Here is a 41,301-nt window from a genome sequence, read left to right as displayed (position 1 = left end):
GGGATGTGAATGCGGCGATCAATGTATTAAATTTGGCGGTAGGGCATTCCGTCAGTAGTAGTGCGGCTCGTTCTTAATAGGAGCCTTTCGTAATAGAAAGGGGTATGATTAGGGGGATTCGTGAGGTCTAACCTCAAAAATCCTAACTATCCTCAGGATGTGGGTGAAAGTCCCACCCTTGAAGAGACAAGTGACTCCCTATCTGACCACACCGAGTGAGCGGCAACTCACAGAGTGACGCTGGTAACAGGGCGCAATCAGTTGACCAAAAGCAGGTAACAACACTGGCGCTAACGGGGAGGCGACAAGGTCTAAGTAGTTCTAAAAAAGTGTCTAAGACGGCAACCACAACCTGAATAAAATATGTGGAATAAATTCTCTACTCTCACGGAGTCATTACTACGATATCCGTAATCTCTGAGAGGAGAATAGGCAAATTGAACTGACCTAAATCGCCAAAACAATCTTCAGGATGGAACGAGTAAAAACGACAGCAATAATAGGTCTGGGGGACGGTCGAAACCCCGGTAAACTATGCCAAGTCTAATCCCTACTGTCGGGTAAGATGTGTTCAAAACTGGGCACGGGTTCTCAGAATATGTTCAACCAAAGTAGAGTATGGTTAGACGCATGAATTCACATAGCGAACTTTGGAAAAGTCAGAAGTGGAAGAAACTCCGCCAAAACTTATTCCGCCTACAAAGAAGAATATATAAAGCAGTTCAGGCTGGCGACTTGAGGAAAGCTCGGTCTTTACAAAAACTGATTATGAAATCCCGTTCAGCTCAACTTTTGGCCGTTCGTCAAGTGACTCAATTAAATCAGGGTAAACGCACTGCCGGAATTGATGGAAAGGAAAACCTCAATTACCGAGAGCGAATTGAATTGGTAGACAATCTGAACCACTATGGCCACACCTGGTTTCATAGCGGACTAAGGGAAGTACCAATCCCTAAAAAGAATGGGAAAACCCGGATGCTTAAAATACCAACTATCGCTGATAGAGCATGGCAATGTCTAGTAAAATACACCCTCGAACCTGCGCACGAAGCTATCTTTCACGCCCGGAGTTACGGGTTTAGGACTGGGCGAGGCGCACATGATGCCCAAATGTACATATTCACCAACCTGAATAAAGGAAAAAAAGGCATCACTAAAAGGGTAATTGAGCTAGATATTAAAAAGTGTTTTGACCGCATTTCTCATAAATCCATCATGGATAGGTTGATAGCACCAGCACATGTGAAGAAAGGGGTCTTCAGGTGTTTAAAAGCTGGCATCAGCCCGGAATTCCCTGAACAAGGAACTCCCCAGGGAGGAGTGGTTAGCCCCCTTTTAGCCAATATCGCACTTGATGGAATAGAAGATATCCATCCATCCGTCCGCTATGCAGACGACATGGTGATATTTTTAAAACCAAAAGATGACGCCGGAAAAATTCTTCAAAAAGTGGAAAAATTTCTGGAAGAACGAGGTCTCGAAATCAGTCAAGAAAAGACCAAGATAACCAAAACGACAGACGGTTTTGACTTCCTTGGCTGGCAGATGCGAGTCAAGCCAAGCGGAACATTCCATTGTAAACCCTCAGCGGATAATCATAGGAAAATACGCGAGAAGATTAAAGCCGTAGTCAATAGCTCGAATTATGGTGCAAAGTTCAAAGCCAAAAAACTAGCTCCCATTGTAAGAGGATGGCGAAACTACCATAAATGGTGTGATATGAGCGATTCTCGGGATAGTCTATGGTTCCCTAACAAAGCGGCAAAAAGAAAATTCCTCATCGAAAAGAAAATGAACCGCTATGAAGCAGTGGAATTATGCAAAAAGGCATTCCCTACAGTAAGGACTAAACGTTTTGGACACACTATGGTCACAGGGACTAAGTCCCCTTACGATGGAGACTTAGTCTATTGGAGCAAACGGAAAAGTACGCTCTACGACAATCATACGTCCAAGGCTTTGAAACGACAAAACCATTCTTGTGAATATTGCGGGTTAATGTTCAATTGCGACGAATCTGTACACCTTCATCATGTAGATGGAAACCACGACAATTGGAAGCTAAAGAACCTAGCAGCAATTCATCAAAGCTGCCACCAACAAATTCACTGGAGCAAGCCAAAAGGCAAGCCGAGAGGTTGAGAGAATCTAGGAGCCGTGTGAGATGAAAGTCTCACGCACGGCTTTGAAGGAGAGGTGCTCCGGATAATACCGGACATCGACTCTAATAAGCTTCCCGAGTAACCGTTCGCGCAGCGGAGGCGAAAGCCGATACCGTTGGGTGGTGTTGGGAAGAAGCCTACACTGAACCTGTAAAGGTCAGTGTGGGAGTATGTCACCTTTCTGTCTTTTGTTGTTGTAAAAGATAGGAAGCTTATTTTTTTTCGTTGCTAATTATGGGTATGATTTTGCCCCCCTAGCCCCCCAATTTTTTGGGTAAAAAAACTCTCTGTGTTGGGTCTCCCGCCCCCTAGCCCCCCAATTTTGGGGGGAACAAAACTTTCTGTGTTGGGTCCCCCAAAGTTGGGGGATTTAGGGGGCTTGACCAAAACCAAACGATCGCGCATTCATACTTCAATTGCTGCAACGCCGATTTTTATGATTACCAAAAATAACTCCAATTAATTAACCATTCAGTATTAGGCTGAATGCTGAATGATTAGTGCTTACATTATAAACAAAAGCTGATGATAATAACACCAGAAATTCATCAGCTTTCTTTTAATATTATTCCCTCTTACTTATTCCCACAATTACCACACTTTCCACACTCTCCTATTACCCATATTTCGTAATAAAAAAAATTCCTAAATCCCTTGACTATTAGTTAATTTATTTATATATTAATACTATAACCACTTAAGAGAAAAGATTCTGATGACTGAAAACATTCCCCCCACCCCGGACAACCAAGGTCGCAAACCTAATCAATTCAAGCTCTTGTTGATCGGAACTCCTCAACAGGTTCACGATACGATTAATGCGCTGTATTCCGTTAAATACGCATATCCCTACGAGTGGAGCACTCCCGAGCCCACCGAAAAGCCTGGTGAGGTGATGACCACTTTGGTGCGATATTTTTACCTAGACTAGGATAGGAATTTGCCAGGGCTTTTACGCCCTGGCCACCATCAAGATTGAAGGTTGTTTTCTGAAGCGGGATGAAGTAGAATGGAATAGGATAAGTCAGAGGTTGGAATGTGGTTGCTTTCGAGCAATTGCTGACTAACTCTGGTGGAATGTTTTTAGTCATCAGAATTGATTTCATTGAGTTGACCTATTGTGTACTCGTTTTTGTGTACACAATAGAATTCGGTCAAGACTTGGGTTTAACCAGAACTTGACCGAATTTTTTTTATTGTTATTTATAGGAAAGGGAGTAGGGAGTAGGGAGTAAATCTTGCGTAGGGTGTGTTAGGGACGGGCTCGCTCTGACCCCCTCGTATCCAATGTTAGGACTCGTGTAAAAATAACCTGAACAGTTTTTTTTTGGAAGCTAGATATCACACTTTTTTCAGAGAAAATTTGTACAACTTATTTTTAAATAAAGCCTGAGGTTGATGCCCGTAACGCACCACCTTATATTCATTCCTTGATTCAGCAACGCCGGTGATATCGATCACAGTTCCATGGTGATATTTTAACTTTGCAGACACGCTCTAGCTATGTAAGTTTAAAATAAATGGCACTTCCAGATCGATTGGGGAAAGGCTCAAAATAATCTGGGCGCAGCCTAAAGTTACAGAATTCGTGGGGACAGGGAATTGAATCTCGAAAAAGCGATTGCAGCATACCAACAAGCTTTGTCAGTTCGCACCAAAAAAGACTTCCCGATCGATTGGGCAATGACTCAAAACAACCTGGGCGCAGCCTACAGTGAAAGAATCCGTGGTGATAAAGCAGAGAATCTCGAACTTGCCATTAAAGCATACGAACGAGCATTGGAAGTTCACACCAAAAAAGACTTCCCCGAAGAGTGGGCAAGGACTCAAAACAACCTGAGCCTTGTCTACAGTGAAAGAATCCGTGGTGATAAAGCAGATAATCTCGAACTTGCCATTAAAGCATACGAACGAGCATTGGAAGTTCACACCAAAAAAGACTTCCCCGAAGAGTGGGCAAGGACTCAAAACAACCTGAGCCTTGTCTACAGAAACAGAATCCGTGGTGATAAAGCAGAGAATCTCGAACTTGCCATTAAAGCATACGAACTAGCATTGAAAGTTCACACCAAAAAAGACTTCCCCGAAGAGTGGGCAAGGACTCAAAACAACCTGAGCCTTGTCTACAGAAACAGAATCCGTGGTGATAAAGCAGAGAATCTCGAACTTGCCATTAAAGCATACGAACTAGCATTGAAAGTTCACACCAAAAAAGACTTCCCCGAAGAGTGGGCAAGGACTCAAAACAACCTGGGCATTGCTTACAGAAACAGAATCAGTGGTGATAAAGCAGAGAATCTCGAAAAAGCGATTGCAGCATACGAACTAGCATTGAAAGTTCACACCAAACAAAAGTTCCCCGAAGAGTGGGCAACGATTCAAAACAATCTAGGCCTTGCTTACAGAAACAGAATCCGCCACAACAGGGAATCGAATCTAGAACTTGCTATTGAAGCATACAAACGAGCTTTGTGGGTTTACACCAAACAAGACTTTCCCCAAAATTGGGCAATGACTCAAAATAACCTGGGCAGTGCGTACCGTGAAAGAATCCGCCACAACAGGGAATCGAATCTAGAACTTGCTATTGAAGCATACAAACGAGCTTTGTGGGTTTACACCAAACAAGACTTTCCCCAAAATTGGGCAATGACTCAAAATAACCTGGGCAGTGCGTACCGTGAAAGAATCCGCCACAACAGGGAATCGAATCTAGAACTTGCTATTGAAGCATACAAACGAGCTTTGTGGGTTTACACCAAACAAGACTTTCCCCAAAATTGGGCAATGACTCAAAATAACCTGGGCAGTGCGTACCGTGAAAGAATCCGCCACAACAGGGAATCGAATCTAGAACTTGCTATTGAAGCATACAAACGAGCTTTGTGGGTTTACACCAAACAAGACTTTCCCCAAAATTGGGCAATGACTCAAAATAACCTGGGCAGTGCGTACCGTGAAAGAATCCGCCACAACAGGGAATCGAATCTAGAACTTGCTATTGAAGCATACAAACGAGCTTTGTGGGTTTACACCAAACAAGACTTTCCCCAAAATTGGGCAATGACTCAAAATAACCTGGGCAGTGCGTACCGTGAAAGAATCCGTGGTGATAAAGCAGAGAATCTCGAAAAAGCGATTGAAGCATACGAACTAGCTTTGTCCGTTTACACCAAAGAAGACTTCCCTATTGAGTGGGCAATGAATCAAAAGAACCTGGGCAATGCGTACCGTGACAGAATCCGTGGTGATAAAGCAGAGAATCTCGAAAAAGCGATTGAAGCATACGAACTAGCTTTGTCCGTTTACACCAAAAAAGACTTCCCCGAAGAGTGGGCAACGATTCAAAACAATCTCGGCGCAGCCTACAGTTAAAGAATTCGTGGTGATAAGTAAGAGAATCTCGAAAATGCTATTACAGCATACCAACTAGCATTGTCAGTTTACACCCCGCAAGCCGATCCGATTAACTGTCTCATAACTTCCCGCAACTTAGGTCACCTCCACTTCAACCAACGTAACTGGCAACCCGCCATCGATGCCTACCAACAAGCAATCACAGCAGTAGAAATCAGTCGCAGTGAGGCAATCAATGATCCAAATCGTCAACAGATGTTGGCACAGGCAATAACAGTTTATCAGGGTGCATCTCATCTTTGTAAAAAAGAAGGGAAGTGCCGGAAGTGTCGGAAGCGTGGGGATTTTAGGGAGGGTGGGTAGTGTAGGCAGTTTGGGAATTTTATTATAATTTTTGTTTAATTGCAAAAGTGAGATGCACCCGTTTATCAAACACTAGTGCAAGCCTATATCAATATAGAACAGTTGGATAAAGCCATCGAAACAGTCGAACGCAGCAAAGCCCGGGACCTAGTGCAACTGCTCACCAACCGCGACCTTTATCCTAAAGGCAACGTTCCCCAAGGGATAATCACCGAGTTAGATCAACTGCGTCGAAACATTCCATCATTGGAAAAACAGTTACAAGTAGTTTTTGAAAAACTATCTGGAAATAGCGATAACACACAACTAAAGCAACGACCATCTATAGAGGAATCACGGAAACGACTACAGCAAGAATTACAGAAGTCGCTACAGCAGCTAGATCAGGTGCTTAAAGAAATCAATGATAACTATGACTCCAGTTTCAGTCTAACTCAAACCGTAGAAACTATTCCGTTTAGGGATATTCAGAGCCTGATTGATCAAGGCACCGCTATTATTGAGTGGTATGTTACCAGGGATAATATTCTTACCTTTATTGTCACCAGTCACAGTCAGCAGCCCATAGTTGTGTCATCCTCTCCTGAAAAGCTGAAAACTTTGGAAGACTGGGATAAAGACTATACCAATGCCTACCGCAACCAAAAAAATCAATGGATAACTAATCTATCCACTCGTCTCGTGGACCTCGCTACAATATTAGATATTGATAACATCATTTCCAAGATTGATGGAATATTTGAGAAAGTTGGGGGTAAATGCGATCGCTTAATTATAGTGCCCCATCGTTTCCTGCATCTGTTTCCCCTCCACGCTTTAGCTTTATCAAAAGGTAATTTACTTATCGACCGCTTTGAAAGAGGGGTAAGTTATGCTCCTAGTAGCCAGTTACTGAAACTAACAAAAGAACAACAGCGCCCCCACTTCAATAACTTATTTGCCATCCAAAACCCCACTAGACCTGAAGCAAAACCATTGCCTGGCTCGAAACTAGAAGTTGATAAAATCCGACAATACTTTGACCCCAACCACAGTATTGTTCTTGCTGAAGCAGACGCAACCGAAGCCAAGCTAAATCAAAATATCAAGCAACTCCGCTCTGCTCACTGTGTCCACTTTTCCTGTCATGGCACGTTCAAATCTCAATCTCCCCTAGAATCAGCCCTACTTTTAGCAGATGCAGACCTAACCTTGTATAAAATCTTTAAACTTGATCTCAGTCAATGTCTTATTGTCATTCTTTCTGCCTGTGAAACTGCGATGACCCTTTCCAGTAACCAAGAATCAAGTAACAAAGACGAAGATACTGGATTACCTAGTGGTTTAGATGAATATATTGGTTTGCCTAGCGGTTTTCTCTATGCAGGTAGCCCTAGCGTTGTCAGCACCCTCTGGAAAGTCGATCCTCTTGCCACTGCTTTGTTAGTGATCAAATTATACAAAAACCTCAAACGACTGCCAACGTTAGAAGATGGGGATGTTTCAACTGCCTTAGTTAACGCCCAATTCTGGTTACGAACACTGAACAGTAAAACCTTGGCAAGAATCCAAAAAAGTCAAAAATTTAAGGGTTTGATGGCTCAAATATTTGAAAACAATAAGCGCGATCGTCGCAAATTCAATGACTTACTATATGCTGCCATTAAGCGCCAACCCTATCCTTTTGCTAACCCCTATTATTGGGCAGCTTCCGTAGCTACAGGCACTTAGGGGTTAGGATTGTAAGATTGGCAGAATTTTTCGATGCCTTCTTGCTCAATATAGATAGCAATTGGAGTAGCCATTAGTCCGGCTACTAGAGGTTTAAATTCCAGTGATCCCGCCAAGAACTCAGCTATTACTCCTATAAGTGCAGGCAAGTAGTTTTCTCTAAATTTTTTATATTTTGGCTGACAGATATGACCATGACACTGCCTAAGGATCTGAGTAAACCAACGCAAGTCACCCTTATCTTCTACTCCTTCAATGCCATTGCGAGTGGCTAGGGATTCAGCAGCATCAGCTAAATCACCATCCCACTCTTCGATTACCTCAAGAGCTTCTAGTGCTTGTGGATTATTTGCCAGTTCGGAACGTAACTTGGAAATCTGTTCTGATGTAAGTGTAGTCATCAAGTTATTTCGCTAAACTTGCTGAATTTGACAACAACTTTCAGTTTACAACAGTTTTTATAGAAAATAGCGCTTTATATGGCGTTGCTTAATAATGGAATGATTTTAAGCACACCTGTGGAATGGGGATCTTGGTAGAACTGGCATCTTGCCAGTTTCAATCTATTTTCGCGCGGGCATCTTGCCAGTTTCAATCTATTTTCGTGGGGGCAGAATGCCCACTCTATAATGGAATGATTTTAAGCGCACCTGTGGAATAGGTATCTTGGTAGAACTGGCATCTTGCCAGTTTCATGCTTATTTTCGTGCGGGCAGGATGCCCACTCTATAATGGAATGATTTTAAGCGCACCTGTGGAATGGGGATCAGGCGTGGCACTGGCATCAAGCCAGTTTCAATCTATTTTCGTGCGGGCAGGATGCCCAATATTTTCGTGCGGGCAGGATGCCCACTCTACTCCTATTCATTCAGAGACTGACGCAACGGCCTTTATATTAAATTTATAGCAATCTGTGTCGAAATTTTGATAATTTTTCTTCCCTACTCCCTACTCCCTACTCCCTACTCCCTTTGCTATATAAGGTACCTTAAATTTTGTTAAACCTACTCGACACGGCCTGCTTTCTTGAAACTCTCTCAGGGCATCCGTGAAATGAATTGTACCAACAGGGGGGCGCTAAACAACAGAGCGATATCAATAACGGTGATAGTAGCGAAGCGAATCTGTTGACTACTCATAATTACTTATTTCCTCATTTATCAAGGTAGCTTAAATTTTCTTAACCCTAATCGACACTGCCTGGTTTCTTGAAACTCTCTCAGGGCATCCGTGAAATGAATTGTACCAACAGGGGGGCGCTAAACAACAGAGCGATATCAATAACGGTGATAGTAGCGAAGCGAATCTGTTGACTACTCATAATTACCTATTTCCTGATTTATCAACGTACATTAAATTTTGTTAAACCTACTCGACACGGCCTGCTTTCTTGAAACTCTCTCAGGGCATCCGTGAAATAAATTGTACTAACAGGGGGGCGCTAAACAACAGAGCGATATCAATAACGGTGATAGTAGCGAAGCGAATCTGTTGACTACTCATAATTACCTATTTCCTGATTTATCAACGTACATTAAATTTTGTTAAACCTACTCGACACGGCCTGCTTTCTTGAAACACTCTCAGGGCATCCGTGAAATGAATTGTACTAACAGGGGGGCGCTAAACAACAGAGCGATATCAATAACGGTGATAGTAGCGAAGCGAATTTGTTGACTACTCATAATTACCTATTTCCTCCAGCAGTTATCTAAAACTTCTTTAAAGTTGATGTGAATATACTACAGTCCACAATAATTTCACTGCACCGACTTAGCTCACCCACCTTAGTGATTTTCCAGACCGATTGGTGTGATCTGGATCACAATAGCAAAGGGAACAGGGAGTAGGTCAGCATTCAGCAGTCAGCGGTCAGCGGTCAGCTTGTTGATAGCTGATAGCAGCTAAAGTAGCGTTGCTGATTCTGGGTATGATTCCGCGCCCCATACCCAGAATCAGCAACGCCATTTTCTGAGGGTGACCATAGACCAAATCCTGTGGCTGATACGCGACACGCTGATAGCTGAATGCTTACGAGGCAACAGGCAACAGGCAAGAGCTATATAGAGATTTTTGGGAATGGAAAAAACTGTAATCGCTGTTTACAATTCATTTAAAAACCCTATACCAATCCAGGGATTTTCCTTAATGCATATAAAATTAAATTTGTCAAGTAACTTTACTGAACTTTTGTTCTAGGGGCAATGTCCTAGAAGCCTGTGGTAAATTTAACTCAAAGACTGCGGAAGCTTGCCGATCGAAAAGGTTGGCATAGGGAGGATTCCGTTCCCCAGATTCTGGTCACTCAAGGGTGTATCTGATTTTTATTCAACCGCTGGTAATCCAACTAGCTTGCTCCGGATTAGGTAGCGCTAGCCTTGTATCAATAGCTAAACATCCCATGCGGCAATTTAATTTTTAATCAGAGTTAAAACGTTCTGCTGATGACACCCTTTTTTCGCAAGGCTTTTGCCCATCTACCCAAAAAAAATCCTAGGTCACACCGATCAGATGGTCACTCTAGCGCTAATCAAGCCTCTACTTCGAGGAGGTTCGATGCAAAAGCAGATCATCCTCGGCCTTCGTTCCAAAGATATTCTTTAGTCCTACTATTATTCCTCAGCTGTAGTATTTCCATTGGGTTAAGCACAAGGTTAGTGTCTGCCCAAAGTGATGGCAGTACCACTGATAGTAACAAAACCCTAAGGGAGAGTACCATCGAGGAACTCAAGGAAAAATCTCAACCCACCTTTGCTCTACCTTCCCCACCAACTAAAGCTCCTGAGATCGATGCTCCTCCTGCTGGTAAGTACATCCTAGAATTCAATCGCAGCCCAGTAGTAGGCTCTCGTTTTAGTTTAAGAGGCATCTATGACGAAGCACGGCTAGGGTTTACTCGTCCCCGAGATTGGCAACTCAAATCTGTCAAAGCCTTGATTCGCTTTCGCCATTCTCCAGCGCTCTATGCCACTCGCTCTAATCTTACCGTTCTAATTAATGGTGTTAGCGTTGGCAGTATTCCTCTCAAGCGCCAGAAAGGGGAAATTGGGAATGTGCTATTTAATATTCCGATAGACCAACTCCGTAACTACAACCAAATCACAATTGCGGCGCTACAGAATAACTCTCCTACCTGTACTCAAGACCCCTATGATCCTTCCCTATGGACAGAAATTCTACCCGATTCTAAAATAGTCTTTGATTTTGAACCCCAACCGGTTTCTCTAGACTTCAATCGCTATCCTTACCCGATCTTTGATGACCTCAGTCTAGAACCAAATCAAATTACTTATCTGTTGCCCAAGGAGATTGATGATAATTGGTTAACTAGCACTGCTCGTTTCCAAGCTTCCTTAGGTAGGCTAGCGGATTATCGTCGCCTGAAGACTTCCTTGGTGAAATCTGTTAAAGAGGTCAGTGGAACGGGGATTAATCGATTTTCTGGTAATCGATTGGTGATCATCGGCACACCAGAACAACAGCCAGAACTCAAATCCCTGAAACTACCCCTTCCTGTAGGAAACAATAAGATTCTCGATGCTAAGGAAAAAGCCTTACCCCCCGATGTCGGGGTCTTAATGTTAACCACCACTCCTGGCAATGAAGGCGCAGTATTGGTAGCAACCGGTAATGGGCCAGAAGGAGTGGCGAAAGCAGTACAGTTTTTAGTGCAATCGGAAGACCGTCAAATTGGTACCAGTCAAGCGATCTTAGTTGAAAAGCTGGAGGAAGTGCCAACCCCTGCATCCCGTGATTGGCCAGACTATTTACCTGTAGAACCCACATTCAAGCTCAGCGACCTCAAAACTCCCTACAATCAGCCGATTGAGGATATAACAGTCAGGGGTTCTGATTCCCCACCCATTACTATTGACTTCCGGGCATTGCCCGATGATAAGTTTGAGGGGGATAACTATATGAACCTAATTTATAGCTACGGCCCCCAAATTAATCCCAAAACCTCAGTAGTGGAAGTCAAGCTAGATGGCATTGCCCTAATCGGCAAAAAGCTAACGTCCATCGATGGTGGAACTAGAGAGTCCCTGAGGGTTGCCCTGCCTAGTGACAACATTACCCCCTATTCTAAAATCCAGGTGGATTTTCGTCTTGATGCTCGGGAACGGCGCTCCTGTAGCAAAGTAACTGACCAACAGCTTTGGGGTACGTTGCACAGTGATACAAATTTTGAACTCCAGCGCACCAGTGTTGCCAAAGTCCCAGATTTGGGGTTGCTGAAAACGGGTTTTCCCTTTGCTGCTCCTCAGGATTTATCCAATACCGTTATTGTGCTACCAAAAGACCCCTCAATCAGTGTACTGATGACATTACTACAGTTCACTAACAGACTGGGACGGTTAAGCAAAGCGGAATCAATCCAGCTATCAGTTTATACTAAAGATTCTTTACCCACTGAGGAACGCAGTGACCATCATTTGGTAGGAATTGGCCCTCAAGATAAATTTCCGTTTCCTGAAATTTTCTCTTCTGGTGGTTTTGAATTAAAAGATTTTTTGACAAGGCAGCGGAGTGATAGTCAAATTCAAACCTGGTCTGATCATGATGGGGTGATCAAAGAAATTATATCGCCATGGAATAAAGAACGGGTGCTGCTTGCTCTAAGTGCTCAAACTGATAAAGGCTTAGAAAAAGTCCAAGACTTATTAAATCAAGACCCACTATTCTCTCAAATCAAGGGAGACACGGTACTGATTAGTGCTAACTCGGAAAATCCCAATATTTATCAACAAAATTCTTATAATATGGAGTTTTTCAAGCCAAAGCGCCAGCGTCAAATGGAAAAACCTGAGTTGACTCAGCAAATTTTTAACTTCATAATAAGAAGTTGGTTGTTGTTAGCTCCAGCTATTGTAGCTGCAACCTTGCTTAGTTACGGTGTTATTCAGTTTTATCTCCAAAAAATGGCTAGGGATAGAAATTAATGACGGTTTTTTAAGTCAAAATGCCAAATTAAAAATTCAAAATGACTAAATTTATAATTTGGAATTGTTTCCAATTACTACAAGAAAATGAATTAGTTAATGGGGTATTTTTGAATTTTGAATTGATAATTTTGAATTGGAGCGAAGCGATTGACTATTCCATTTTTAAAGATTAGGTCAAAACCGGGTCACAGAGGCTTGGTGACCACACCCCAACAGCGACAGCGACTAACAGTCTGGGTAGTGGAAGACTTACCCTATATATTTGACCAGATTTTACAGTGGCTAAGTCGCCGTCAATTGCTGTTGCTAATTGGATCTTTACTATTGCTATTCATTCCTCTAATTACTGCTCGCCCACCAATTTGGCAACAAGGGTTGCTTGCTGTAATTTTGTTCCTGATGGGACGGGTGATTATTCAGATGGAGGAAGATAAACCGAATCGTAAAACCAGTGAATATCTCCACTTATTGTTAGTTTTACTTAGCGCTTTCACTACCCTACGCTATTTTTATTACCGCACTCGATATACGCTGAATTTTGAAGGGTGGCTGAATATAGTTTTTTGCTTGCTGTTGTATGGAGCAGAATTTTATGCGATCGCTACCTTATTTTTGGCGTACTTTCAAACCTTAAAAATCAAAGAACGTAAAGCAGTTAGTTTAGAAAATATTCCCCAAGAGGAGTGGTTTAGGGTTGATATTTACATTCCTACCTATAACGAAGATCTCGAAATTGTCCGCAAAACCACCTTAGCGGCTGTAGCCATTGACTATCCGACTGATAAAAAATCAGTTTATGTCCTTGATGATGGCAGAAAGTATCCAGAGCGTAGGGAAAAGTTGCGCCAAATGTGTGAGGATCTAGGCTCCGAACTCCTGACTCGGGATAATAATCATCATGCTAAAGCTGGCAATATCAACACAGCTTTTCATAAAACCAAAGGGGATTTAGTGCTTATTCTTGATTGTGACCACATTCCCGCTAAAAACTTGTTGAAGGAAACTGTTGGCTTCTTTTTTAACCCTAAGGTTTCCTTTGTCCAAACACCCCACTGGTTCTATAACCCAGACCCCTTTGAGCGTAATCTGCTCACAGAAGGCAGAATACCTGTGGGTAATGAACTGTTTTATAAGGTGCTGCAAAAGGGCAATGATTTCTGGAATGCGGCGTTCTTTTGTGGGTCTGCGGCGGTGATTCGCAAAACCCACGTCATGGAAATCGGAGGTATTGCCACCGAAACAGTTACCGAAGACTGCCATACTGCCTTCCGTCTGCACTCAAAGGGTTACGAGTCGGTCTACTACGACAAGATTATGGTGGCAGGTTTAGCGCCAGAAAAATTTTCGGCCTATATCGGTCAACAGGTACGTTGGGCTAGGGGAATGGCTCAGATTCTGCGCCTGGAAAATCCCTTGTTCAACCGGAAGGTGAGGTTGAGCCTGCCCCAACGGTTGTGCTACATGAGTGCCACAGCCCACTTTTTCTTCGGCTTCCCGCGATTGATGTATGCGATCGCACCCACTCTATTCTTATTATTTGGCATCAATTCGGTTAAGGGTCTCGGTTTTGAAACCTTGTGCTATGCTCTGCCTCACGTTATTTTATCGATGCAGACCAACCACATTCCCTACAAGCACGTCCGTTTCTCCTTCTGGAACGAGATTTTTGAATTTGCCCTGTCATTCCAGGCGGGAATGGTTACCCTCTTAGCTCTGATTAATCCTAAGTTAGGGTCTTTCAATGTTACCGATAAAGGGATGAATGTTACCAAGCGCAGCTTTGATTTTGATTCGGTCAAGTACCTAGTGTTAGTGGCTGCACTGGCTACTGCTGCCTTGTTTACTGTACCTCTGTGGCTATGGTTAAGACCGGAGGATAGCCAAGCGGTGATTGTTAATGTTTTTTGGTCTATCTTTAACCTAATCCTTCTGATGGCTGCTTGTCTAGTTGCTTTCGAGCAACCCCAACTCCGTCGTGCTCACCGGATGCCAAGGAAGTTAACGGCTGTGATTCATACTCCACAGCAGAGTTGGAGAGGTGAAACCGTTAATGTTAGTGAAAGTGGTGCCCAAATTCTGCTGAATACCCGACCCAACATCCCTGATCAAATTAGAGTGGAACTCGAAGGAGACTACGGACACAAGTGCTTGGTCCGAGGGCGGGTGATGCGAGAAGTTGCTATGGGTGACCAGGTGAGGCTATTTGTTGATTTTATTAATCTCACCGGTACTCAGCAAGATGATCTGGTCTTAGTTATTTATTCTGATGTCAATGAGTGGTATTCCCAGAGACGATCTGAAACAGACCATCCTCTGGAATCCCTTAAGTTTATTGCTACGAGTATCAGACGAGTCTTCCGTGAATTCCGACCAGCTAAAGAGACCAAGGTACGTCAAAAGGTTCAAGCACCGGTGCAATTATATTGGGATTACTGGAAAAACTATTCCGTTAGCGCGACAATCACGGAAATTGGCACTCATGATTTACGGTTGGAATTAGATGGCCACCAGATTAGCAATCTCGATATCATGCAGAAGACTAAACCCCTGATCAGTTTACTGGTAACTCAGGAATCTAATCACTTACAAGATTTGAGTTTTTTGGCTAAGGTGGAAACTATAGAGCAATTAGTTGATAGCGGATCTGTTAATTCAATTGCGATCGAGTTAAGTTTTCCAGAATCAATAGAAGAGCAGCAACAGCTCAAAATTCGACAGCTTCTGAATAGCTTGGATTGATAGCAAAGAGAATAGGAAATAGGGAATATGAACCCCTTAACTCTTGACCTGCGACCACTCCTGAGGTTAACCCACCGGGAATTTGAGCAAATTGCAGCAGCTAACCGCGATCTGCGGTTGGAACTGACTGCTGATGGAGAACTGATTGTTATGCCCCCAACAGGAGGAAATACCGGTAGGCGTAATGCCGATCTAACGTACCAACTCCAAGCTTGGAGTCGTCAGACCCAACTTGAGGTGCGACCCGTGGCGAATTTAATTCGCCAAGTAAGAGCGCACCTAGGGAAGTTTTCGACTCCTCTACTGTGTTTCAACTCCCCAATGGAGCAGGACGTTCTCCTGATGCAGCTTGGGTTAGCTCAGACCGATGGAACAGCCTTACTCTTGAGGAACAAGAAACCTTTCCACCTCTATGTCCTGACTTTGTGATTGAATTGCGCTCCAAAACTGATTCTCTGACATCTCTACAGAACAAGATGCTGGAATATATGGATAATGGCTGTCGCCTCGGTTGGTTGATTAACTATCAAAATCAACAGGTTGAGATTTACCGTTCTGGTCAAGCAAAAGAAATTCTACAATCTCCCCAGATTCTTTCTGGGGAGGAGGTATTACCCGATTTCCGATTGGATTTGCAGTTGATTTGGATTTGATATCTCTCCTCTTTGAAAAAAGGGGATTCTAAACCGAATACCGACACTAGATATAGCGCATAATAATTCATGCGATCGCTTATCAATTATCCTTTAGGAAGTAGGGAGGGTTGCGTCAATTTAATTTACATCATAAGTATGAGAAGCGCTATAGTTTATTTTTTTAGACTTTCAAATGCAAAATTATGGTAAAATTTTTATGTTGATTGGTCTGATTAAGATAACTAGACCGGTCTTTTTTAACCCTAAATTGCTCTTTTTAGGATATTTTGTTACCCCCTGAGCCCTAAAACCTAATACCTAAGACCTGAACTATTAGTAAATCACGATATTATTATATTATAGCATAATAAACTATAATCAAAACGGTATATGAACTTTGAAGACGCTCTGGAATTCGCCAATGCCTTAGTGTTTGCCAAATCGGGAAATCATCTCACTGATTTACAGCAAGCCTTAATTGAGGCATCTTGGTCCTGGAAGCGTCAGAGTTATGATACTATTGCCGAAACCTATGGCTATTCACCGACTTACCTGAAACATGATGTCGGTCCTAAGCTGTGGAAACTTCTCTCAGAGGCTTTGGGGGAAAAAGTCAGTAAAAAAAACTTTCGCTCAGCCCTCGAACGACGGTGGCGCAGTGAACAGGAAACTATCTCCTCGAACCAACAGCCAACTACACTCGAAAGCATAACCCCAGTCGGGGACTCGACCGAGGAAACAGATGGGATTGGCTTAAGGCCAGGCTACGGGAACGGAAAACCACGTCACGATTGGTCAGAAGCCGTTGATGTTCGTTTCTTTTATGGAAGACAATCAGAACTAGCCCAGTTGCAGCAATGGATTCTGAGCGAACACTGTCGGCTAGTCGCCTTGTTAGGTATGGGCGGCATGGGCAAAACCTCCCTATCGATCAAGCTTGCCCAACAACTCCAACACCAGTTTGAGTTTGTTATTTGGCGCTCCCTACGTAATGCTCCTGACCTATCAGAGATTTTGATTCAGTTGCTGAGATTTCTATCCAATCAGCAAGACATTGATTTACCAGATACCACAGACGATAAAATTTCCCGACTTCTGAATGATATACGCTCCCACCGTTGTTTGCTAGTTCTCGATAATATGGAAACAATTTTACAAGGGGGAGCTCAAAGCAATGCTGCTGGACATTATCAAGCTGGATATGAAGAATACGGTCAACTATTGAGACGGTGGGGAGAAAACTCCCATCAAAGCTGCTTAGTACTAACCTCTCGGGAGAAGCCTCAAGAAATTGGACTGCTTGAAGCAGAAGTGCTACCTGTCCGCTCCCTACAATTAAGTGGTTTGAAAACTGCTGAAGGACAAGAAATATTTAATATTATCGGTTCTTTCCAAGGTGAAGAAAGGGAATGGAAGCAGTTAATTAATCGCTATTCTGGTAATCCCTTAGCTCTAAAAATTTTAGCGACAACAATCCAGAAATTATTTGCCGGTAATATTTCGGAATTCTTAAATCAAGATGCGATAATATTTGGTAATATTAAAAATCTTTTAGAGCAGCATTTTGCCCGATTAAGCGCTCCAGAACGAACAGTAATTTTTTGGCTGGCCATCAATCGAGAAGAAGCCTCATTTGCTGACTTACGAGATGATATATTTCCTCCTGTACCACCCCAACAACTGATCGACACCCTGGAATCCTTGGAACAGCGATCGCTTGTGGAAAGAAAAGCGTCTCTGTTTTCCCTACAACCAGTGGTGATGGAATACGTAACTGAACGCTTGGTTGAGCAAATCTGTGAAGACGTTATTGCTGGTGTAACTGCCATTAATAACACTAATAACTGGGAAAATTCCCTGTTGATAACTCATGCTATCCTCAAAGCTCAGACCAAAGATTATCTTAGAAATACTCAAATTCGTCTAATTATCAAACCCATTGTAGAGCGTCTACAGATTGCTTTAACTGGTAAAGGTAACCTAGAAACCCATCTAAATCAGATTCTCGAAACTCTTCGAGGCAAACCTGCCTTAGCCATTGGCTACGCTGGTGGAAATATTATTAATCTCCTTTGTCAACAGGAAATCTGTTTAAAAGGCTATGATTTTTCAAGAGTTACGATTTGGCAAGCTTATCTACAAGGGGTGGATTTACAAGATGTCAATTTCGCTCACTCCGATTTATCCAAGTCAGTGTTTACTAAAACCTTAGGAGTAGTATTTGGAGTAGCGTTTAGTCCTGATGGTAAGCTTTTAGCTACTGGAGATGTGGAAGGTCAGTTGCGTTTATGGCAAGTCGAGAATGGTAAGCCAATTTTAATTTGCAAAGGTCATACCGGTTGGGTTTGGTCTGTTGCCTTTAGTCCTGATGGTAATACCCTAGCCAGTTGCAGTAGTGACAAAACGATTAAACTATGGAATGTCAGCACAGGTCAGTGTATTAAAACCTTAGAAGGCCATACCAGTTCTATTTGGTCAGTAGCATTCAGTAGGGATGGTAAAACCCTAGCCAGTGGTAGTGATGAATCAACAGTAAGGCTTTGGGATGTAAACACTGGTGAATGCCGTCAGGTATGTCAGGGACACACCGGTCAAGTCCTGTCGGTGGCGTTTAGTGCAGATGGTAAAACCCTAGCCAGTGGTAGTGATGACCAGACAGTGAGACTGTGGGATCTTAGTACTGGTGAATGTCGCCAAATCTGTTATGGTCATACTAATCGGATTTGGTCAGTTAATTTTAGTCCTGATGGTGCGATGTTAGCCAGTGCAAGTGCTGACTTTACCATTAAATTGTGGGACCCATGCACAGGTGAATGTCTCAACACCTTAACTAACCATAGCGACAGAGTAAGGTCAGTGATGTTTAGTGGAGATGGGCAAACCCTAGTCAGTGGCAGTGATGACCAGACGGTGAGGCTGTGGAATGTCAGCAGTGGTGAATGCCTGAACTACCTACAAGGACACACCAATTCTATATTTTCAGTAGCATTCAATCGGGATGGTCAAACCGTAGCTAGTGGCAGTAGTGACCAAACCGTACGTCTATGGAATAGCAAGACAGGTCGATGTCTTAAAATCCTACAAGGATATACCAATTCTGTATTTTCAGCAGTATTCAGTCCCAATGGTCAACAATTAGCCAGTGCCAGTACTGACAACATGGTCAGGTTGTGGGATGTCAGTAGTGATAACTGTTTAAAGAGACTAGAGGGACACACCGGTTGGGTGACTTCTGTGGCATTTCACCCCAATGGTGAAATTCTCGCTAGCAGCAGCGCTGACCAAACCATACACTTGTGGTCAGTAAGTACAGGTCAATGCCTGAAAGTATTGTGTGGTCACTCCTATTGGGTGCAATCCGTTAGTTTTAGTCCTCTTGGTGAGACTCTTGCCAGTAGTGGTGATGACAAAACCATCCGGTTATGGGACGTCAATACTGGTCAATGTTTTAAGATCTTACGGGGTCACACCAGTTGGATTTGGTCTGTTACCTTCAGTCGAGACGGTCAAACCCTAGCCAGTGCTAGTGAAGACGAAACCATACGCTTATGGGATGTCAGGAGTAGTGAATGTCTCAAGGTTTTACAGGGTCACACTAGTCGGGTACAGTCGGTAGCATTTAGTCCTGATGGCCAAACCCTAGTTAGCAGCAGTGGAGACCAAACTGTTCGGATTTGGGATGTTAGGACTGGGGAATGTGTCAGGATTTTGCGAGGCCATAGTAAAGGTGTCTGGTCTGTCGCCTTTAGTCCTGATGGTGAATTGATTGCCAGTGGTAGCTTAGATCAAACCATTAGGCTTTGGCAGGCAAGTACGGGTAAGTATCTGAGAACCTTACACGGTCATCGGAATTCAGTACGGTCATCGATTGGGTTTAGTCCTGTAAAACATCAAGATCACCAGGGTAGGTCTGATCAAGAACAGGTGAGCAGTTATTGGCTTACTTGTGGCAGTAATGATGGGACTATTAAAGTTTGGAATACCCACACAGGTCAGTGTATTAAAACCTTGATTCCTGATCGACCTTACCAAGGTATGAACATCACAGGGGTTACTGGTTTGAGCCTAGCACAGAAGTCAGCACTGGAAGCGTTGGGGGCGCTGAGTTGATTTAAAGAAGATGGGAACGAAACTGGTGATTTAAGATGAAAATTGTTTTTAACAAGATAGGGGGAGGCAAGAGGGGGCGAAATTCCCCACCTTCTTCCAAGGTGTTGAAGTTACCGTAAGTATAGTGGAGCCTTTATGATCAGCAGGCTATGAGAAAAAGGGTTAAAACTATTTTATTAAGGCTCCACTATACTAAGGTTTCGTCTCTAGGATGGATAGCCCCTCTCAAATACTGTCTATCTGTTTCCTCGCCCAACTCTCTATATACTCTCCTACACTTGTCCCAGCCTCTTCAGCAGACAATTGTAACCACTTCCAGGTAGTGTCAGTCAGCCAGATACCATGCTTTCTTTTTAGTTCATCATAATGAGCTGGAGCCCCCCTCATTCTTTTTTCTGGTTTTTTCTTTTTTATACTTGACATATCGAATTACCGTAGACTATACTAAAATGACTCTAGCAAAGAAACAAGAAAAACAAGGAGGTGATTTAATTCATGGCGACTCTTAGGCAAACATTTCGTCTATATCCCAACAAAACAGCTATATCAAAGATGTTTTACGCAAGAAAATTACATCAATTATTGTATAATGCGGGGATAGCTGATCGTCGCTATGAATGGAAAGCAAACAAGAAAACCATAGGGTACTTATATCAGCAAAACTGCTTGCCAGCTTTCAAGGAATGTTGGCCAGAGTACAAAGAACTTTACAGTACTTCTTTGCAAGCGACTCTTAAAAGAGTAGATTTAGCATACAATCGTTTCTTGAAGGGATTAAGTGAAATTCCTAGATACAAATCAATCAAGAAGTATTCAGGATGGACTTACCCTAGTAAGGCTGGATGGAAAGCTAATACCGATGGCAAAAACGGGACATTGGTATTGAATGATCTTGGTCTTGTCATCAAGATGCGTGGGCAAGCAAAGTTTTGGGGAACTCCAACAACTTTGACTATTGCTTATAAACCTAGTATTAATGCCTGGTTTGCTTCAATTACAGTCAAAGTTGATACACAGCAGACTAGATATGGCTCAGAATCTGATTTAGTCTACGAGAAAATCGTAGCTTATGACTTGGGAACTGAGACAGCAATTACAGCTTTCAACGGCGCGGAATTTGAAGAGATAGCCAATCAGAGGTTTACTAAAACCCTAGAGCCTAAAGTGAAAGCCGCTGGGAAAGAGAAACGCAGAAAGCAAGCCCCCGATTTCAAGAAAGGAATAAAAGCTTCTAATCGCTGGAAAAAAGCGAATAAGCGAGAGTCTCAACTAAAAATAAAAGCCGGATTACAACGTAAAGACTGGCAGCACAAAGTTACGTCAGATTTAGCTAGTCGTTATGACATCGGCGTAACTGAGAAGTTAAACACGAAAGGATTGACCCGAAAAGCAAAAAAAGGGTCAAAGAGAAAGAAACAGAAAGCTGGATTGAACAAAGCCATTTTAGATGTAGGTTTTGGCACTCTCAACAAGATGTTAACCTACAAAATTGAACTTAAGGGAGGGATTGTCCTTCAATTGCCAACCAGACAATTGAAGCCATCACAGCGCTGCCCAGAATGTGGAAAAGTTCATAAGAACTGGGCTGAATTATCAAATCGATACCATGTCTGCGATGCTTGTAGTTTTGAGTTTGACAGAGACAAGACCAGCGCCATGGTAATGTTCAATGCAGCATTAGGAAAACAGCCGGGGTACGGTGCTGACCTCGATAAACGTGGATTTTCTAGCTCTACTTCAAAGACCAGAAAGCATACTGGATCAATGAAGCAACTAGGGAAGTTGAAGCGTCAAAAATCACGCTCATCAGACGGGTCTGCTGACACCCCGTCCTGGCCGTAGGCCACGCTACGCGAACGAACAGGGCGGGGTAGTTCATTTCTTCTCCTTTGATCTTTCTAGCACAATTAGATTTTTTGACGCAATTAATTGAGTCTGAATATGAATTTTATTTAACGGGAGTTGTCAAAGAAGAAATTAATGGGAAGAATGATGAAGCGAGTGCTTTTGAATCTCTAGCCATTGCTCATGAGCATCCTTATCCCCACCAAATGAATCTACAGAAATTTTGCGCTCTGGCATGGGCTTGAGAGGGCCGCTGATGGGACTGTGCTTGCAGTAGCAAATTACGACCATATCGAAATCCATGTCAACCGGGATATCTGGTGTGTAGGTTTCGACCCGTGTAACTTCCCAATCGCTTTGACGGTAATGGGTTGATGAATCTGGATAGTTAGGATCAACAAACTGATCAACTCGAATAAACTCGCTTCGGACGGTATCCAGGTTCAGGCAGCGCCTTGTCGGAGCAGTCGTAATGCTCGAACAAAGTTTTGGTCAGAGAGCCAGAGTGAGCATATTTGCGCTCTTTCCATCCAGGTTGACGCTTTTCAGCACGAAAGACAATCCATTTACGCATTAGTCTTCCTCCTTTTCGGTGTCTTGACACTCCCCGCCTTGCGCATAGCGGGGATTCCTAGATCTGCGAGCCGCCTTAAACCGCCGTGTTCTAATCTTTGACGCCGCCACAAATTAGACAATATCTAAACCAAAAAACCCGTCGAGACCAAGTATTCAGTCAGTTCACAGCAGACCCAGAGGGCAGTTCTCCCTAGGCGTTTAACTACTTAATTGGAAGTGCATGTGCATAGTCCGTTTCCCTTCCTTTTCGTTTGGTTCCGGTGTGCCCCACCGTACCGTTTTATCTTGCATAGTGATTCTTCTGGGTTCACACACCAACTGTTAATTGATGATTGGGTTTTTAAAGAGGACTTTCCCTTCCCTCTAGACATTACTACTTTGAGGTCGATAAGTTACGGGTCTCTCTCCCGGCTCAGCCTACGGTTTTTCAGCCTGTATCTATCTTTAGAGTACAACAAATATTTGTGTGTGTCCATAAATTTGTTTCTTGTTTTTTGTAGATTTATAAGAGAAAGCAGTCCTAGAAGGATTTAAAGTTACCGTAAGAGAGTGGAGCCTTAATTATCAATTTTTAACCTTTTTGCGCGAGACCGACCCACCTTAAAGGCTCCACTCTCTAAGGTTTCGTCTCTAGGGGCTTTAAACCCAAAATTTTTTGTAATAGGATTTGGGAAATTCAGTTTTTCCTTCAAACACACAATCGACTTCAAGAACAGGGTTACCTGTTTCCTCGATATCAACCAATTGCCAGCCATATTTCTCAGCCATTTCCTCGCAGCAGTCCTGATCGGCTGCTGCATGGCGTGACTTGTTTTCGTTTTCGTCATACCTGGGTTTTGGCATACTTAGTTGCTCCTAGTTCCCTATCGTCGGACTTTGGAGAAGTTGTATTGGCTGAGTGTGGTTGCAGTTGCCGGGGCGCATTCTATATTTAGATTATACAGGTATCAGCCTGCATAATAATTCGTTTGATATAATGATATCATCAAAATATTTAAGCTTTTTGCTGGCTCTCCAAGACCGCAATGAATCCCTTCTGTTATTATTTTTTTTGACTGGTTAAAGATATCAGTTTTGTTAATTTAAAATTGAAAATAACAATTCAAAATTCACAAGCGACCCATATTAATGAGTGAGTTGATCAAGAGGAAAATCCCTATAGTTTTTCCTATCGGGCAAATCAAATATGAGGTCAAATTGGGTATCAGGGACTCGCTGACGCCATAACTGAAGGTGTCCCTCTGCGTCGGAGCGAGTGCAGTAGCGACCGACGATTACCCATTTGATTACCCATTGCGTTGGGGAAGGCGGGTAACTGCCCAAGCTTGCAAGTTTTGTGGATAAGCCATAATGGAGCTATCTTGGTTGAACAATGGAGTAGTAGCCAGCCCATGAACTCTGACGGCTCGGCGCGCGGGATTGCCCTATCCTACCTTATGGCTGGGAAAATAAATTTATAAATTTTGTAAAAAAAATCATTGATGCCAGAATGGAGTAAAGTTGTTTACTGGTAGTAGGACAGTGGCTGAAGAATCAATACGGGTTTATCTATCCAAAGATAAAAAAAAGAACTTTAAAGCGGCTTGTGTTATGCAAGACAGGGATATGAGCGATGTGGTCAATGAATTAATTGATAAGTGGCTTGACCAAAATGGCGTATATATACACGGAGAAAAGGAGACATGAATAAATCCTGAAACCCTAGCGGTAATAGGTTTACAGGCTGATGCGATCGCGCAGCGTCGGCTTTGCCGAATCGCATTTCAGTATTTCTGGTTATATCTCATTTTGATGCCTTACTATAATCCTTTGAAGTCTGGCATTAAAACCATGCTGAGCCAGCATACTGTGACAGAGAAAAGTAAAAGGCGCAAACACACCAGTGATTCACCCTTGGAGGCTCTAAGAATTGAACGCACCAATTTGTCTCAAGACGAATTAGCAATCTACTGTGGTATTCCTCGTGCGACTTACCAGCGCTGGGTCTCTGGTAGGACTGAGGCTAGACCAACGCTGCGGCAACTGAAATTGCTGTGCCAACGACTAGGGATTGAGCACATCGATCAGCTGCCAGAGGAATTTGGACCACCTAGTAGCGCTGAGCGCAATTAAAAATTCAAAATTCTTGAATGGTTACTATAGCGTTTTCACATCAGATGTGAAACCGCTATACTTCCTTCTTGAGCTGAGAGCTGACAGCTATAAGCTGTCAGTCATTCACCTACTAACTGACCTAAGTGTTTTAATATTCTCGCGACAGTATATAGATCATTGCCACGATTCAGCAGAGAGAACTGATTAGAAAAAGCATATTGCAGTTTATCCTGTCGAATTAGTTTCAGAAAAATAAATTCACCGCCATTAGTGACAAATCCGAAAGCAGGCTTTTCTAGCTCAGGATTAGCCAACATATAAGCTAGAGCTTGTGGTATCCCTACTTTTAAAGAGTATTCTGCTCGTTTTGCTTCAATCACCACTATCCAAAACTGAGGTTGGCAAATCAAAATATCAATTCGTCCCCTGACAATCGTTTGCTGATCTTCCGATGAAATTTGTACATCCTTTTCAGCAAGAATATAGAATGGTGGGCGATAAAAATCAGCAATTCTCAACAATGGGGATAGCACCACCATTTTGACAATCGGTTCTACCATGGGATACTCAGATAAGTGCAGATAGTCATCCTTGACCCGATCTAGCCATTGCTTTTCTAGCTCATTTAGTTCTGGTAAATCCTCTTGCCATTCTGGGAATAATTTCTCATCATTAGTAGGCTCTAGTCCAAATTTGTCCTTCAATTGAGGCAGAGAAATATCTTGGGCTACGATTGTTTCTACCATTATGATTTGGGATTTGGGATTTGGGATTTGGGAATTTAAATTTTATTTTTAATTCCTAATACTCTTACCTTATTATAAGCGATCGCGTACCGTTGCTTACGGCCAATCGTAAAACTAATATCGCTCTAAATTTTAAGTAATTACTGCATTACCTGGTTATTTAACTAGTGCAATACTGTTTAATTTAACCCCTAACTCTGATTCTCATTCCACAGTTGTTTTTGATCACCACCTGATGGAATCCAGTCGCTAACTGGGGATAGTTCTGGAAATTCAACTTGTAACCAACCTATACTGCCGTTTCCTCCCACATCTCCCACAATACCTACACTACCCACAACCACCACACATCCCTTTTGACCCTGACTTAAAAAACGTACCCCTGTTAATTATCTCTGTAGTGTACAAGATCGAACATTTTGCGATCGCAACCAAGATTAGAATAAAGTAAACAAGTGTAAAGAAATGCTTAGTTTTACTTGATTCTTTATCTAAAAGATAAGCATACTGTCCATTGCCGGTTGAAAATAACTATGCAGTATCTGTTTCCAAAACGAATTTTAGTATCCCTGGCAGCACTGTTCCTAGCTTGTTCTATGTGGGCGATTGCTCCTGAGGCCAAGGCTTACGACAATCCTGAGTTACTGCCCGAGGTTCAAACACCAGTCATTGATTTAGCGAACTTTATTCCAGAGCTTCAAGAGCAGAGACTAATCCAAGATTTAGAAAGCTTTGAGGAAGAAACTGGCTGGAAACTCCGAGTTTTGACCCAATATGACCGCACCCCTGGTCGGGCAGTCAAAGAGTTTTGGGGACTTAACGACAAAAGTATGTTACTGATTGCTGACGCCCGAGGCGGCAATATCCTAGGGTTTAACGTGGGTGATGCCCTGTATGAATTCCTTCCTCGGACATTTTGGGTAGAGTTGCAAACCCGATTTGGTAATCTCTACTTTGTACGGGACAATGGCGAAAACCAATCCATTATCGAATCCCTAAATACGGTCAAGCAATGCCTGCGCCAAGGGGGATGTCGGGTGGTGCCTGGACTACCACGGGAACAGTGGATTCTGACCCTAATTACTTCTACTGTTGGAGGAGTGATTTTTGGATTTGCGGCTATCCCCCGCAAACGGGAACAGGTTTTCGCTTGGCAATGGGCTTTGATTTTGTCACCACTTTGGGGTATCCTGTTTATTGCCTTCGGTATTGGACCTGTGGTGACACGCACCTCCGATTACTTGCCACTATTGCGCAATATTATTGGTTTCGTTCTTGGTGCCCTTGTGGCTTACTTGTCACCGATGATTAGTGAATCCTCAGCCTCAGAAACTTAACACCTGGTCAAATCCCTGTAATTTCCGGAATTTTCCGGAAATTAATTAATAGCTAGGTTCCAGGAGTTCCTACTCAGTACTCAGCACTATGTTTCTGCTAGCGCTGTGCTTCTAATAACTCCTTAATACCTTTTTCTGCTAGGTCAATCAACTGATTGAGTTGATGGCGAGTATAAGCCCCTGACTCCGCTGTTCCCTGAACCTCAATAATACCCATTTCGTCGTTCATCACTACATTAAAATCCACCTCAGCCGCCACATCTTCGATATAGTTGAGGTCTAAAAACGGCTCACCCTCCAATAAACCGACGGAGACAGCAGCAACTTGGTGAATTAAAGGCGATCGCTCTAGTACTCCCGTTTTAACCAGTTTATCCACAGCATCCACCAGAGCAACATATCCCCCAGTAATGGAAGTAGTGCGGGTACCTGCATCCGCCTGTATAACATCCGCATCCACTGTTAACGTCCTCTCCCCCAAGGCTTTGAGATCAACAGCAGCCCGTAAACTGCGTCCGATCAGCCGCTGAATTTCCTGAGTTCGACCCGAAAGCTTGAGAAGTTCCCGTCTTTGGCGTTCCGGTGTTGCTCCTGGTAACATCCTATACTCAGCGGTTAACCAGCCGCTGCCAGTATCCTTGAGAAATCGGGGTACTTCCTCCTGAACCGTCACGGTACAAAGTACTTTGGTCTCACCACAGTGAGCTAGGACGGAACCAGGAGCATAGCGGGTAAATTCTCGCTCAAACAAAATGGGACGTAGTTGATCCGGTTGTCGGTTATCAGGACGCTGCCAAGACATAAGTTATATAGCAAAGGAAGTAGGAAGTAGGGAGTAGGGAGTAGGGAGTAGGGAGTAGGGAGTAGGGAACAAAAATTATCACAATATTATTGAGCTATATTATCGAGCTAGTCACCTTTAATAATTGTGTAATTGTGATCGATAATTGGATTCGACAACTTCGGAACAGATGTTGGATTGAGTAGAAATGAAGCTGCTCGTTTAGCTGTTTCTTCACTTAACTGGATTTGGGTTAGGCTAACCAAGCCCTCTTTCATAAAATGATCTCTAACTAGAGCTTTCTCTCCACTATTGAAGATAGTCTCATAAAAAACTTTCTTTATGCCAGCTGAAATGATTAACTTTAAGCAAGAGACACAGGGTTCCAGGGTGACATAAATACTGGCTCCAGCAGTGGCAATACCATGTTTGGCTGCAAACGCGATCGCATTCGCTTCAGCATGAACAGCTCGGGATGGCATGGTACGAGACGCATCGCAGCTACTTAGTCCAGGATAGCAGTATCCCTGAGCTGTGCAATGAATTGAGCCAGATGGGGAACCATTGTAACCTGTTGCTAAAATCTGATTGTTTTGAACAATCACTGCTCCTACAGGAAACGCTAAACAGGTTGAGCGAGTAGCTGCTAGCTTAGCCATCATTAAAAAGTATTCATCCCAGTTTGGTCTTTCATTAGTCATTGGTAATTGCCAAATTTTAAATGGTCAATTTTATAGCAAGGTAAATCTAGTTTATGATCTAAAATATAGCACTACGCATTAAGATTATGATATTCCTAAACTCGGAAACTTAGTCATAGCTTACTTCTGACTTCTGACTTCGTTCCTTCTGACTTGCGCGTAGCGCTATATCATCTCTGTTTCAAGGGAACAGGGAACAGGGAACAGGGAACAGGGAACATAAACATGTCTTAACCTTTACTTCGACTGCTATAATACTTCGACTGCTATAACTTGTTATCTTACAAATAACTATTGTTCAAAATGTCTTTGGTTATTGTTTACACCAAAAATCGTTTTTTCAGTTATCTATAGTTTATGCTTATAAAGCATTTATCCTAGTCATGATGTAGAGTCAATTTTTCCATTAACCACTCCCTAAGGGAGTAGCAAAAAAATAAAATACCAGATTTTAGCTTGTAGGGTGGGCAAAAACATTTTGGTTCAAATGAGTCTTATAGATAAGATAACTTTGCCCACCCTACTTTAATTGGTATTTTTTTTACATGCAAGTCCCTAATCCCTACTCCCGTGCCACCCATTACTTTGTAGATCATAATTACTAAAAACGCTATAATTGCTGATAATTTTTGTCTTCCTTTATGGCTATCCAAGCTTTTTCTAATTCTATTCCTAAATAGACCGCATGACTAGGTTGTATTGAAGGATTATCACTACAAATTTTTCTAGCTAAACTCATGGCATTTTTACCAGAATACGTAGCAATTACTTCCCCGCTACCAGGGGTTGTCTGCTTCACTATAATATTAGTATTTTCGGTTTCAATCAAGAAATTACCAATCGAATCAGCATACTGTTTCTGTTCTGAATTGATAAGTTTTTGATACTGATTTTTAATAATCCGATCAGCATAGTCATAACAATCATCATAAATATGAGCACTTTGACTAACAGTAATCAGCGGTCCCATTTTTAATTGAATACCCCCGCGCTTAGCAATTTGGTCTTTAACATACTGCTGTAGGGCTCTGAGTCCAAAGGCATTAGCTGCCCAGGCGCTAAACATATCATTACTTCTCAATGTTGCGGTTAGGGACAATTCATTATCCACAACTCTCAGCCAGATGTGATTCAGACAAGGACTACCCCCTTTCTCATGGTCTTTCACATCCCACAGGGACATCACTGCACTGGCGGCATCAATTTCACCAATGAGTTTGGTGATGACTTGCTCGATTTGGTCACGTCCGAACCAAGAACGTAGACGTTGACCATAAGTATATTTCACCCCTTCTACTACGGGTGCGTCGTCCAGGATTTGATGAATGTATTCTTGGATAAAGTCGCGATCGCATGGTAAATAATTGGGCTGAGGAAAGTAAAATTCAGGAGGTTCTGCCGTTACTACTGCCATTAAATCAATTAGCTCTTGCCAATATCCGTCATAACCGGTGGGCCGAATTGTGCCGGTAGTTTTAATGCGATGAATTATTTTAACCCAAGTTTCAGCTATCGTTCGCCCTTGAATGCGATGTCCGTAGCGCGGTCCTGGTTTTAGGGGGGCACAGCCAGATGCCCCGACATCATTGGCCATGGGAAATTCTAATGGTGTTCCCCAGGGCTCTTGAGTTTTGGAGCCATAAGACTTAACCAGACTAACGGCTTGGGTAATCGAATCAGCCTCTGCCACAGAAATTTCCTTTCTGAGTTGTTCTAGGATGACTAAGGGAATCTCGATGTCAATATACCCTTTGATAGAAGAGCGAATCACCCAGCAGTGACGACCAGTATCACTACTCCCTTCTTCAACCCCATGGTGGAAAAAGTCCAGCAAGCAAGTTCCACTCCCAGCATTGCGGTCTTCCTTAGTAGCGTTGAGAATGACCAAGTAGCGGACATGGGGATTAGCGAGGAGATTACGAATGAGTAGGCTAATTCCCCGGGTGGGACTGTATAACTGTCCGACCACAGCAAATTCCGAGGGGTTTAACTTTTTTGCGATCGCGTCTTTGATCGTCCATCCGGTAATCACCGCCGTTTGACCTGTACCGTAAATCAGTTGGTTAGGCTTGTACAGGGGTTTATACTGGAATTCATTTGGTTTGCTGATTGCTGTCATTTTAATGCAGAAGTTGAAGCTTGAATGTTGACTTTTAAATTTTAAATGTTAACTGTTAAATGTTTAAGGTTTAAGCTTAAAGTAATGGTAATCAACATTCATTTTGACCAACTACGGCGTAGGTTAAAGAAGCCTTCCAGAAAGTTTTTTAAAGTCTGATTACGACTCATTCGTTGGCGCTGCCACTCGATTGCCGTTTTCTTAAAAATCTCTGACAAGGTCGGATAGGGATAATAGACATTTGCCAACAGACCCAAGTTAATTTTCTGCTCAATCGCTAGGGTAATTTCCCCAATTAATTCTGTTGCTTGTGATCCAACTATGGTTGCTCCTAAAATTGTCCCATTGCGCCCCACTACCAGTTTCATATACCCAGTGGTTTGCCCCAGGAGCTGAGCCTGATCTAACTCTTTAAAATATTCTCGCATCACCCATAGATTCTTACCATAGCGCTTTCTAGCTTCTACTTCTGTAAGACCTACCCGTGCTAATTGGGGTTCAGTTAAGACTGTCCAAGGAATCCCGTGATAGTCCACCTTAAAGCAGGGGAAAAACAATGCATTCTTCAAGGCAATGCTGGCTTGATACTGGGCAATATGGCCACAGGGATAACCACCAGCCATCTTGCCACAGCTATAGATGCGGGGATTAGTCGTTTGTAGCTTCTGATTGAGCTGAAGACCCTGCTGAGTGTACTTTATCCCAACCCCTTCTAGATTTAAGGATTCCACATTGGGTTGCTCACCCGTAGCCAGTAAAATGGCATCAGCTTCAATCGCCTTATTACCAGCCTGAACCCAGGTTTTACCCTCAATCTCTCTGACCTGATCAACTGGACTATCCGTCAGAACCCGAATTCCCTCAGCTTCTAACTGAGCTTGTATGAGCCTAGATGCTTCTAGGTCTTCCTGGAACAAAATACGGGTAGTACTGACCACCAACGTTACCTCACAACCGAGTCTCACTAAGGTCTGAGCTAGTTCTGGAGCAATAGGCTCATCACCAATTACTACCCAGCTTTTGGGTAGTGAAGGTTGGGAGGTTGAACCTGCAACCTTCAACTTTCCAACCTTCAACACTTTGTGCCAGATATCGTTTGGTGTGAAATAGTCTATGGTCTGTAACCCTTTGATATCGCTAATATCTGGGCGAGAGCCAGTAGCGATCAGATACGCACGAGACCGCAAACGTCGGTTGTTGACTACAAAACCGAGGTGAGGCAGTCGGCAAAATTCCCCCTCACCCGTGATAATATCAATTCCTAAAGCAGCTAAAATAGCCGGAGAATTCTGTTCTGAGCAGTTGGCAACCACTAGATTAGCCCATTCCATCACCTCAGTTAGTGGTAGGGATGGAAACCCGGTCTGTGACATGTCTGGTTCAGTTGAATCAGCTATTTGAGGATAAATACGCCATTGAGCAGCGTCACGCATCTGCTCAAGCTTACGCCCAATCTCACTTAATACTCTGGTGTAAATAGCCCCTTGTCCTAGCCAGCTAGTTTGTCCTGGCTGAGGGTCTACCAGAGCCACACGAGCCTTTAAACCAGCAGCCGCAACAGCAGCATAGACACCAGCAGGAGTGCTACCAATGATAATTAGGTCATAGTCAACAGTCATTCGTCCAACAGTTAAAGGTTAGCAGGTTACAGGCAGCCCTTGGCGTTCCCGTAGGGTAGGTTGAAGGTTACAGGTTACAGGTTACAGGTGACGCGGTTTCAAGTTACAGGTTACAGGTTGAAAGTTACAGGTTTCAGGCTCTAACCTTGGCCTTTTGGCCACGCTACGCGAACAACCATCTAACTAACCTATCCGACAACAGACGCCTACGGCCAGCAACCTTCAACCTTCAACCTTCTAACCTTCAACCTTCAACCTTCAACCTTCAACCTTCTAACCTTCAACCTTCAACCTTCTAACCTTCAACCTTCTAACCTTCAACCTTCTAACCTTCAACTTATCAAGATAGCGTCTAAAGCTGTTAGTAAGCGTTGGTTATCTGCCTGTGTACGTACAGCGACCCGGAAAAAGCGATCGCCTAATTCCGGGAAGCTTAGGCAATCTCGAATCAGAATCCGATGGTGTTGGAGTAGTTGTGCTTGGATCTGTGAAGTGGATTTTTCTGAGTGTACTAGCAAGAAGTTAGCTGCACTGGGGTAAGGTTGGAGACCAGGTAACTTAGCCAGTCCCTGAAACAGTTGCCTACGCGCTGGTGCTAACCAATCCCAGGTTTGCTGTTGAAATGCTCTATCCTGGACCACGGCAGCTGCGGCTGCCGCTGCTAAGGTATTGATTGGCCAAGGGTCCCGCCACTTCTGCCAACGTTGGAGTCGCTCAGGGTGGGCAATGCCATAACCTAGTCTGAGTCCAGGAAGGCTGTAAAACTTGGTAAGCGATCGCAAAATTACCAAGTTCGGATAATCCCCAATTAAAGGAATCAGGCTTTGCTCCTGCTCAGGAGGCAGGAAATCCATGAAAGCCTCATCCACAACCACCAAAGCAAATTGCTTCAGATAAGGCTCAATTGCTTCTGAGGTAAACAATTGACCTGTGGGATTGTGGGGGGTATTCAGCAGCAAACCCTTTCGAGTCCCCTCTTGTGGGAGTAAGGAAGTAAGGGAGTCAGGGAGTAAGGGCATCAAAGAATCAATCTCGCGGCCCATCTCCCCATCTCCCCATCTGAGACTAGGTCTCGAGAGTTCCCTCATCAGGGGGCACTTCCTAATTCTTGCTCCAAATGCCTTCAGTCCCCGTTGGTAGTCCCTAAATGCTGGGGTAATCATCAAGGTCTGATCTAGTTCTGATAGCTCGCGACAAGCCCAAGTTAATAATTCGGCTGAGCCATTACCTGGAAGAATCCAGTCTGGGGGCAGGGTTGGATGCAGTTGCGTCAAACACTGCCGCAGCTCGGCATAATTGGGGTCAGGATAAGCTACCAGGTTATTTAGCCCAGACTCAATCGCTGCGATCGCACTTTTAGGGGGACCAAGAGGATTGATGCTGGCAGAAAAATCAAGAATTAAGGAAGGAGGACAGTTAGCCAGTGCTGCTGCCCAGGCTAAATTTCCCCCGTGAGTTGGTCGTTTCAAGGACAAGTTTCTGAGTGAATCAGCGATTACTCCTTCGGTGGTGCAACTCTCTCTTTAAAAACCTTACCAGCAGAAAAGGCTGGAACCTTAGTTGCCGGAATTTCCATCTTTTCACCGGTTTTGGGATTGCGGCCCTCACGAGCCTTACGCTCCCGGGATTCAAAGGAACCAAAGCCCACTAAGGTGACTTTATCACCCTCGGACACTGCTTCCATAATCGTCTCTATCGTAGCAGTTAGTACTGCATCGGCTTGTTTTTTGGTTACAGTAGCTTTTTCCGCCACTTTATCAACTAATTCACCCTTATTCATTCAAATCTCCTTGTTTTTCAGATCATCCAACCAGGGTTTTCAACAAAAAAATCGCTGCAACACTCGCAGCTTCAAGGTTTCACTGCATTATTCTAATGTTTGCAATGCCTATATGGATCGTTGAATGCTTTAATTTATATAGATTTCAGAATTTTGCCCCAAAATGCTCCCCTAAATTTATTCCTGAGGGAGTAGGCAATCAGAATTTTTGATGATCAATCATTGTTAATTATATATAATTCATTTAAGGTAAGCCCCTCGCTCTAGCCGTGCTTGGTGAGCCTCCTATGGGATAGCAAAGGTGAGAGCCTTTTTTATATATTGACAATAAACCTTAAAATAAGGTATAATTAAGGATTTATAAAAATTAACTCAAACCAAGTCAATAAAATTGTCAACCAAAAACAAATAAACACGTAAAAGTTTCAAAACCTAACTATTCCCACCACTAAAGTAGGGGGGAGTAGTCAAATCCATAAGTTAATTCCCCCCGAGCGAGCAATCCCTCGCTCGGGGAGATAAGTGTTGATTGACGTTTACCTTACCTTTACCTTAATTACCTGGAGACTGAAATCCTCCCCGGTTTAACATTTGACGGGCATCCCGTCCAGGGGTGTAACTGTAACCATACCCACCATTGCGGTCTGTGTCATCCATAATTTGAGGGGTCACCAGGATGATCACTTCACTACGCTGATTCTGCTTATTGGTGCTTCTGAACAGAGCACCTAGTAAGGGAATATCACCCAAAATTGGCACCTTCGATACCGTTGTGCGGTCAGTGTCCTGAATAATGCCAGATAGTATTAACGTCTGACCATCCCGCAGACGAACTAGTCCAGAGCTTAGTTCTCGGCGACTGAGGAATGTGATTTCGTTTTGTGCATTATCACTGTTAAATTCTTGAGTTCCCGAGGGAGCTGTGATCACAGGAGATGTCGATAAAGTGATAAAACCATTATCGTCAATTCTGTCAACATTCACCGTTAGGGTTAAACCAGCCTCTTCAATAACCGGGGTGATGGTTCTAGTGGCCACACCACCGTCTAAGTCTATATCTGTCGTTACACTAGTCAATACCTCCTGAACCAACTTGACACTAGCTTCCTGCCCTTCTTGGATCACTAGAGTCGGGTCGGTCAGAATCTTGGCGTTGCTGCTGGTAATCTGAGCCTGCAACGTTAATAAAAACTTATCAGGGTACTCGAATAGAGAAGGAAGCGAAAACTCAAACTCGTTTCCATCATCTTGACGTTGGACATCCGTCACACCTGGCTGGAATGGATTATTATTTCGACCAAAACCAGGACGTGCGAAGAGTGATGGAGTACCAGCGGTTTCATTGAAACCCTCAATCACGTTATCAAAGGGAGCATTTTGTCTATCGAAGAATATATCACCGTCTCCGTCTACAGCACGAAAATCAAATGGCTCAACATTAGGAAACTGACCACTAATTACATTATCTCTACTGGGGGGATTAACCCTACCGAAATTAACTGCTGCAGCTCCGCCATCACTGACTACAAAGGTATCATTAATGCCAAAGGAGAAACTGGCATTATAGGCATCGGTGCCAGCCAGGTTAACATCAATAATCTTGACATTTACCGCCACTTGACGGCGACGAGCATCCAACTGTTTGAGTAAAGACGTCGCAATTTCAATTTGCCTCGGCTCACCCACCAGAGATATGGAATTAAGTCGGTCATCCGTAGATACTGCTAATCCCTTCAGCAACAGTGCCCCTTGGCTACCGTCTTCCTGCTCACTGGTAATTGCTCGAATCTCTGGGGGTCGTTCGATTTGTCGCACCACTCGTTGGGTTTCAGGATCGATGATTTCTTCGGTCTCGATTACTACCTGTTGCACTTCTGCTCCCTGAGTGGCTAAGAAAGTAGCAGCCCCTTGGACACTGGCTTGATTGAGCCGTAGAGTACGACTAATTAGATTACGAGCGGCTTGAGGGAGTTTGGCCCCAACAAAAATTGTGCTTCCCCGACGGTTAGCCTGAAGACCAGACAGCTGGAGAATATAGTTGAAAGCATCTTGAACCGGTTCGTTTTCTAAATCAATAGAAATGGTGAACTGTGCTACACCCGAGTCTTCATCTGACTCAGCAAAGGCCAGATTGAGTCCAGCCGAACGAGCCAACAGAGACAACACTTCTCGAATCGGTGCTTCTCGTAATACCAAACGGGGCACTAGAATTGCTGTGCCAAGATCTATAGTGCTAGCAGCAGCATTAATATTAGAAACAGCAATATCCCCCACTGGTGGTGCTACTGCTCTAGGTAAGAAGGGGGGCGCTGGCGCAATCGGTTGCACCGCATTAGCTGGAGCTGCCGGTATTCCATCAATAATAATTTCTGGCTCAGGTACCAGCACATCTGGTTCAGGAGCCACGATTTCTGGAGGTTCAGGAGTTTCTGACGGGTTAGCTTCTGGTTCTGGTTCTGGTTCAGAAAGTTCCGCCGGTTTCTCCATCTGTTCCGTTTCAGCATTAGTTCCTCTATTAGGAACTTGAGCCAGCTTCATCACCGATGAGTCTTGGATAGATAATATCCCCTGATTCTCAGTAGTGGTGTCAATGCCTAAGGTAATTCCCTGAGCATCCCTTTGGATCAGTGAACTGATTGGGAGTTTGTCAGTGCCTCGAATTGTCACCCTGACCCGATTGTCATCCAGTTCCTTAACCGCAACCGCACTGATATTGGGTAGGGGGTTAGTCTGACGGAAGTTAGTCCCTTGGGGCAAACTCAGCTGGGTATTAACCAGATCAGCAACCAAGACATTGCCTTGGTTAACAGCAAAAATCTGTGGACGCTCATTGCCCCCTTTTGTCTCAAGTTTCAGTTCCAGTTCACTCCCCTGCTGGTTGAACCGTATGGCACTAACTTGGCTTGCTGCGACTACAGGCTGTGTTGCCCATAAAGCCATTGCTGTAGCCGCGAACACTCCACCACATACTTGAATCTGTCTCACGATCGATTTCTCCAATCTCCTGACTCAAATCACAGAAATTATGACAGAAATTATGTCATATTAAGGGCTATTGACAGTTGACTATTGACTATTGACCGTTGAGACGTTAAAGAGAAAAAACTAAACACTCAACAAACAACCATAATCACCAACACTAATAACCCTGTCATATCAATCAAACAGCAAGTTATCCCAATTTCCAACAACTTGCCTACCGATCAATTTACCCATCTTGCCATCTACCCATCATTATTGGTAGCAATAATAAAGTAATTTGGGATTATTTCTTCTTACCTGACTGTTTTTTATCCTCCTTTTCCTCAGCTTTTTCTTCTTGCTCCTTATCCAAATCTCTAGCAGGCATGAGAGCTTCCAGGGTTAAGCTAGTTTTAAGCTTAGGTTGAGGACCAGGAACTACTCTACCTTGCTGTAGCACTAGTGTTTGCGGTTCACTGATTTGAGCTTCTAGGTCTTTGATCAGCAACATCGACTGTAGCCGCTCAAAGCTGCGCATAATTGACTGCACTTGTTGGAAGCTACCCTCAATTTCGACATTGACGGTTCTCCGTTTTAATTTTCCATCAACTAAGGTTCCTAGAGACCCATCATTAACTATATTGATTCCCTCGGAATCTGGCTCATATCTAAGCAAAGTTCCTCTAGTATTCTTAACAAAGGTATTGAGATCAATCAATAAGGTATCCAAAGTTTTGTCACTGGCAAACAAACTCAAAACCCGGCGGTTTTGCTGCTTGGCTTGCTTGAGTTCATCCTCTTTCTGTTTAATTTTTTTCTGGAGTACTTCGGGATTTTGGAGGTCATCTTGCTTGGTTGATAAATCATTTCGTAAAGTCTGATACTCCTGCCAAGCCGGTAACATCAGGTTCATGGCTAGATAGACAGCAGCGGCCACACCAAGAATAGCAAAGGTAATCCCAGAAACTTGGGGAGTAAAGGTAATGCCGAAGGCAGTAGGATACTCAGGCTCTTCCTCCTGACCTTCAACACTCATAAAGTCGTCATCAGTAGCATAGGTCATTGTTGAATCACTCCTTGGGATTGAAGGTTTCTAATCCGAGTCACTAATCCTACTGCTCCTTTACGGTCTAACTCTTTTAATATCTCAGAAGCGGGGATATCACTCAGTTGAGTTTTAATAGTATATTCTACCACTTTTGGCAGGGTATATTTTACCTGAGTTACTAATTCTTTTTGACTCTCAGGAATTTCTAATTTTGTGGGATTATTGATTAACTGAGCTTTGATCAGTTGAGTGTCATTTTTGTCGAAAAAGGAAGAATTCTGTAGCGTCAGCAAAAAGTAATTCACATCATCAAAGGTTCGAGCTGTACCGGAAATATCCAGCTCAATTCTAGGTCGTGAGTTAGCGTTAGACTCATCCTTAGAAGCATTTTTGTCAGTGACTTGCTGTTGCTCGATGTCTTTAATTTGGACTCCGGGGGGAGTGCGCTCACGAATGTCCTGTAACATCGCTGACCAAGGCTTAATTTGATTAAAGACACTGGCAAGAGCATTAGTTTCGTCGTTGACCAGCTTGAGTTCCTTGTTTAGCTTACTAATTCGTTGCTTTTGCGCCCCCAAGGCTGCCAGTTTCTTGTCAACATCAGCAATTTCTTCCTTCAACCGGGCGTTTTGATGTTGGAGAACTACCCAAAAGCCTCCCACCAATCCAGGTAGGATTAGACCGACTGCAGCTCCAATCAGTAGAGGGGTCATTTCCCCTAGGGCCATCCCTGGTCTAGCCGCTCCATCCTGAACGGACTTGATCTCCTCAGGATTTCGGTCTTTTAAAAAATTAATATCAAGACTATACATAGTGCTATACCTCTCGTAATCCTAATCCAAGCACAGTTCCTAAGCTCGGTCGTTGTACCATCGGAATATCTTTCTCCACTTCTAGAGAAAGAGCCGCCACGGGATCCACCTGAATCGTAGGCAAGCTTAACCGTTGGGTGAAAAATTCATCAAGTTGTCCGATACCACCCCCAGGACCAGCTAGTAGAAGTTGGGCTACTTCTAGATTGTCCATCTGATTGAGGTAAAAATCGATAGAGCGGCGTAGTTCATCAGCAATTTCTCCCAAGACTTGGATCAGAGCTACCATACCTGGATTTACCCCGGTCGAGCCGGTGCGCATGCCATCAACTGGGGTACTGGGAATAGTCATCCCTTGGAGGAGTTCAGTGTTTCTAGAGGCTGGTAAATTCATCGCCCGTGATAGAGCACTCTGAAGTTGGTAGGTACCAATGGGAACAGTACGGGAAAACTGCGGTACACCATCTACAATAATGGCAATTTCAGTACTATCAAATTCAATATCTACCAGAACGGCTGCTTCTTGGGAAGGAAATTGACGCAGTTGTTCTCGGATGGTACGAATCAGGGCAAAGCTATTAATTTCCAGTACATCTACTTGTAAACCTACCTGCTCAAAGGTATCGAGATAGCTATCGGTGATTTCTTTACGAGTAGCCACCAGCAGCACTTGCACCTTTTCGATTCCATCTTCATCGACGAAGAAGCCAAGCTTCTGATAATCCAAATCCACTTCTTCCCGGGGATAGGGCAAATATAAGCCAGCTTCATGGTTGAGTACCATATCCCGGAGCTCGTTATCATCTAGCTCAGCAGGAATCGGAATAATCCGGATTACTGCTTCCCGCATGGGTAAAGCAGTCGCAACCCGCTCCACTTTCACTTGACTTTCCTGTAGGGCTTCTCGAATCAGTTCCGCTAAACCAGGGGAATCAACAATCTGTCCTCCTTCCCAGATCCCTTCTGGAACCTCATGAGCATATAGGGTGGTAGCTTTGAGGCTCTGACCTTGCCGCTGCAATTGAGCAATATGAATTCGTTCTGGGGCTAATTCTATACCAACACCTTGCTTGCGCCGGGAAAATAAATTTTTAAAACGGTTAACCATATCTAGCAAAGGGAGTAGGGAGTAGCGGATCTGGGAATATGGGATCAAAAATTATCAGAATTTATTTAGCTACCCGATCTGAGTTAGGTAGATGGGGGTTTCAACATTAGGTTGCTTTTGATCGTACCCAATTTATCTTATAATCATGACAATTTTTTGATTAATCCTGAAATTAATTACTGTAGCGATTAGCGATTAGCGATTAGCTATTCCCATTACCACCAACAAAAGCTTCTGTTCGCAAAAAGTGACCAACTAGGTACAGAGAACCACAAAGGACAGTAATCTTCTCTTCAGCTTCGGCTTTGTTAAAGGTACCACGGAGTCCTGTCACTAACTCTGGATACATAGCACAATCGGCTAAGGTTGGACAAATTTGTTGCGCGAGAGTAGCCAAGTAGTCTAACTCAGCTGAACTATGGTCTGGTACTGGCACTAGAGATAATCGATCCCCTGGTCTGAGCAAGGCATTAAAAATACCAGCATGGTCTTTGGTTGAGAGTATACCCATGACCCAGTTGACCGATTTACCTAGGGTATCAACATATTGTCTCAACGCCTGAGCAGAGGCTTGATTATGGGCTCCATCAATCAGTAAATGGTGATTCTCCCAGCTAGTCCACTGCAAACGTCCCAGCCAAGTGGTTTTGGCCATCCCCAATGCGATCGCATCTTCTGGAATCTCCCAACCTTGCTGTTGCAGAACTTGTACCGTTGCGATCGCAATCGCCGAATTAACCAACTGCACCTCCCCCAACAAGGGCAAATTATAGCTGACTCCCCCATACTCCACCCATCTGAGATGCTTTCCGGTGCTTGGGGTCTTACCTTCTGGCAAATCCACTGCTGAGTCTACCCACACCACTGGACACCCCAACTGATTCACCCTTGATTCAACCACTGCCCTAGCCTCTGGCGGGAGCGGACCAATTACCGCAGGACAGCCAGGCTTTAGGATTCCAGCCTTCTCCTTAGCAATATCAGCCAAGGTTGGACCAAGACGCTGCCAATGTTCCCAACTCAGGGATGTGATAATACTAACCAAAACGCGATCGCATACATTCGTTGCATCCAGCCGTCCTCCCAATCCCACTTCTATTACAGCCACATCCACCTGCTGCTGAGCAAAATACAACCAAGCAGCAGCAGTAGTCACTTCAAATAGGGTAGGTGGATCGGAACAGTTTTTTGGAATTGCTGCCTTAACTTGCTCCAAAATTGTGCCTAGGGTATGGCTAGAGATGGGTTCTTGGTTAAGGCAAATCCGTTCTGTCCAATCAACCAAGTGAGGAGAAGTATAACGTCCGACTCGGTAGCCAGCTTGGGTGAGTATAGAAGACAGGTAGGCACAAACTGAGCCTTTACCATTAGTTCCAGCCACGTGAATGATTGGAAAATTCTGCTGGGGGTTACCTAAGCGCGATAGAAGTTGCTTAATCCGTTCTAAGCCAAGCTCAACGCCAAAGTATTTAAAGGATTGGAGAAGGTCGTCAATATCCATGGGATGATTTGTGATGAACCGCAAAGACGGGAAGGACACCAAGCTCAGGAGAGTGTTTGTTATTAAATATGAATACAGTTAATGATAAGGCGATTGTTAAAGACTATTTCAATGCCACTGGGTTTGACCGCTGGCGGCGGATTTATGGTGATGGCGAGGTTAACCGGGTACAGCAAGATATCCGGATTGGTCATCAGCAGACTGTGGATAAAGTGATTAGTTGGCTGGAGGCTGATGGAAATTTGTCAGGTTTG

30 protein-coding genes and 2 pseudogenes (1 of these 32 cut by a window edge) are annotated in these 41,301 nt (G+C 43.6%); 15 read left to right on the top strand and 17 right to left on the bottom strand.

The window, feature by feature from the left end; genetic code table 11:
- Window positions 1-618: 618 nt before the first annotated feature.
- The 5 genes from LYNGBM3L_RS27580 to LYNGBM3L_RS34340 all read left to right on the top strand — a co-directional run bounded on the left by LYNGBM3L_RS27580 (window position 619) and on the right by LYNGBM3L_RS34340 (window position 7,592).
- Complete coding sequence (locus tag LYNGBM3L_RS27580; RefSeq protein WP_044495066.1) at window positions 619-2,142, top strand: group II intron reverse transcriptase/maturase; 1,524 nt, start codon at window positions 619-621, stop codon at window positions 2,140-2,142.
- A 735-nt stretch (window positions 2,143-2,877) separates the two neighbouring features.
- A complete protein-coding gene (locus tag LYNGBM3L_RS27575; protein WP_008189162.1) occupies window positions 2,878-3,093 on the top strand; it encodes a hypothetical protein in 216 nt (71 codons plus the stop codon).
- A gap of 671 nt (window positions 3,094-3,764) precedes the next feature.
- Window positions 3,765-5,537 (top strand): tetratricopeptide repeat protein, encoded by a 1,773-nt coding sequence (locus tag LYNGBM3L_RS34350; RefSeq protein ID WP_008189160.1) that lies wholly within the window; start codon window positions 3,765-3,767, stop codon window positions 5,535-5,537.
- A gap of 60 nt (window positions 5,538-5,597) precedes the next feature.
- A complete protein-coding gene (locus LYNGBM3L_RS34345; protein WP_008189158.1) occupies window positions 5,598-5,882 on the top strand; it encodes a tetratricopeptide repeat protein in 285 nt (94 codons plus the stop codon).
- A 75-nt stretch (window positions 5,883-5,957) separates the two neighbouring features.
- The gene (locus LYNGBM3L_RS34340; RefSeq protein ID WP_008189155.1) at window positions 5,958-7,592 is read left to right on the top strand and encodes a CHAT domain-containing protein; all 1,635 of its coding nucleotides are present in this window, start codon (window positions 5,958-5,960) and stop codon (window positions 7,590-7,592) included.
- Here LYNGBM3L_RS34340 and LYNGBM3L_RS27565 read toward each other — a convergent pair.
- On the bottom strand, window positions 7,589-7,993 hold the full coding sequence (locus LYNGBM3L_RS27565) for a hypothetical protein (protein ID WP_008189153.1): 405 nt from the start codon (window positions 7,991-7,993) through the stop codon (window positions 7,589-7,591). The two genes, LYNGBM3L_RS34340 and LYNGBM3L_RS27565, sit on opposite strands and share 4 nt — an antisense overlap.
- Window positions 7,994-10,036: 2,043 nt before the next feature.
- On the opposite strand from LYNGBM3L_RS27565, the gene LYNGBM3L_RS27560 reads away from it, so the two are divergent.
- From LYNGBM3L_RS27560 to LYNGBM3L_RS27545, 4 genes and pseudogenes are all read left to right on the top strand, one after another.
- Window positions 10,037-12,532: a cellulose biosynthesis cyclic di-GMP-binding regulatory protein BcsB gene (locus tag LYNGBM3L_RS27560; RefSeq protein WP_081431853.1), complete on the top strand. Its 2,496-nt coding sequence runs from the start codon at window positions 10,037-10,039 to the stop codon at window positions 12,530-12,532.
- Window positions 12,533-12,733: 201 nt separating this feature from the next.
- Window positions 12,734-15,274, top strand: coding sequence for a UDP-forming cellulose synthase catalytic subunit (gene bcsA, locus LYNGBM3L_RS27555; RefSeq protein ID WP_008189146.1), 2,541 nt, complete (start codon window positions 12,734-12,736; stop codon window positions 15,272-15,274).
- Window positions 15,275-15,301: 27 nt separating this feature from the next.
- Window positions 15,302-15,927: pseudogene (locus tag LYNGBM3L_RS50650) on the top strand (Uma2 family endonuclease).
- Window positions 15,928-16,299: 372 nt separating this feature from the next.
- On the top strand, window positions 16,300-20,019 hold the full coding sequence (locus LYNGBM3L_RS27545) for a helix-turn-helix domain-containing protein (RefSeq protein ID WP_008189139.1): 3,720 nt from the start codon (window positions 16,300-16,302) through the stop codon (window positions 20,017-20,019).
- A 225-nt stretch (window positions 20,020-20,244) separates the two neighbouring features.
- On the opposite strand, the gene LYNGBM3L_RS27540 is transcribed toward LYNGBM3L_RS27545, so the two are convergent.
- Window positions 20,245-20,442: a hypothetical protein gene (locus tag LYNGBM3L_RS27540; protein WP_008189138.1), complete on the bottom strand. Its 198-nt coding sequence runs from the start codon at window positions 20,440-20,442 to the stop codon at window positions 20,245-20,247.
- Between the two features lie 72 nt (window positions 20,443-20,514).
- Here LYNGBM3L_RS27540 and LYNGBM3L_RS27535 point away from each other — a divergent pair, with 72 nt between their 5' ends.
- Window positions 20,515-21,861, top strand: a complete 1,347-nt coding sequence (locus LYNGBM3L_RS27535) for an RNA-guided endonuclease InsQ/TnpB family protein (protein ID WP_008189137.1) — start codon at window positions 20,515-20,517, stop codon at window positions 21,859-21,861.
- A gap of 135 nt (window positions 21,862-21,996) precedes the next feature.
- Here the strand turns inward: LYNGBM3L_RS27535 and LYNGBM3L_RS50645 are convergent.
- Together LYNGBM3L_RS50645 and LYNGBM3L_RS27525 are read right to left on the bottom strand one after the other, a co-directional pair.
- Window positions 21,997-22,438: pseudogene (locus LYNGBM3L_RS50645) on the bottom strand (hypothetical protein).
- A gap of 641 nt (window positions 22,439-23,079) precedes the next feature.
- Window positions 23,080-23,283 (bottom strand): hypothetical protein, encoded by a 204-nt coding sequence (locus LYNGBM3L_RS27525; protein ID WP_008189134.1) that lies wholly within the window; start codon window positions 23,281-23,283, stop codon window positions 23,080-23,082.
- 678 nt (window positions 23,284-23,961) lie between these two features.
- Between LYNGBM3L_RS27525 and LYNGBM3L_RS38975 the strand changes: the two genes are divergently transcribed.
- Both LYNGBM3L_RS38975 and LYNGBM3L_RS27520 read left to right on the top strand, forming a co-directional pair.
- Window positions 23,962-24,126: a plasmid partition protein ParG gene (locus LYNGBM3L_RS38975; protein WP_198954017.1), complete on the top strand. Its 165-nt coding sequence runs from the start codon at window positions 23,962-23,964 to the stop codon at window positions 24,124-24,126.
- A 105-nt stretch (window positions 24,127-24,231) separates the two neighbouring features.
- Complete coding sequence (locus LYNGBM3L_RS27520) at window positions 24,232-24,552, top strand: helix-turn-helix domain-containing protein (protein ID WP_008189128.1); 321 nt, start codon at window positions 24,232-24,234, stop codon at window positions 24,550-24,552.
- A 101-nt stretch (window positions 24,553-24,653) separates the two neighbouring features.
- On the opposite strand, the gene LYNGBM3L_RS27515 is transcribed toward LYNGBM3L_RS27520, so the two are convergent.
- Window positions 24,654-25,280 carry a type I restriction endonuclease gene (locus LYNGBM3L_RS27515; protein WP_008189126.1) on the bottom strand — a complete coding sequence of 209 codons (627 nt, stop codon included), beginning with the start codon at window positions 25,278-25,280 and terminating at the stop codon, window positions 24,654-24,656.
- A 191-nt stretch (window positions 25,281-25,471) separates the two neighbouring features.
- Complete coding sequence (locus LYNGBM3L_RS44445) at window positions 25,472-25,624, bottom strand: hypothetical protein (RefSeq protein ID WP_154659937.1); 153 nt, start codon at window positions 25,622-25,624, stop codon at window positions 25,472-25,474.
- 189 nt (window positions 25,625-25,813) lie between these two features.
- On the opposite strand from LYNGBM3L_RS44445, the gene LYNGBM3L_RS27510 reads away from it, so the two are divergent.
- On the top strand, window positions 25,814-26,617 hold the full coding sequence (locus tag LYNGBM3L_RS27510) for a TPM domain-containing protein (protein WP_008189123.1): 804 nt from the start codon (window positions 25,814-25,816) through the stop codon (window positions 26,615-26,617).
- 97 nt (window positions 26,618-26,714) lie between these two features.
- Here the strand turns inward: LYNGBM3L_RS27510 and rph are convergent, their stop codons facing one another.
- From rph to LYNGBM3L_RS27490, 4 genes are all read right to left on the bottom strand, one after another.
- Window positions 26,715-27,419 carry a ribonuclease PH gene (rph, locus tag LYNGBM3L_RS27505; RefSeq protein ID WP_008189121.1) on the bottom strand — a complete coding sequence of 235 codons (705 nt, stop codon included), beginning with the start codon at window positions 27,417-27,419 and terminating at the stop codon, window positions 26,715-26,717.
- Between the two features lie 107 nt (window positions 27,420-27,526).
- Window positions 27,527-28,099, bottom strand: coding sequence for a deoxycytidylate deaminase (locus tag LYNGBM3L_RS27500; protein WP_008189119.1), 573 nt, complete (start codon window positions 28,097-28,099; stop codon window positions 27,527-27,529).
- A gap of 610 nt (window positions 28,100-28,709) precedes the next feature.
- A complete protein-coding gene (locus LYNGBM3L_RS27495) occupies window positions 28,710-30,218 on the bottom strand; it encodes a thymidylate synthase (protein ID WP_008189117.1) in 1,509 nt (502 codons plus the stop codon).
- A gap of 98 nt (window positions 30,219-30,316) precedes the next feature.
- Window positions 30,317-31,837 (bottom strand): dihydrolipoyl dehydrogenase family protein, encoded by a 1,521-nt coding sequence (locus LYNGBM3L_RS27490; protein ID WP_008189114.1) that lies wholly within the window; start codon window positions 31,835-31,837, stop codon window positions 30,317-30,319.
- A 146-nt stretch (window positions 31,838-31,983) separates the two neighbouring features.
- Between LYNGBM3L_RS27490 and LYNGBM3L_RS41930 the strand changes: the two genes are divergently transcribed.
- Window positions 31,984-32,136: a hypothetical protein gene (locus tag LYNGBM3L_RS41930; protein WP_165691831.1), complete on the top strand. Its 153-nt coding sequence runs from the start codon at window positions 31,984-31,986 to the stop codon at window positions 32,134-32,136.
- 33 nt (window positions 32,137-32,169) lie between these two features.
- Here the strand turns inward: LYNGBM3L_RS41930 and cobD are convergent, their stop codons facing one another.
- From cobD to LYNGBM3L_RS27455, 7 genes are all read right to left on the bottom strand, one after another.
- Window positions 32,170-33,306, bottom strand: a complete 1,137-nt coding sequence (cobD, locus tag LYNGBM3L_RS27485) for a threonine-phosphate decarboxylase CobD (RefSeq protein ID WP_044495059.1) — start codon at window positions 33,304-33,306, stop codon at window positions 32,170-32,172.
- A 26-nt stretch (window positions 33,307-33,332) separates the two neighbouring features.
- Window positions 33,333-33,617 carry a non-specific DNA-binding protein Hbs gene (gene hbs, locus LYNGBM3L_RS27480; RefSeq protein ID WP_008189112.1) on the bottom strand — a complete coding sequence of 95 codons (285 nt, stop codon included), beginning with the start codon at window positions 33,615-33,617 and terminating at the stop codon, window positions 33,333-33,335.
- A 552-nt stretch (window positions 33,618-34,169) separates the two neighbouring features.
- The gene (locus LYNGBM3L_RS27475; RefSeq protein WP_008189111.1) at window positions 34,170-36,602 is read right to left on the bottom strand and encodes a type IV pilus secretin family protein; all 2,433 of its coding nucleotides are present in this window, start codon (window positions 36,600-36,602) and stop codon (window positions 34,170-34,172) included.
- A 280-nt stretch (window positions 36,603-36,882) separates the two neighbouring features.
- Entirely contained in the window at window positions 36,883-37,641 is a 759-nt protein-coding gene (locus LYNGBM3L_RS27470) for a GspMb/PilO family protein (RefSeq protein WP_008189110.1), read from the bottom strand.
- Window positions 37,638-38,438 (bottom strand): PilN domain-containing protein, encoded by an 801-nt coding sequence (locus tag LYNGBM3L_RS27465; protein WP_008189108.1) that lies wholly within the window; start codon window positions 38,436-38,438, stop codon window positions 37,638-37,640. Before LYNGBM3L_RS27465 ends, LYNGBM3L_RS27470 begins: the two co-directional genes overlap by 4 nt.
- A gap of 4 nt (window positions 38,439-38,442) precedes the next feature.
- Complete coding sequence (pilM, locus tag LYNGBM3L_RS27460; protein WP_044495077.1) at window positions 38,443-39,546, bottom strand: type IV pilus assembly protein PilM; 1,104 nt, start codon at window positions 39,544-39,546, stop codon at window positions 38,443-38,445.
- Between the two features lie 202 nt (window positions 39,547-39,748).
- Window positions 39,749-41,047: a bifunctional folylpolyglutamate synthase/dihydrofolate synthase gene (locus tag LYNGBM3L_RS27455; protein WP_008189104.1), complete on the bottom strand. Its 1,299-nt coding sequence runs from the start codon at window positions 41,045-41,047 to the stop codon at window positions 39,749-39,751.
- 68 nt (window positions 41,048-41,115) lie between these two features.
- On the opposite strand from LYNGBM3L_RS27455, the gene bchM reads away from it, so the two are divergent.
- Window positions 41,116-41,301, top strand: the 5' portion of a protein-coding gene (bchM, locus tag LYNGBM3L_RS27450) for a magnesium protoporphyrin IX methyltransferase (protein WP_008189103.1). 501 nt of this gene lie beyond the right edge of the window; the window shows 186 of its 687 coding nt (coding positions 1-186); the start codon lies at window positions 41,116-41,118; its stop codon lies off the right edge, out of view.

Source organism: Moorena producens 3L (assembly GCF_000211815.1).
Classification (GTDB): Bacteria; Cyanobacteriota; Cyanobacteriia; order Cyanobacteriales; family Coleofasciculaceae; genus Moorena; species Moorena producens.
This window is presented reverse-complemented; position numbering and strand designations above follow the sequence as displayed.

Excerpts from the sequence above, each read along its gene's own strand:
- LYNGBM3L_RS27470 (WP_008189110.1), bottom strand. The coding sequence starts at position 37,641 with ATGACCTATGCTACTGATGACGACTTTATGAGTGTTGAAGGTCAGGAG.
- LYNGBM3L_RS27540 (WP_008189138.1), bottom strand. The coding sequence starts at position 20,442 with ATGTCAAGTATAAAAAAGAAAAAACCAGAAAAAAGAATGAGGGGGGCT.
- LYNGBM3L_RS27465 (WP_008189108.1), bottom strand. The coding sequence starts at position 38,438 with ATGTATAGTCTTGATATTAATTTTTTAAAAGACCGAAATCCTGAGGAG.
- LYNGBM3L_RS27490 (WP_008189114.1), bottom strand. The coding sequence starts at position 31,837 with ATGACTGTTGACTATGACCTAATTATCATTGGTAGCACTCCTGCTGGT.
- LYNGBM3L_RS27560 (WP_081431853.1), top strand. The coding sequence starts at position 10,037 with ATGACACCCTTTTTTCGCAAGGCTTTTGCCCATCTACCCAAAAAAAAT.
- hbs (WP_008189112.1), bottom strand. The coding sequence starts at position 33,617 with ATGAATAAGGGTGAATTAGTTGATAAAGTGGCGGAAAAAGCTACTGTA.
- LYNGBM3L_RS27500 (WP_008189119.1), bottom strand. The coding sequence starts at position 28,099 with ATGACTAATGAAAGACCAAACTGGGATGAATACTTTTTAATGATGGCT.
- rph (WP_008189121.1), bottom strand. The coding sequence starts at position 27,419 with ATGTCTTGGCAGCGTCCTGATAACCGACAACCGGATCAACTACGTCCC.
- LYNGBM3L_RS27545 (WP_008189139.1), top strand. The coding sequence starts at position 16,300 with ATGAACTTTGAAGACGCTCTGGAATTCGCCAATGCCTTAGTGTTTGCC.
- LYNGBM3L_RS27580 (WP_044495066.1), top strand. The coding sequence starts at position 619 with ATGGTTAGACGCATGAATTCACATAGCGAACTTTGGAAAAGTCAGAAG.
- pilM (WP_044495077.1), bottom strand. The coding sequence starts at position 39,546 with ATGGTTAACCGTTTTAAAAATTTATTTTCCCGGCGCAAGCAAGGTGTT.
- LYNGBM3L_RS27575 (WP_008189162.1), top strand. The coding sequence starts at position 2,878 with ATGACTGAAAACATTCCCCCCACCCCGGACAACCAAGGTCGCAAACCT.
- LYNGBM3L_RS27525 (WP_008189134.1), bottom strand. The coding sequence starts at position 23,283 with ATGCCAAAACCCAGGTATGACGAAAACGAAAACAAGTCACGCCATGCA.
- LYNGBM3L_RS27535 (WP_008189137.1), top strand. The coding sequence starts at position 20,515 with ATGGCGACTCTTAGGCAAACATTTCGTCTATATCCCAACAAAACAGCT.
- LYNGBM3L_RS27510 (WP_008189123.1), top strand. The coding sequence starts at position 25,814 with ATGCAGTATCTGTTTCCAAAACGAATTTTAGTATCCCTGGCAGCACTG.
- LYNGBM3L_RS27495 (WP_008189117.1), bottom strand. The coding sequence starts at position 30,218 with ATGACAGCAATCAGCAAACCAAATGAATTCCAGTATAAACCCCTGTAC.
- LYNGBM3L_RS27565 (WP_008189153.1), bottom strand. The coding sequence starts at position 7,993 with ATGACTACACTTACATCAGAACAGATTTCCAAGTTACGTTCCGAACTG.
- LYNGBM3L_RS27455 (WP_008189104.1), bottom strand. The coding sequence starts at position 41,047 with ATGGATATTGACGACCTTCTCCAATCCTTTAAATACTTTGGCGTTGAG.
- LYNGBM3L_RS27515 (WP_008189126.1), bottom strand. The coding sequence starts at position 25,280 with ATGGTAGAAACAATCGTAGCCCAAGATATTTCTCTGCCTCAATTGAAG.
- LYNGBM3L_RS27520 (WP_008189128.1), top strand. The coding sequence starts at position 24,232 with ATGCCTTACTATAATCCTTTGAAGTCTGGCATTAAAACCATGCTGAGC.